We start from the raw sequence: 57,671 nt of genomic DNA, 5'->3' as shown, positions 1-57,671 counted from the left end.
ACAAAAAGCAACTATGGACAGTTGCTTTTACGTTTTAATTCGTTAACTGAGGCAATTTTAACACCTAGAGTGGGCTTCGGCACTAAATATCTATTTTCGGCACTAAATATCAATTGTGGTGTTCGATGTGCTTAGATGAATGTTCGAAGACGACGGCCTTTTTTTCACTAAGCTTCTGATGATTTAGCGAGTCCGTTTTTGGTGACGCTCTCTATTCTCTAGTTTTTTGTCATTACTCTTTCTGAGCATGACGTAAACGGCTCCAGTACCACCATGAAATTGCAGCGCTGAGTGAACGCATTGAACATCATTAATTTGCGATAGCCAATTGGCTACATAGCTTTTCATCATAGCAGGTGGATTTGAGCGCTCACCTTTACCGTGAACAATAATAACGGTGCGCACATCCATTCTTAAACATTGGCGTAAAAACGAAAGCACTTCGTTACGAGCATCTTTCAATGTTTTCCTGTGGAGATCGAGCTTAGCTTGAATTGGATATTTACCTAAGCGCAGTTTTTTGTACACGCCTTCTTGAACGCCATCTTTTTTATACGCAATAACGTCATCAGGTTTCAGCATTGGAGAGTAGTCGAGAGAGAGGTAATCTTTTTCGTCCTCAGACAGCCACATAGCCGCCTCACGCTTTGCAAGTTGAGACTCGGTAACTCGATGCACTTTTTGGTGCTCAGCGGTGTCATGGTCGATACGTTTCACATCGCCCATCATTTCTTGGAATAGATCTAAGTCGTCATCATGAGACATGGTGTTCATCTCAAGTTGTAGAAGGATAGGGTAAGTATACCTAAGTTGTGGCTGGGTTTAAAAATGAAAAAACCGGAGGAGACAAAAGAAGTCAACTCCGGTGCAAAGCGTTTTAACATTTATTTATCAAGGAAATGATACTTAAAAGTAAATGATTTAGGCTGAGCGATACTAGTGAGGAGATTTTTCAGTCATAACTTTGTATATGAAGAAGCCTCCATAAAACATCATGAGACCCAGAGCCCCGAATATTACTATCATTGAAGATAGCCCCACTGCATTACCAAATAGGAGTTCTAGCCAAAAGTCCATGTGTATACCTCAAAGTTATATGACATGGCTTAGTGTATTAAGTAGCGTTATCAATTCACTGATCTGGATCAATCCTGTTTCATAAGTTAAATACTTGTTGGTGAGTGTGTGTTTTTCGTCACATTAGCCGTTAGGTTGTACGTCTTTTGTTCGAACGATTCGATATTGTAAAAAAGAGTGAAAAAAGCCCTTGCGGATAAATTCAGAACCCGTATTATACGCTCCATCGACAGGCAATCAGCCAGTTAGATATCTCGGTGAATAGCGCAGCTTGGTAGCGCATCTGGTTTGGGACCAGAGGGTCGGGGGTTCGAATCCCTCTTCACCGACCACATTAAAGAAAGCCTGCTCACTGAGCAGGCTTTCGTCGTTCTAGAATGTAAGAAATAGGATTAGAACCCAAGTGGGGTTCGTCTGACATTTAAAATAAGCTCTTCACCGATTACATTAAAGAAAGCCGTAGCAGAAATGCTACGGCTTTTTTGCATTCTGAAATAGTAAAAATATCCACATGGTAAAGGGTGGGGGCTGGAATACCTGTCCCTTGGAAGCCAGCCGCGTCGAATTCCTCTTCACTGACCACATTAAAGAAAGCCTGCTCATTGAGCAGGCTTTCGTCGTTTAAGGGCATGGGAAAATGGAGTTTGAACCTAAGTGGGGTTCGCTTGATGTTCAAAATAAGCTCTTCACTGATTACATTAAAGAAAGCCGTAGCAGAAATGCTACGGCTTTTTTGCATTTCAGGATAAAGATAACCACTTGGTCAACGGGTTCGCCTGATGTTCAAAATATGCTCTTCACTGGCTACATCAAAGAGAGCCATAGCACTTTTTTAATAGACAGGGCTGCGGCTGTTTTGTATCTCAAATCATGAACATCGGCAGAAAGAGAGCTTATACCTGAGTTTGATGCTGCTAGTTAAGCAGTCTTGGTGAGTAGCCAGCCTAAAGGTGTTGTTGAAAGTATGGGCTACTGAACGAACTCACTAATAGCAATATTGTTTTTTACCCAGATAAGGGCTTGTAAGCGATTCTTGACCTTAATCTTTTTAAAGGTGTTATGTAAATGCGCCTTTACCGTATTCTCACTGACGTAAAGTGTGTCCGCAATCTGGGTGTTTGATGCACCATCACCAAGCAATTTAATGATCTGTTGTTCGCGCTTTGTGAGTTTTAAGTAATGTGGACTCGTTTTCGCACATTGTCTTTCTCTATAAAAGCGAATGTATTGGTAGATTAACTTCCGACTCATCCACATCTCGCCCTGTAAAATGAAGTTGAAACCAGATACGAGTTTTTCAAGCGTATCTGAAGCATAAAAAATACCTACGAGATACTGCCATTTTAGCATTTCAGAATGAGGGAAGTTGCTTGGGGTGTTTAGTAATACTTCATGAACGTCGTTATCTATGTCATCTCTAAGTTCTTGATATTTTTCAGTGTACTGTTTTGTCATTGTTAGGTAGTCAATAATGACCAAGTTCAAATTTGGGTTCTGTAATGATTTTGCGCTAAGCCTTTCTGGTGAAATGAGCTTGATGTCCAAATTAACCTTTTGTTCTATAGATTCTTTTAGCAGTGTTGATTGTAAATTATTTTCTGCTATTAAAATGGCTTTACGAGCCTCCTGCTTAGCCATGTGGAACTCCTTTTCTAAACTCATTACTTGAACTTTTAGGGTTATAGTTTATAGCACATATTGATTTTTCGCGAATTACGAAGGTGAATTATTCATGAAATTTATAGATATATTTAATAGTATCGCTGAAGGTAAAATATTGTCTGACTGAAGAGGTTGTTATTACTCTATTTTCTTTTTTTTAATGGGTTTATCGCACAGCTTGGGGTAATTTCCCAAACCTTGTCTTCGGGAGTTATATTTATCACTGCAGGGAGTTGATTCCTATTGAGAATTAGTCTGGTTGTCCCGCTGTTAGTATTCTGATTTAATTGGGAGTTAGTTCTTGTTCTTACTTGAAATGATGACATCATAGTATTATCAAAAGTTATTATTACATTTTCATTTTTTATCAAGCACTGTACTGAATTTAAATCAGAAGCCAATCCATTTAAATGGTAAGAAATAAATAAAACGGCGACTAGCGCCGTTTTAATGTATGCACTGGTATTCATATTAATTTTGGTAAATAATACCGACATTACCGTAAGCACCATTACCTAATACAACGGCACTATCATGTGATGTTTGCTCAACGGTAAATTGGTTCATATTGCTGTTTTGTAATTGAACAACTGCATCAGAATGGGAACCTGTTTGCAGAACGAATACTCTATTTCGATCACTGTTTACTAAATCAATATCGACATCGTTCAAGTCACCACCGCCGACGCTATTGTTAACAATCGTTTGGACATAGTTATCATCACCACTGATGTCAATTTCAACGTTATTATAGTCAACATCAGAATTACTGAACTCTGTATATGTCTCGTTTGAATCGCCATATATAGTCGTTTCAGCTCGGTTGTGGTCAGCTCCTCCAAGAGCAACTGATACTGAAATATTGTCATCACCCATTTGTGTAACTCGAAGGTCGTTACCAATAGCTAGACCACCTCCCGCAACTTGAACTCGAGCTTGGTTTGACTCGCCATTTTGATGGATAAGGGCGTCGTTATACCAACCTCTAAGTTGAACATGGGCCTCATTAAGATTACCACTTTGTTCAACAACCACATCGGATCTGTAACTTCGGTGCGTGTCAACTAATGCGGTATGGCCGTTTATAGTGCCCGCTGTATTTTGATTAATAGTTACATTAGCTCTGTCACCATTACCCATTTGCCAAAGTGCTGTGTTATCACTCGCTGTTGGTATCGTTACCCCACCAGCTGCTGCTGTAAGAGCAGCGTCAATTCCAAGATCTGTTGTACCTTCAATCACTCCAGCCCCTGGAGCTGAGGCTGGGTATGGAGCTGGCAAATCATCTGCGTGAGCTACATTTAACCCAATGATGGCACCGACTATAATTCCAATTTTTGTTAGTTTCATAAGTTGTATCCTTATACATTTCCATGTCGACGTTGTTGTTGCTTCACAGAGAAGCAACTTGAATCAAGCTTCCATACTGCGCGCTAATTTGCTTGATTGATGTGAATTCTCATCGAGCTAGATGCTTTTACTAAAGCAAAGTCATTGCCGTCTTGAGAAATTCCTAAATTACTTCCTCTGGATCCAGCCATAAATGCAGTATTATTGTTACCTTGTTGATCGATACTTAATTTACTGCCGTGCCTAGAGAAATTAGCTTGTCCAATAACTGCCAAATTATTACTTCCATCTTGGGAAATAAGCGCTTCAGAATTTATTCCGAGCTGACCAATGGCAGCATAGTTATTTGAACCATCTTGATCGATCAAGGCCGTATTATTTCGCCCAGATTGATCTATAAATGCGGAATTCGAGCCTCCGCGTTGTGTTATCTTCGCTCTGTTGTTCGCGGTAATACCAGGACTGCGTTGTTTTATTATTGCTGTTGAATCAGAAGCATTAGATATATTTATTTCTGAATAATTATCTAAATCTCCAGAAGAAAAACTTTCCAAATCGTTATAATCATTAATGATATCCTGACTAACATTATGTAAAAAATTCCCTTCTCTATCTGATGCGATAGCACTATTAAAACCTCCTGATAAAAAATATAAACAAGTTAAGCTGATAAGTGATGCTTTCCCAATTACCATCATCTTTACCTTAAAGTGTTCGTGATTATGATCCCTACGAAAATAAATTGCGTAAGGGAGTGAGTGAACCTCTGTCTTATCGAAATCCTAGGCTTTCAAATTACGAACAGCTATAAACTTAAAGTTGAAAATATTTAGTTGTTCATATGAAATTTAATTAGTATTTGATCGATTCCTGCCAACCTTAGTTAATCAATTCCCTTCAGTAATTAATTCGAAAGTTTATATATGCCACTGTAAGCATGAATTACGCTTTATTCAGTTTCAACGAATCACATTCTCATTTTGTAAACGGACTTTGAATGGGAGCACATATGAAAATCAAGCTGCTTACAGTAACTCTGCTTTCCTTTGCTCTTAACGCAGGAGAAAAGAGTCATGGTCTTGAAAGTGCTGCTCCTTTAGAAAATGGACAAAAACTTGAGGATTCGACAAATAATCTTAAGGAAAAATTCAATGACTTCAGCGAAGTCGATGGAATCATTGTGGACAGAACCATTACGCGGTTGGGAGAGGATTTCTATTTTTTCTTCTCACAATCGCTCAATGATAGTTATCCCGACCTTAAGGAAAATTTGACGGTAAAAGAAAGGCCAACGGCGTTATCAGGAAGCATCATAGAGGTTCAACACTCTAGAAAGCCGATCTTCCGTACGGCGTTGTCCCCTGGTCGTAGACAAGCGAAAGAACGCGCTGCCGATGCAACACGAGTGGTTGGGAATTACATTATCCGATGGCAAGCGGAACGGATCTTTCAGGACACTTACGATCTAGACCATGATGAATTTTAAGGAGCCAAGGATGTCGATATTTTTCAGAAAGGCTGCGCTTATTGCATTGCTCGCTTCGCCTTCGGTTTACTCGAGCGAGTTAGTTTATACGCCCGTAAACCCAAGTTTTGGCGGTAATGCTTTAAACAGCTCTCACCTTTTTAATCACGCTAATGCCATCAATGATTTTGAAGACCCTAGCGCTAGGGATATTTTTGATGAACAAGAGTCTGCATTAGATCGACTAGCTTCAAGTTTAGAGTCTCGACTGATTAGCCAATTACTTGCCGATGTAGGTAATGGAAACACAGGGCAGTTAGAAACTGATGATTTTTTCCTCAATATTGTGGATGACTCAGGGACTTTGTTGGTTCAAATCGTCGATAAAGAGACAGGGGAATCAACAGAAATCAGTGTCTCTGGATTAAACCCCGACCTCTAATCACAAGGATTGTGTTATGAAATCGATCATTATCGTCTTCTTGACCTTTGTGTTGGGAGGGTGCACTTACTCTATGCAAATTCCAGAGACTTCTGAAACGCCAAAGTTGATGCCGAGAGGATCAACTTATACGGACTTGATCTCATTACCTCAGCCTCGCGGTAAAATACTTGTTTCGGTTTATGATTTTAGAGATCAAACGGGACAGTATAAACCTCAGCCAAACAGTAACTTTTCTACAGCGGTACCACAGGGTGGAACGTCTTTACTGACTACGGCATTGATAGATTCCCAGTGGTTTGTTCCTCTAGAGCGTGAAGGGCTCCAGAACTTGTTGACGGAACGTAAGATCATTCGTGCTGCTCAGAAAAAAGATAAGGTAGTGAACAATCATGGAGCCGACTTAACATCGTTGAGCTCTGCGAATATAGTTATTGAAGGCGGTATTGTTGCTTATGACTCTAATATTGTTACAGGTGGGGCTGGTGCGAAGTATCTTGGCATTGGTGGCTCAGGGCAGTATAGAACCGATCAAGTGACGGTTAACTTAAGAGCCGTTGATGTAAGAACAGGGCAAGTTTTGCTGAGCGTTACGACATCCAAAACCATTTCCTCACATGAAATTGGCTTCGGTGCTTTTCGATTTGTTGATTACAAAGAGTTACTCGAAGTTGAAATGGGTTATAGCCACAATGAACCAGTTAACATAGCAGTCATGTCGGCTATAGATGCGGCTGTGATCCACTTGATCGTTAAAGGGATGAAGCGTGGAATGTGGTCGCCAGGTGACCCCAATGCAATCAGACATCCAATTATCGCCCGCTATTTAGCGGCAGATACCGACATCCTTTAGTCAAACGAGTAAGCAGCAAAATAGGGCTATGCGGAAAACGGACTTTTCCCTTAGCCCTGTTTTTTTAACCACTCAAATGTTCTATTTCACATCACAAGTGATGCTCTTGATTGGCGTCTCTGAGGTAACAAAGCAAACATACGCCTCAACAGGGTTATTTGGACCAATTCGAATGTAACCTGCTTGTACTTCATCTTCGTTAAAAGTCACCGAGTGAGAGTTACCCGTCTTGCCATCGTAAAAGCTTGCTTCAAAATTACTATTCATTTGGCTTGCGATACGGTTGCGTGTTGTAGACGTCGTGAACGTAATACTTGCACATCGCATGGGTGGCTTCTCAGTAATCAGAAACTGTCCGCTTTCTTTATCTAGCACGCCGCCTTTTGTATCAGGCTGAATGTCTATTGGTTGGAATTGTTCGATCGTACAAGTTTCTTTGGCAGACGCTGCCGTGGGCATCAGGGTCGCGAGGGCTAAAGGTAAAGCGAAGAGCACTGGTTTCATGAGAACAACACCGTATATAAAAAGAGCGAAAGATAATAGCACCGTTATGGGGCGATTAAATGTAATGATTCGGTTATTAGGTAATGGTTATATTATGAGAAAGTCATGGCATCGAATTGAGCTAGCTGTCTTCGTTAACCTCGAATTGACACTGGGCTTGTTGGCTTTGTGATTGTTGAGTGACATTGAAACCTTTCTCTTCTAATAACTGCAAAAGGTTACCTTCGCCAATCAGGTGTAAAGTACCGACGACCAGCAAGTAGTTCCCTTTCGAGTCAAGTTTCCAATCATTGGCGGAGAGTTTGTTTGCCCAATCGACGTTGCGATCCGTCAAGAATGCTTTCTCAAGCTCTGTTGGCATTTCAGACAGTTTCGCAAACTCTTCAAGCTTCGCTACATCACCCGCTTTCCAGCTCTCAATGAGGCAATGAACCACACGATCAGTTTGGTCAAATTCTTCAAGGCTACTGACTAGCCACTCTTTACCGGCATCTTTTTGTCCTGCGATGAGGTCTATTTGAAATTGTAGAGCCTCTAAACTGATGACGGGAACATCCGCAATTGTTGCTTTATAAGCGAGTGTGGCATCAACACCGCCAGCCGAACCGTAGCCAAGTTTCTTCAACTGCTGCATCTGTATCGATAGAGAGGTTGCCCAAGGCGGTGAGCTAAGTAGTTGCTGAGTTGGCATATCTAGAGACTTTGAGATGCTCGTTAATAATTGTTTTTGTTGTTTGTTTAATACATCACCCGTGGTCACTGTGGTCGTGGGATACACCACGCCTTCTGTCTTTCTTATATCCGTCTCGACAATTAATCCGTCGCTCTGTTTTAACGTGTCAGTGATCTGTGCGGGAAGCGGGTACATACTCTCATCCCCAACGTGCACAGAACCTAAGATAGTGAGGGTCAAATCCTCTTTCTTTGCTTGCCAATAAAGGGGTTCGGCGACCGCTTGCTTTGCTGAAAAGGCGAGAGTGAGTAACGTAAGGTACAAGAAAGTGCGCAAAGAGAGCTCCTTTAGAAAGAAATAAACTCGTTAAAAAGGGTTTTGACGGCGTTTTTTAACGGTTTTTTTTGAGAACGATGTCACGTTGTTTATACGAAAAGTATAACAACACGAGCAAACTCTAAAACTTTTCTCTCTGCGAACGACACGATTTTATGAAATCCGTTAAAAAGATTGTGATTCATTTCTCAATTTTTACGTCAAAATAAAACTGACGGAAGTGCCGTCGATCCTAACTTAATGATTTTTATGTAATTAATTTTATCGCAAATTTTGAGATTTGAAGCTGATCACTTTATTAACTTGATTTAATTCACGGTAAAAAATAAGCCCATATAGTTTATCTAACTTTCGAAGCGCTCCACTTAGCTTCTGACTCAATTTTTAAATTTATGGGTGAATACGATGTTGAAGAGAAACTTACTATCTGTAGCGGTACTGGCTGGTTTGACGGGTTGTGCTGTAACGCAAGCACCTGAGCAACAGGTTGTTAATGCACTGGCTGATAACCTTGATGTGCAATATGAAATTCTAACCAATCACGGTGCGAATGAAGGCATGGCTTGTCAGGATCTAGGTGCTGAGTGGGCATCATGTAATAAAGTGAACATGACCCTAACCAATGACGGTGAAGCGATTGATTCGAAAGATTGGACTATCTACTTCCACAGTATTCGCCTTATTTTAGATGTTGATAACGAGCAATTTAAAATCACTCGTGTAACGGGTGACCTACACAAACTAGAACCTACAGATAAGTTCGATGGTTTTGCCGCTGGTGAAGAAGTGATTCTTCCGTTAACGAGTGAGTACTGGCAACTGTTTGAAACTGACTTTATGCCGGGTGCATTCGTAACTGCGCCAAACGCAGAACCTAAGATGATTGCTTCATTGAATACTGAAGATGTCGCGTCGTTCGTAACAGGTTTGGAAGGAAACAACCTTAAGCGTACACCTGATGACAACAATGTCATGGCAACCGCGGTTACTCGCTTTGAAAAGAATGCTGATCTAGCAACGCAAGACGTTTCAACAACGCTTTTACCAACCCCAATGTTGGTAGAAGCGGGCGAAGGTTCAGTGAGCATTGCTGGTGGTATTGCATTACCGAAAGAGGCATTTGATGCTGAGCAGTTCGCTGCAATTGAAGAACGTGCAGATGTGGTAAACGTAGATGTGAGTGGCGACCTACCTGTTAGTGTTGCCGTTGTTCCTACTCAGTTTACGGGTGATTTAGCAAAATCTGGCGCTTATGAACTAAGCATCTCGGAAGAGGGGATTGCGATTAAAGCGTTTGATAAAACAGGTGCTTTCTACGCCGTTCAGTCTATTTTTGGCCTAATAGACAGTCAGAACGCTGAATCACTACCACAACTGTCGATCAAAGATGCACCACGCTTTGATTACCGTGGTGTGATGGTGGATGTTGCTCGAAACTTCCACTCAAAAGATGCCATCCTAGCAACGCTAGACCAAATGGCTGCATACAAGATGAATAAACTGCACCTTCACTTAACGGATGATGAAGGTTGGCGTTTAGAAATCCCAGGTTTACCAGAGCTAACGGATGTAGGGTCTAATCGTTGTTTTGATTTGGAAGAGCAAAGCTGTTTACTGCCTCAGCTAGGTTCAGGTCCAACAACAGACAACTTTGGCTCTGGTTTCTTTAGTAAAGCGGATTACGTCGAGATCTTAAGCTACGCAAAAGCGCGCAGCATCGAAGTAATTCCAGAAATTGATATGCCAGCACATGCTCGTTCTGCTGTGGTATCAATGGAAGCGCGTTACACTCGCCTAATGGCGGAAGGCAAAGAAGCTGAAGCAAGTGAATATCGCTTGATGGATCCACAAGATACTTCAAACGTGACGACTATTCAGTTCTACGATAAGCACAGCTTCATCAACCCATGTATGGAATCATCGACTCGCTTTGTTGATAAAGTGATTACTGAAATTGCAGCAATGCACAATGAAGCGGGTATGCCGCTAACGACTTGGCACTTTGGTGGTGATGAAGCGAAAAACATCAAGCTAGGCGCAGGCTTTCAAGATGTTGATGCTCAAGACAAAGTGGCATGGAAAGGTAACATTGAGCTAGACAAGCAAGACAAACCATTCCAACAGTCTCCACAATGTCAGTCTTTGATTGCTGATGGTTCGGTGAGTGATTTTGGTCACCTGCCTGGCTACTTTGCAAAAGAAGTATCAAAAATTGTTGCAGACAAAGGCATTCCTCACTTCCAAGCTTGGCAAGATGGCTTGAAGTATGTGGAAGAGGGTGAATCTGGCTTCGCTACTGAAACGACTCGCGTTAACTTCTGGGACGTTCTTTACTGGGGCGGCACTTCATCAGTGTACGATTGGTCAGCGAAAGGTTATGACGTGATTGTCTCTAACCCAGATTACGTATACATGGATATGCCATACGAAGTAGACGCAGCAGAGCGCGGTTACTACTGGGCAACGCGCGCAACGGATACTCGTAAGATGTTTGGCTTCGCACCAGAAAACATGCCACAAAACGCGGAAACATCATTAGACCGTGACGGCAATGGCTTCACTGGTAAAGGCGAGATTGAAGCAAAACCTTTCTACGGCTTGTCTGCACAGCTTTGGTCTGAAACAGTACGTACCGACGAGCAGTATGAATACATGGTGTTCCCTCGCGTACTTGCAGCAGCAGAGCGCGCATGGCACAGAGCGGATTGGGAAAACGACTACAAAGTGGGCGTTGAATACTCTCAAGATACCGACCTAGTAAATAAGCAGTCTTTAAACAGCGACTTTAATCGCTTCGCGAATATTGTTGGTCAACGTGAACTGGCTAAGCTTGAGAAAGCTGGCATTGATTATCGCCTACCAGTACCGGGCGCTCAGGTTGTTGATGGCAAGCTAGCGATGAACGTACAATTCCCAGGCGTAGAGCTGCAATACTCTGCTGATGGTGAAAACTGGTTAACGTACGATGAGCAACAACGTCCTTCGGTTTCAGGCGAAACTTACATCCGCTCTATCTCTGAAAGTGGCGAGAAAGTAAGTCGAGTAACGTCAATTAAATAATTGATAAGCAACATTAATAGAAGAGCTCCCTCGTTATTATCTTACTCAAGGTAAAAAGTGGGAGCTCTTTTTGTTTAAGGCGAGTTAAGTCTTTCTCTTAAACAGAAACATATAGAAACCGTCTTTGTTTATATCGTCAACAATGCACATAAGGTGAGTTTCGTCGCAAAAGTGACGGGCTTCTCATTATTCTCTTCAAAAAATAAGTCTCCTATAAAAAACTCTAAATCAAATGTGATTGAACTAACTGAATCTAATTTTGCGTCGTAAAATAATGTGATCTTGATCTGTATGTTTTTGCGTCTTGAGTTTTTTATCAATTTTTATGTTTTTAAGTATCTGATTTTAATGTGTTAAATAACTTGTTCTTTTTTGATAGTGAGAGAGATCACTCTGCTTGTTCTTTTATTTTGAAACGCAAATTAATTCGAGCAACATAGATTTCATGCCAGGGAGGCTACCAACTACTCAAGCGGTGAAGGTGAATGATATACCGAAGATATGCCGCTGAAAAAATCAAACTAAGGCAGTTTACTATGAAAAAAATTATCGCTCTAAGTGCTCTTTCTCTTGCTTTCGCTTCTAGTGCTTTCGCTGGTTCTTCTTACGTAACAGGTAACATCCAAATTCACGATGACGGCCGTATCCACGGTTCTGATATGACTTCTACGTTAGAAGCTGGTCACACGTTTGACAACTCTCTAGGCGGCTTCACGGTTTACTCTGAGTTTGATGGCATCCAACTGGGTGAGCTTGAAGGCCTGACTTCCGCTGAAACTGGTGGTGCACCAACAACAGGTAACAATACTCCGGGCATCACTGTCGGTGGTGAGCAATCTTTCAACATTACTGACAAATTATGGGTTGCAGCTGGTTACCAACACCTATTCTCTGCGGGTGAGAGCATTCAGTTCCGTCCACTAGTTAAGATTGGTTACAACTTCGATAACGGTATCTCTATCAGCAACCGTACTCGTGCACACATCGATGATACTTCGGCTAATGCTGACACAGACTACCGCATGGATAACCGCATTGCTTACACAGTGAATGCTGACCTAGCACTTAGCTACAACAACGTATACATGATTGATGCAGAAGCGATGGACCACGAGCTACGTGCAACATGGACTCGTCAAGGTGTTCAACCTTACTTTGAGTTCCGTAGCCAAGCTAACGGTGTAGATTTCGCAAACGGTGCTTCTAAGCAGAACAACGCATTCGTATTCGGTGCTTCTTACGGCTTCTAAGCTGATTCACTTGGCTGTTTAGTTAGCCGAGTGAGCTTCTTTGTTAAATAGCTTTTTTGTTGAATAACTTCTTAGCTAATTAGCGAGGGGAACATAGCGGCACTAACAGCCCGGTTGGTGCCGCGACAAGATTTGCTTTACTGTCCAAAAGCAAAGAGCCTAGCAAGTAAACCACAGTCTTGGGTTTGCTTAATGCTAGGCTCTATTTTTATTGCTGTTCGCAGGTCTATTTACGCCCTATTTCCCGTTGTAATGACGGTATTCAAACACCTGACCTTTCTCGTTAAACGCATAAACAGAATACTCGTCTTTCTTATCGCCATACTCCATGCCTGGCGAGCCCATTGGCATGCCTGGAACCGCCAAGCCAATCGCATTGCGTGGTGGGTTTTCTAAAAAGGCTTTCACGTCCTCCGCTGGAATGTGCCCTTCAAATACGTAACCGTCGATCTCTGCCGTATGGCAAGAAGCCAGCTCTGGCGTTACTCCTAACTTCTGCTTGATAGGATTCATGTCATCGTGGAGCTTCTCTGTGACATCGAAACCTGCGTCTTGCATGTGTTCTGTCCATTCTGTGCAGCAGCCACAGTATGGAGACTTATGGTTGAGAACATCAGTAGCGAGAGCTTGTCCTGAAATTGCAGCGAGTGCAGTAAGAGTCATAACTTTACGAATCATGGTTAACCTCATGAATATGGTTTTTGTTGATATTAGAATGAGTGGGTTTGAACAGTCTTAATCTGTTGGCATTGCTGACTACGGTGATTGATGACATCGCCATCGCAGCGCCTGCAACGACAGGGCTAAGCAGAAACCCGAAAAATGGATAGAGCACACCAGCCGCAATTGGAATACCAAGTGAATTATAGATAAAGGCACCAAAGAGGTTTTGTTTCATGTTTCTCACAGTCGCTTGGGAAAGCTCAATCGCGTTACTGACCGATAATGGCGACGAGTTGAGTAGTGTCATTTGCGCACTTTCAATCGCCACATCGCTGCCGCTACCCATTGCTATGCCTATATCTGCTTGAGCAAGTGCAGGCGCGTCGTTAATACCGTCTCCGACCATGGCAACACTCTTATATTGCTGTTGCAGTTGAACAATGTGTTGAGCTTTCTGCTCTGGTAGTACTTCCGAGATAACCTCATCGATACCGACGCTTTTACCTATTGCTTGAGCAACAGAATCGTTGTCGCCCGTTAATAGCACGGTGTGAATTCCGGCGGATTTTAGTTGAGCAATGGCTTGTTTGCTATCTATTTTTAATGCGTCTGAAATGCCAAATATGCCTTCCAGTTTTTGATCGATTACAACGAAGATGGGTGTCCATGCTTGTGTACGACAAAGCTCGATAAAGTCGGCGCCAATGTCTGTATTGATGCCGAGTTGGGTGAGGTACTTAAGAGAGCCTACTTGAACGTTCTTGCCGTTAATTATTGCTTGTACTCCAAGCCCACGTTGGTTTTCGAACTCGCTATGAGGTAGCGCTGAAACTTGTAAGTTCTCTGCATATTGGCAAACGGCTTTCGCTAGCGGGTGTTCTGACCCTACCTCTACCGAATAGGCGTAAGCCAGCAGTTCTTGCTCTGATAAATCGTCATAAAAGGCTTGCTGAACGGTTGGCTTACCTTGAGTTAGGGTGCCTGTTTTATCAAACACGACAGCATCGATTTTGCTTGCAGATTGCAGTACATCGGCATCTTTGATCAGAACCCCAAACTCTGCTGCTTTGCCAACGCCGACAGTAATTGAGAGTGGTGTCGCTAAGCCTAATGCGCATGGGCAGGCGATGATCAGCACTGTGGTTGATACCACGAGCATATAACTGGCACTCGGTTGTGGGCCAACAAAAAACCAAACTAAGGCAGCAGTTGCTGCGATCGCGACCACAACAGGGACGAAAACGGCAGAGATCGAATCAGCGAGCTTAGCAATCGCAGGCTTGCTGCTTTGTGCTTGGCGAACCATCTGAATGATTCGAGCCAACATGGTGCTTGAGCCTATGCCGGTCGCTTCAATGATCAGGCTGCCATCACCATTAATGGTGCCTGCTGAAACGCCATCATTAATCGATTTAACGTTAGGAAGCGGTTCGCCAGTCAGCATTGACTCATCGATATAAGATTCGCCAGATACCACGACACCATCGACAGGGACTTTTTCTCCCGGTTTCACTCGAACTTGCATACCGACTTGAATGGCTTCTACAGCGATGGTTTGCTCTTTGCCATCGACGATAACCACCGCTTTTTGAGGCTGTAAGTTTATCAGCGCCTGCAAAGACTTAGTGGTGCGTGCTTTGGCTTTGGCTTCAATGTAGTGACCCAAAGAGATAAGGCCAACAATCATGGCGCTCGCTTCAAAATAGACATGGCGCGATGGTTCTGGGAACCATGATGGAATTAGCACAACCAGCATTGAGTAGAACCACGCGGCGCCAGTGCCTAAAGCTACTAGCGTATCCATCGTTGCGCGTTTGTGCATCAGTGATTGCCAAGCGTTAGTGAAGAAGCTGCGTCCTGAAGTCGCTAGCAGTACCAAACAGACAACACCGATTAAACCCCAAGCCAATTGGTCGTTAAATGTAGCAATGGTCATGCTGCCACCAAACAGACCCCACGCCATCAGTGGAGCACCGATAAGCAGCGCGCTTACTGAATTCTTTAGGAAAGCTTTTTGGGTACGAAGTTGTTGCTCTTGCTGTTTTTGTTGTTGAGTCGCCGCGTCATCAACGAACTCTGCACCATACCCTGCGGTTTTTACGGATTCTATTAGCGCGCTTTCGATGACGTCTCGTGTTTTAGAGGTGAAGACTAAGGCTGTCTGTTCAGCGAGGTTGATCTGAGCTTGGTCGACGAACTCATTCTTTTTCAACGCTTTCTCTACCGAAGAAACACAACTCGCACACGTCATTCCCTCAAGAACAAGGTGATAGGTATATTGGCTAGCAGCAGGTTTATTTGGTGTCGGCTCCACTGGCGCTGTTTTTTTATCGTCTTCTGAATCTGAATTAGATAAAGGCTCATTAACCTCAGAGTAGGAAGCCGCGTGATAACCTACGCTTTCGATCAACTCAATAAGCTCGGATTCTGAAAGCAGAGTAACCAATGACAATTCATGTTTGCTGATTTCTAGCTCTGAGATTTGCTCGGTTTGTTCAAGTGCTTGAGTCAGCTTGCTCACGCACTTACCGCAGCTAAGACCGGATAACGAAAGGTGCAGCTTATTGCCCATGCTATAACCAAGCGTCGCCAACTGTTCACTGAGTAGAACGTAATTAATTGGAGTCGAAATATCGATGTATGTCGGCGATATATCATTGATCGTCGTATTGTCGAGTTCGCCAAACAGTGTGCGAACTTTCTTCGCACAACCCATGCAATTTAGGCCGTTGAGCGCGGTTGTGTAATGGTTCATATCGATACTCCAATTCTCATCTACGCCTAACATAAACCTTCCCGTAAGGGTAAGGTCAAACATAAATTCAAGAATTTGATCTTAGTGGCATATGAATGGGTGGGGTACGTTGATGAAATAAGCGGGAGTTAAAGAAAAGCGTGGCTATAATTTATTGGCTCAGGCTATAGATTTGCTACATCGAAGCTGAATTTGGCCTTTCTACAGTGGCTTTCGCACAAGATCCGCGCATTAATCATTCACTACTGATTGTAGATTTAAGCGGTGGTGATAAAATAGCGCCCAAAATTTAGTGATATTTGGCTATTACAGACTTTGTATTAGACCCCACTAAAAGAATCACCTACATAATCAAGGTATTTAAATGACGGTTAAAACTCGTTTTGCTCCTAGCCCAACTGGCTATCTTCACGTTGGTGGTGCACGTACTGCACTTTACTCTTGGCTATTCGCTAAGAACCAAGGTGGTGAATTCGTTCTACGTATCGAAGACACGGACCTTGAGCGTAACTCTCAAGAAGCGGTTGATGCAATTCTAGAAGGCATGCAATGGATGGGTATGGAATGGGATGAAGGTCCTTACTACCAATCTAAGCGTTTTGACCGTTACAACGAAATGGTTGATAAGCTACTTGCTGAAGACAAAGCATTCAAATGCTACGCGTCTAAAGAGCTGCTTGACGAAATTCGTACAGAGCAAGAAGAAAACAAAGAAATGGCTCGTTACGATGCGAACCACCCTAAAATTGTTGCAGCAAACGAAGCAGCGAAAGAAGGTGATGCGTGCGTTATCCGTTTCCGTAACCCTAAAGAAGGCAGCGTAGTATTTGATGACCAAATTCGTGGTCGCATTGAAATTTCTAACAGCCAACTTGATGACCTAATCATTCGTCGTACAGACGGTGCTCCAACTTACAACTTCGTAGTGGTAGTGGATGACTGGGATATGGGTATTACACACGTTGTTCGTGGTGAAGACCACATCAACAACACACCTCGTCAAATCAACATCTACGAAGCACTAGGCGCGCCAGTTCCAACTTTCGCTCACTGTGCAATGATTCTTGGTGATGACGGTGCGAAACTTTCTAAGCGTCACGGTGCTGTTTCTGTAATGCAATACCGCGACGAAGGTTACCTACCAAATGCACTGAACAACTACCTAGTTCGTTTAGGTTGGTCTCACGGTGACCAAGAGATCTTCTCTCAAGAAGAGATGATTGAGTTCTTCAGCCTTAAAGCCATCAGCAAGTCTGCATCTGCATTCAACACTGAAAAGCTACTTTGGTTGAACAACCACTACATCAAGACTTCTGAGCCTGAGTACGTTGCAAAATACCTGCAATGGCACCTAGACGCACAGAAGATCGATACAACAAACGGCCCAGCGATCACTGAAGTGATCAAGCTAGTTGGCGAGCGTTGTAACACACTTATCGAACTTGCTGAGCAGTCTCGTTACTTCTACGAAGACTTCTCTGAGTTTGAAGCTGGCGCAGCTAAGAAGCACCTACGTGGTGTTGCTAAAGGCCCACTAGAACTTGCTCTTGCTAAGGTTGAAGCGCTTGAAGATTTCACTACTGCAAACATCAAAGATGGTGTGATTGCAGCGGTATGTGAAGAGCTAGAGATCGGTATGGGTAAAATCGGTATGCCACTTCGCGTAGCAGTAACTGGCGGTGGTCAGTCTCCTTCTGTTGATGCTGTGATGGAGCTTGTTGGTAAAGAGCGCGTAATCGCTCGCATCAAGATGGCTCTTGAGTTCATCGCAGAGCGTGAAGCTAACGCTTAATTGAGTATTAGTTAGATTGAAAAAAGGGTCAGTAACTTGGTTACTGACCCTTTTTATTTGTTTTGAGCTTGGTTGATTAAAGCTTGTTCTATTAAAGCTATGTCGATTCGAATTTGGCTTCGCGTTATAGCTTGTCGTCGGAAATCATTTGAGTCGCTTGCGCGGCTGTTTTCTTATCGAACAAGATATCCATCATCGCTTTGATGCGTTCCATATCGTCGCCAAACTTAGAAAAGTTTCCGCTGTTTGGCGCTTTAAATTCGACATTGCCTACGCGTTGTTGATCTTGATAAGCCGAGATCTTAGCGTCTGCCACAAAGGTTCTGAAATCCCAGCTCCAACGAGAGACATAATCGAGCGTAATATCTTCTGGGTTATGTTCTGAACCGTCCGCAACGACTTTACATTTAACTTGATTATTCAGACACCAATCGAGCATTGAATCAAGGAAGATGCTGCGAGTTTTCACGTCTTCCACGATAGTAATATTTTCAACGTTGTTTGCATCTGGAAGTGCATTGCCCGAGTATTTTGGAGCACTACAACCTGCCAGTAACACGACAACAGCAACAGCTAGCCAGTTTTTCATTCTCTATCCTAGATTTTTTTGAAGATGATGGAGGTGTTGATTCCGCCAAAGGCAAAGTTGTTGCTCATCAGATATTCAACATCCAATTCACGACCTGAGCCTGTGATGTAATCGAGCTTGCCGCACTGTTCGTCGATATTCTCAAGATTCAATGTTGGGCTGAACCAACCTGAATGCATCATCTCTAGGCTTAACCAAGCTTCAATCGCACCACACGCGCCAAGCGTATGACCAAAGTAGCTTTTCAATGAACTGATTGGCACTTCGCCAAAGATATTCGCGGTCGCGTTACTTTCCGCAATATCGCCTTTTTCAGTCGCGGTACCGTGCGCAGAAACATAGCCAATCTTTTCAGCCGGAAGTTGAGCATCCTTTAGCGCTTTTTCCATACAAATTTGCATGGTTTCCATCTGAGGTTGGGTCACATGGGCTGCATCGCAGTTGCTGGCAAAACCGATGATCTCAGCGTAGATCTTTGCGCCACGAGCCACAGCATGTTCATACTCTTCAAGAACAAGTGTACCTGCGCCTTCACCGATAACGAGGCCATCGCGCTCGCTGTCGTAAGGGCTAGGAGACTTTTCTGGTGTGTCGTTTTTTAAACTGGTAGCAAAAAGGGTATCGAAAACGGCAGACTCAGTTGGGCATAGCTCTTCACCGCCACCGGCAACCATCACGGTTTGGTAGCCGTGTTTGATCGCTTCATAGGCGTAACCAATGGCTTGGCTTCCTGAAGTACAGGCACTGCTGGTGGGAATCACGCGGCCGCGTAGGCCAAAGAACAGTCCTACGTTTACCGCAGCGGTGTGTGGCATCATTTGCACGTAAGTTGTTGCGGTGATCGCACGTGTCGACTTCTCGTTAAGCATCACACCAAATGCACCAACAGCATCAGTACTGCCGGTTGAAGAGCCGTAAGCAATGCCTGTTTCGCCGTTAGTCAAAACGTCGTGGCCAATCAGTCCTGCTTGCTCCAATGCATTTTCGGTCGCAACAGTGGCTAGGCGAGACACACGTCCCATGCCACGTACTTGCTTACGCTTGTAGTGTTTTGGTAGTTGGAAATCATCAATAGGCGCAGCAAGCTTTGTGTTGAGGCCATCATATTGCTCAAAGCTTGGCATATATTGAGTGGCATTTTCACAGGCTTTTAGTTTTGGTTCGATGTGCTGCCAATCATTACCAAAGGCAGTAACACCAGACATGCCAGTTACAACAACGCGGCGGGTCATACTAAGCCTCCATTGACTGAAATCACTTGGCGAGTAACGTAGCCTGCAATATCAGACATTAGGTAACTCACTAGTCCTGCTACTTCTTCTGGCTCACCCATACGTCGCAGTGGCACTTGAGGGAGAGCATGCTCTTTCACGTGCTCATCAACCATGCCTGTATCGATTAAACCCGGAGCGACACAGTTTACTGTGATCTTGCGTTTTGCGAGTTCTAGAGCAAGTGACTTAGTCGCGCCAATCACGCCCGCTTTTGCTGCGGCATAGTTGGTTTGACCGCGGTTACCCATGATGCCGGATACCGACGCCAGAGTAACGATTCGACCGCCTTTGCGTTTTTGAACCATTGGCATCACGCACGGGTGAAGTACGTTGTAGAAGCTGTCGAGGTTGGTATGGATAACACCATCCCACTCTTCTTCAGTCATGGCTGGGAATGCCGTGTCACGAGTAATACCGGCATTATTTACAACACCATAATAAGCGCCGTGTTCGGCTATATCTGACTCAAGCGTTTCGCGACATTCGCTGCGATTGCTGATATCAAATCGGATCAGACGTCCTGCGCCACCGAACTCAGTGATCGACTTTAATGTGTTTTCAGCACCTTGCTTGTCACCCATGTAGTGAACGGCGATTTCAAAACCGTCTTTCGCGAGTTGAATTGCGATCGCTTTACCAATGCCTTTGCTGGCACCTGTGACTAAAACCTGACGGGTCATGATGGGCTCCTAGTTTTCATTTCTTGTAATTTTTGTTCGGTCGGCACGTAGACGTTGAGTTGGCATTGAGCTACTAACTCACCTTGGTCTTCGACTCGGGCGGTAAACACGGCCATGCCACTGTCTTCCATCAGTTGCTCGGCGTAGATATCAAGGGTCTGACCTTGAATGAACTCATCACACAGTGACTTGTAGCGACGAGAACCGAGTAAGAAGCCGATTGGAGGAGTCGTGCCGTTTTTCAGCGCATGGTATCCAGACCATGCCGCCACAGACTGCGCCATAAACTCGATACCCACATAAGCGGGTACTGTTTGAGATTCGGCATTAAAGAACAGGTTATGATCACCAATATCGACCTGACAGTGAATCGACAACGCCTCTACGTTGATAGCACGATCGATTAATATCATCGGATCATCGTGTGGGAGAAGTTGGTCTACAGAAGGGATATCAGTCATTTACTACACCAAAAATCAGGCTAATGTTGTTGCCACCAAAAGCGAAAGAGTTGCTTAAGATGTTCTTTACTTTAAGTTTCTGGGAACAGTTTACCAAATCAATCTCAATATCTTCAGCTTTATCCTGACATTTTTGTAAGGGAAGCGGTAAGTCATATTTTAAAATATGCCATGCTATTGCAGCCTCTATCGCACTTGCGGCTCCAAGAGTATGCCCGGTGAGAGGCTTGGTGGAACTGACGGGAACCTTGTTTGCAAAAATACGATGAATGGCTTTGCTTTCCATTGAATCATTGAGTGGCGTTGCGGTGCCATGAGCATTGATATAACCGATGTCTTCAGCTTGCAACTGAGCAGAATCTAACGCTTTTATCATCGCTTGCTCCGCACCATTCCCCTCAGGGTGAGGCGCTGAAATATGGTGCGCATCAGAGCTATCGCCACAGCCTAACAAGGCAATGTTCGACGTGTCTTGCGTTGTATTAACACCGACCAGCTTTGCCTTGCTAAGCAACATAAATGCTGCTGCTTCTCCGATGTTGATACCATCTCGTGTTGCACTAAACGGCTTACAATGTGTGGTTGAAAGTGCTTCAAGACCATGGAAACCATTGAGCGTCAGCTTACATAAGGTGTCGACACCTCCAATCAACACAGCATCAGCCATTCCAGAATCTAACAAACGTTTTGCGGTCAGAAATACACGGCCACTGGACGAGCAAGCGGTCGATATCGCATAGCTTGGTCCTGTTAATGCACAATGTTGGCTAACAAATTCAGAGGTATTGCCTAATTCTTGCTTCGAGTAGTGGTAATGCTCAGGAAACTCACCATGTGCCAGTTTATGTTTGAATGCTGCTTCGCCGTCTGAGATACCTGAGGTACTGGTGCCAATAACCACAGCAATTCTGTCTGCGCCAAATTGAGATTTTGCTTGTTCGATAGAGTCTTCAATTTGATTAAGAGCCGACAGTGCCAGCTGATTGTTGCGAGTGGCGTATTGCGCTTGAGCTGGTGGTATGTCTGGTAGCTCACTTGCTATTTTGCCAACGACAGTGTGCTTGCCGTCGTTCAGCATATCGCTCACTTCAACCATGTTTGATTCACGTTCGTCTTTGAGACATCCATGAATGTCAGCAATACTTGAGCCTAACGCTGATTGGAAACCACAGTCTTGGATATAAATAGGCATAATGTTCAGCTCTTAATTGGGTTATCGACAATCGTTGAGTTCAACGTTTGTATGGTGATGGTGTAGCCTTGGATCAGATGCTTGAAAACAATCTCTCCAGATGTCTTTGGTTCGCCGACTTTTGCTTGGTATTCAATACGAATGATGGCTTGTTGGTTATCGTCAAAAACGGTTCTTGTTTTGTCGGTATCGACTAGGTGCCAACCTATGCTTTGTAAAGGTTGCGCCCATGCTTCTGCTGGCCATAAGGTGAGCATTAAGTTAAACAGAACCTGTTCGGGCTGCGGCAGGGTCGCGCCAAGGCCAGACAGAACTTGAGTCTCAATGGCTTGATTCTGGTATTGCAGCGATAGAATGCGAGTACCCCATGAGGAGAACCCAGCTAAAACCACTTTATCTGGTGTGACTTCGACTTGAACAGGCAGTTGCTGCGTATCGTCTTGCCATGTTGCGCTGATCAGCTGGCTCGCCGTAAATGAGTACTCCAGTTCAGCAGGCAGCGGCAAGGCTAGTTCGGTGTCTTTGTCGATTGCGACACTTGCGCCTGTAGGCTGTTGAGACACCATCGAACAAGCGTTGAGTAGTAAGCCCAATCCAACGGCGAGCGCTATCTTGATTGTTTTGTTCATCTAAAAGCCTCTCGAGAGTTTGATTTTTCCGCTGCTTGTTCGTTGTTGATTGCAAGTGGCGAAAGCAACCATGCGACGAAAATACCAGACAGGACGGTAATACCGAAGCTATGAATGGCATGAGTCTGACTCAGTGACAATAAGCCAAATGAGAGTAGCGTCGTGAGGCCTGACAAAGTAATCGCTAATAAGGTGCTTAGTGATTTCTTCTGTTCAGCAAAGAACAGGGTATAGTCGATACCAATCCCTAGAATCAGAATCAGTCCAAGCAGGTTAAACAGATTCAGTGTCGAGCCTAAAATACCCGTGACCGCTAAACCAGCGACTCCGGAAATTAATGAAGGCAACAGCATTAATAGGCTTTGCTTCACACCATAACGCCAACCCAACACCATGCCAATAGCCGCTAATGCTATCAATAACAACTCGGTGATCTTGACTCTATATTCCGCAAAGAGAGCAGAGATTTCATCGGCTTTATTAAGGTATTTAACACCTTGTTGCTGAGCAAAGCTTGAATCGAGCCATTGAGAGAACAGTTCTGAATTTGTGACGTCTTTGATCAAAATGACCGACGCGGCTTGTCCGTCGATCGGTTTTAACCAAAGTGGTCGAACAGGTTCTGACACTGGTGATTCTAAAAATCCAGATACTGTGATTGCCTCGAACTTAGGTAGCTCTGGAAAGCTAGGCCAACCAAGAGTGTTCTGTAAGATATGGCTTTGCTGGCTATAAAGTTGTTCAACCAATTGATAGTTATCATGCTGTTGTTGTTTGCTTAACAATTGTTGATTGATGCTGCGATATCCGGAGATACCTTGGCTATCGACCAAAGAATCTAAGCTTGTGGTGATATCTACCAGTTTTTTTAGCAGTTTTTGGTCGCTGTTGGCGGTCACCAGCAGCATATTTTGACCACTGCCTAATCCTGATATCTCAGTAATGGCTTGTTCTTGCTGTTTGAGTTGTTCTGGCATCGCTTGAAGTTGACGAATATCGTCGTCGTAGCGAATTTGGCTGAGTGATATCAAACTAATGACAGTCACTATTAATGGTAAGCCAATTCTAAACTTTTGGTTGCTCCAGAGGCTTAACCAAGTATGCCAAAGCTTCGACAAAGGAAGAGGGCGTTCTTGGCTTGGTTTCGCTGCGAGAACTGGATACCAACACACCACGCTGGCGTAAGCTGCGATCAGTCCAATTGACGAGAACAGGGCTAGTTGCTGTAAGCCAGGGAAAGGTGCAACCAGTAGACCTAGGTAGCCAATCAAGCTGGTGATCAGACCCAAAGTGATCGCAACGATAATATGTTTCAACCCTTTGTCGCTTTGCCATTTACTTCCTGCAGCCAAGCGATCGGTTAGGTAATGGAAAGAGTAGTCGATGGATACGCCAATTAAGCTGGCACCGAACACCAAACTAAACAGGTGAACCTTGCCGAAGATAGCGACGGTGCTTGCCAGCGCAACCAATAATCCAGTACTGATGGAAAGTAAGGATAAGGCAAGTGGGAGGGCGCTACGAAATGTTAGCCACACCAATAAAATCACACCGGCCAATGAGCCCAAACCAATGGTACTGATTTCTGATTTCGCGCTTTCGGTACCGTAATTGGCGTAGAACACCACACCGGTATGCTGCACTTTGACACCAAACTGCTTTTCGATCTGGCGCTCAATTGAATCAAGATCTGGAAGCTGCTCTTGAATCGCTAAACTATAAGGCGAACCTGCCAGAGTAGCTGTCACCAAAATATGAGTTTGCTCATTAGACTGGGCTGTGAGGTAGCCTTCTTTCAGAACAAAGTTACTTGATTGAACGCCAACTGCGCTGATGTAGTCGCGAAATAACAGAAATGGGTCGAGAGATAACTCTGCTGCAGTGACGCCTGAGAACGGGTTGTACAGAGATTGAATGACATATTGAGCTCGCGAGTCCGGCGAGTGTGTCAGCGTCTCTTTTTGTTGTTGGGTGAGAAGTTGAGCTCGGTGACGAAAATAGAAATCGCTCCACTGACTTTGCGTGCTTGCGTTGATTTTTCCTTGAACTTGCTTAAACAGAGTTTGCTGGTTTGAGAAAGCTCTTTGGTTAAGTTTTTTTTCAAAAGCGTCAGTCGCTGTCATGGCTTGTTCGACGTCGGAGGCACTTATGATAAACACCACTTGCTCGCTCATCGAGCTGGATATCTGCTGAAAGGCTTGCTCTACCATGGGGTCTTGCTGGTTTTCTGGCAGCAATTTCATGATGTTGCTTTCAATGGGTACTGACGAAGAAAAAGCGAATTGTTTGATCAACAATCCGCTAAATAGCATTACGACAACAAGCCAAGCAAGGGCTAGGCTAGAATTGGAATTGTTGCGCTTCAGCATCTGATAATACTTCCGGTAGATGGCTTAATTGGCTAAATTCGATCACAGTGCTGTCCCCACGAACTTCTCTAAGTTCGATGCGTTCAATGTCACCTTGTCCTTGCAGTGTAATGGCTTCGAACACCGCGTTCATTGGTGCATTCTTTGGCTTTAGAGTGAGTGTCCATCGTGTGTCTTCTGAACTTGAGTTTGCACTTTCATCAGAATTTTTCGCAGTCGCTGGTTCAAATGACAGTGAGAATTGCTCTTGAAGTTTTTGCGTGTCGCCGTGAAACACTGACAAGAAGATATGGCTGAAATAAAACGCCATTGGGTTTTCTTTATCGGTGATGATTTTAGCGGGTTGATCAGCAAACCTTTGGCTCAGTTTGTTATCCGTGAGCACCAAGCTCACAGGAAAGGGTGTCGCTTGTGTCCAAAGCAAACCATTCGACTTATCTAACAGGAAAGTACCTTGTGATGTTAGAGGCTGGGCGAACATTTCCATGTTGCGCGTTTGAGTGAACTCACCACGAACGATACTATTTTCGCTTAACACGGTTTGTAGCTCTGAAATAGAACCGACAGCAATCGTGTTCTCGCTAGCGCCAGCAAAGCTACTCGCCATTATTGAGGCAAGCCCTAGTAGTGCGATGCTGATGTGCTTACGCCCGCGCTTAAACAGACTCATGTTTCACCTGCTGCTGTGTGTTAGATACTTGAGGTTGCTCTGATTGGTGGTCGCTTGGTTGCTGCTCAGTTGATTGGGGTAAGCAGCCAAATTGATGCCAGTGTTCGACTTTATCAGTAAACACCTTCGGCGAAGCAAAACACATCTCTTGCTCTTCAATGGTGACCGCAACTTGCATGGTGTGAGCGCGTGTCATACGAGCACCTGTGTTGGCATCGTGAATTTCGTAGTCAACACGCAAGCGGTTTTCCCATTCAGTTAACTTAGCGGATACCTTGATCTGATGATTAAACGGTATCGCTTTGATGTACTTTACGCGCGTGTCGATGATCGGCCACATGTAGCCGGAATCCTTCATCTCATGGTAGTTGTACTCAATCTTATCCATCATGATGCGTCTTACTTCTTCAAAAAATCGGAAGTAGTTGCCGTGATAGATCACGCCCATTGGATCGGCATCTTGGAATGAGGTGATAAGTGTCACCTCAGATTGTAATGGATGAAGGATTTCAGACATAAATCGCTCTCAACAATATTGCGTAAAGGGTTAGCTACTTTATGAGTAAAGTGACCAGTGCTGACTTTGAATACGAGCAATGAAGTGGCGTAGATCGCCTTCAAGTGGTCGATCTTCTACGATAAATTCAAACTCTTTAAGTACTTCATCGCGAATGTGCTTTAGGTTTTCACTCATGTGGTGCTCATCAAGCTCATTGTGGCGTTTACGAAGCTCAAGCGCTTGTGTACCCGCCAGAAGTGACGCTGCTGCTACTTGTTCAGTCAGTTCAAGAACGCGTAAGCAGTCACGAGCCGCAATGGTGCCCATGCTGACTTTGTCTTGGTTGTGACACTCGGTTGAACGAGAGAACACGCTTGCTGGCATGGTGTGTTTCAATGCTTCTGCTGTCCAAGCTGACACGCCGATTTGTACCGCTTTGAAGCCGTGGTTGATTGGCTTACGCTCGCCTTCTGCACCCGTTAGGTTAAATGGTAAGCCGTTGTTGAACTTGTAATCCATCAACTGCGCCATTTGGCGATCAAGTAGATCTGCAAGGTTGGCTACCGCTGTTTTTAGTGTATCCATTGCCATTGCGATATGGCCACCATAGAAGTGTCCACCGTGCAGTACGCGCTCATTGTCGCCATCGATAATTGGGTTATCGTTAGCGCTGTTTAGTTCGTTCTCAATCATTTGGCGTAGCCAAGGCAGAGAGTCTTGAACCACACCAATCACATGCGGTGCACAACGCAGTGAGTAACGATCTTGTAGGCGATCACTATTACGTGGCGGACGATCCGCTTGTAAGTCATCACGTAGCCATGCAGCAACTTGCTGTTGACCCGGATGTGGCTTCACTGTAAACAGTGCTTCATCGAAATGGAAATCGTTGCCTTGCATACCGACAGACACCATTGCGGTGATCTTAGTCGACAGCTGAGCTAGGTATTCTGCACGTTTGTAGGCGATACAAGCCAAAGCCGTCATTACTGACGTGCCATTCATCAATGCTAAGCCTTCTTTTGGCTTAAGCTTGATAGGGTTAATCCCTAGCTCTTTGTAGACGTCACTAGTAGGGCGAACTTCGCCTTTGTAGATAACATCGCGCTCACCAATCAGTGCAGCCGCCAGATAAGACAGCGGCGTTAAATCGCCACTAGCACCAACTGATCCTTCTTGAGGAATACGCGGTGAGATATCTTGGTTGATCAGAGTAACGATCTGGTTGAGCAAATCGTGAGTCACACCAGATACACCTTGTGACAATGAACACAGGCGCGTTGCTAATACTGCACGAGATTGTTCGTGAGACAGTATTTCGCCTAAACCACAGCCGTGAAAGCGCGTTAGATGCAGTGGTAATTCATCAACAAGGTTTGGCGGAATCGCAACGGTACATGAGTCACCGTAGCCCGTTGTCACACCATAGATCACGCCTTCTTCTTTCAATAGGCGTTCTAAAAAAGCGACACCACGGTCGATTTTTGATGTGAATGCTTCACTTGAGTTCATCGAGGCTTTTGCGCCTTGTGAGATAGCGACAACATCCTCAATCGTGAGGCGTTCGGCACCAAAGGTGATGCTATTTGGATTCTTTTTCGTCATGGTGCTTGCTCAATGTCCAAAAATTAAAAAAGTTGTACCACTGAAGCGGTGCTTTCAGTGTGTAGTGCTCAAGTCGGTTCGCATATTTTTGCACGACTTGCTGTAAAGATTGTTCGCGTGTCTTTCTTGGTAGCTCGATCTTGTCGCTAAAATGCTCGAAATAGACATTAAAGTGCGGTTTAGATTTTGAGTCGTCACGTAGCCCAAATAATAGGAATACTGGCGCTTTGAGAACCGAGGCTAACATAAATGGCCCTTGAGGGAAGGGTGCTTCCTTACCCAAGAACTCAGCCCATACTGAACGGCTCTCTTTACTGGTGGAAGTTCTATCACCTACAATCACAATCCACTCGCCTTGCTCCAACTTCTGTTGCAATAAGATGGCGGTGTCTGGCCCCATTGAAGTTACCTGAATCAGGTTTAAATCAGATTGTGGGTTGACCGCTTTCATGACAGAGTTAAAACGTTCAGCGTGCTCTGTGAACACCAGCGCATTAATTTTGATGTTCGAGTGTCTGCGCCCTAAAGCGCGGCATAATTCTATATTGCCAAGGTGAGATCCTAGAATCAGCACACCTTGTTGGTTTTCCACCATGCTTTCGAATTGGTCTTGGCCATGAATCGTCAGGTTATCTACCGAGAAATCGCCTTTCCATGCCGCTAACTTGTCTAGCATGGTATGGCCAAACGAGAGCAGGTGGTTATAGCTGGTTAACTCAGCGGGTAACTCAATATTCTGTTGTTCAGCGTATGCCTTAAGTTGAAATAGGTACTGTTCTGAGGCGTTTCGTGCACGCTTACCCGTTAGATGGTAGTAACGCATCACACCGCGCAAAATAAGATTAAATACGCCTCGGCCTAACAATGTATAGACAGCCAATAACAGTTTGATGCCCAGTACAGTGCCGCGTTCTTGAGTGCGAGACCAATGGGGTTGTTCTGACTCGTTCTTGTTGGATTCAGCCAAGGAATCTTGGTTTTGCCCACTTTTAGCAGAATCGGATTTGAAATGGCGAGCAATCAATTTTGGTGCTCTCGGCAGCATGCCGAAAAACAGTCTCGTGTGCATCCAGCTGATTTTTACGTTATCCCACAGCGCATCGAAATGAGATATGCCGTTTTCTGGGTATATAACGCGTGTTTCAACGAAATCAATATCGCAGCCTTCCCAATACAAGCGAACCAGAATCTCGATATCGAAGTCCATTCTCGAACCGACATCGTATTTATTCAGTACGGTTTGCGTCTTATCGATTGGATACGCTCTGAAGCCACACATGCTGTCTTTAATCGACAGAGACAGTGTTTCTATCCATACCCAAATATGTGTCGCGTAGCGCCCGTAAAGCCTTGCTTTGGGTACGCTGTCGTCGTAGATAGGCTGACCTGATATCAGGCGTTGTGGCTTAGCTTGTGACGCTTGGATTAACGCGGGTAGGGCGTCTAAGTCATGCTGTCCGTCAGCATCAATCTGAATAGCGTGGCTAAAACCGAGCTCTTGCGCTCGCTTGATGCCTGCTTTTACAGCGCCGCCTTTGCCTTGATTCTGTTCAAGCGTCACCAAAGTTACGCTTGCGCTATCTGCAAGTGGAGTCAGAAACTGCTTAGTCGCGAGTTCACTGCCATCGTCAACAATAATAATCGGAAGTTCGAAATTAAGAAGTGATGAGACCACCGAGGGCATGGTTGCACCGTGGTTAAAGCACGGGATTAGGAAGCAAGCTTTATAGCTGCTCTCTTTTGTTTGGTCTTGAGAAGTAGCCTCGATGGGAGCGCTATTCACTTTTCTCTCCCAGCTTCATTTTGCCTGAAGAGTGGGTCTGTTCACCGTTGTTTGAGGTGTAACTAAAGCTCAGTTTGTCTTTGTCAGCGTCCCACTTTAATGACAACTGAATAGTCGAGTCTGGCAGGATCGGTTCTTGGAATTTGATGACTTCCATGCCTTTAAAGAAACCAGGGACACTCAGTTCTTGGACTGCGTAGTGAAGTGCCCAATCAATCTGTGTAACACCCGGAAGAATAGGGAAGCTCTTGAAATGCCCCTTAAAATCGGTGATGTCTCCAGTAATATGGAGTGTCAGGGTCGATTCTTTCTCTGCAGTGTCAACAGCAATGACGTTTGGTTTTCTCTTATCCATAGCGTGTGCTTAGAATCCTTGGGCTGAAAATGGGTGTTCTGACAAAAATATAAAAAGATAATCTCAGTGTAAAATACGATCAGCGGTTTCTATGATTTTATTAGCTGTTCGATATGAGAGGTTAGTCGCTTACCTTGGCTGTTGAGTGGAATCTCATCAACAATGCGATATTTTCTTGGGATAGCGATCGGTTCTAACCATTTTCTAAGTTCTGAACGCAGCATCAACCAGAATTTACCTTTACTCATGGTGGCGAGTTTCGCTTGGCCTTCCTCTGATAATACCAAAACCGACGCCAAGATTAAGCGCTCCGGTTCTTCAAATGGAATGACGACACATTCACTTATCCAAGGCAGTTGCTCAAGTCGCTTTTCGACTTCAACCAGTGATACTCGTTTTTCTTCTATCTTGATCACTCGGTCGGTTCGGCCTTTCAATATAAACTGATTATCCGAGACCATTTCGCACTCATCGGCGGTTTGATACCAGTTATTGTTATCGATGTAGGGCGACAATAACTTAATGCAATTCTCACTGTTGAGACTTGCCTCAATACAGTCAAAAAGTTGCCAAGGTGTTTGAGCGCTCTCTTGCTGGCGAAATGCGATGCCACCAGTTTCTGTGCTGCCAAAAACCTCGATAGGTAAATGACCAAGCAGATTCTGTGATTGATGAGCCGATTCAGTGGGTAACGGGCCACCTGAAGAGAACACACCAGCAAGCTGTGCGGTATTGGTCTCATGCTTTAATCGTTTGAGTAGAGCTGGGCTGCTGATCAGCACGCAGTTTTTATTGGCGTGAGAAAGGATCTGCTCAGGGTACTCAAGGTTGCTTCGAGCAAATGGAACACCAGAGCATAGTGGCCATAAAATTCTAAACAGCAAACCATAGATATGTTGATGCGAAACCGTGCTGTGAATTCGATTACCTTTGATCAACTCTCCCCAGTTCTTATCTAGCTGAGCAGTTTCAATATCTAGGTGTTCTAGTGTTTTATTGATTGCCTTCGGCGTACCGCTTGAACCTGAAGTAAATAGGGTCAATTGGATTGCTGCTAATTCAATGGCGGGAAGATTATCGGTTAGAGGCTCGCGTGTTTCGGTGTCCAATAAGGTTTGGATATTGCGAACTTCACTTACTTCCACTGCACCAATCGCTTCATCAACCAACAGACAGTCAAAATGTTTATTCAGCTCGGCAAGCGCACAAGGTTGATAGTTACCTGGCAAAATGATGTGTTTGCGGCTGACTGCGCACGCTAAAAAGGCCACCGAAAATAGGTAGCTGTCTTGGGTGCAAATCGCGACTCGCTGAAAAGGGGATGAAGATAAAAGGTGTGCGAGCCGAGATAAGTCGTCGTTAAATGTTTGCCACGTAATCTCGCTATTGTCGTCAAAGCAGACAATAGAATCAGGCGATCTGTTCTGACTGAGAAGTTCAGACAAGGAAGTGTAAGAGACGGTTTGGGTCATAACAATTTAACTCTGACGAATGCGCTGTCTTACTACCCACTCTCCTGCAAAAAGTAACCCGGCGAACAAATAGCTGAGTAAGCCATTGTATAGGGTCCATATTTCAAGCGGTTGGAAGCAGGTGTAAAGAGCGATAGAGCCATTGATAACAAAGAACAGGCACCAAACTTTGGTGACTTTTCGTGTGTAATCAATGCCACTTTGCGGAAGTTCAGGCTCTTGGAGACGAGCAAGGCGCTCGATAATCGTTTGAGGTTGCCATAGGCTTGAAGCGAATACAGCCAACATACAAACATTAACGATGACGGGATAATAGGTTAACCACCCATGCTGCTTGAAGGTTAATCCTAGTGCCAGCAGAACAATCCCGGCACTACCACTGATCCAAGCTAAGTGTTTTAGCTCTTTGATTTTAGCCTGACCGCCAGTGAAAATGCGGACAGCAAAGATAGCGGCTAAGACGATACCAACGGTTTGTAGGCCAAACTTGTTGAGTCCAAAGTAAACCGCTATTGGATAAGTGAAAAGTATGATTGCCGACAGTAAAGTCAGCAGAGGACGCATTATGCGTCCTTCAATAGTTCAACCACAGACTCCACAACGTCATTAACGGTGCGTACTGCTTTGAACTCTTCAGGTTTGATCTTCTTACCTGTGACGTTCTGTAAGTGAACGACCAAATCAACGGCATCAATGCTGTCTAGGTCTAGATCGAGATAAAGGTGTGCTTCAGGAGTGATATCTTCAGCATCAAGCTCAAACAGCTCAATAAGCGCATCTTTAACCTGGTTGTATACTTCTTGTTGGTTAGCTTGTGTCATAAAGATCTGTCTAGTTGTTCGTTTGAGAAGAGATGTAATTCGCTAGATTTTCAACCGACGAGAAGTGCTGTCGAGTGTTTGAATCATCGGCATCGATAACAATGTTGTACTTTTTCTTGATAGCAAGGCCAAGCTCAAGTGCATCAATAGAATCTAGTCCAAGTCCATCACCAAATAGTGGAGCTTCCGTTTCAATTTCATCAATGCTCATGTCTTCAAGGTTCAATGCGTCGATGATCAGTTGTTTCAGTTCGTTGTGTAATGTTTCCACTTTGGCCTACTTAATGCTTTATCTAAATGCTGCTTTAAGGGGGCGATTCTACATTATGCGGTGTATTTTCGAAATGCTGATATCGCCTGTTTCTTATTGATTTGCTAAATGTTTTCTTCGGAAGGGAAAATAGTATGTGCAAGATGATGATTAAGGCGTCTTGCTGCCGAAGTTAAGTTATTTGCATTCTCAATAAATGGTGCGACTTCTATTTTACCTTTCACCGCGATATGAAAAAAGGGTTTCGTAGCAGGAACTTGATACCATTTTTTCTCTTTCGTTAAGAATGTCGGAGAAACCGTAATATGAATCACGCGTAAATCGGTTTGTGTTCGAGTGGCAATTTGTGCCGCACCACGTTGTAAGGATGGTTCAATTCCCGGCGTTGTGCGAGTACCTTCTGGAAAAACCAGTAGGACATTGCCACGTGAAAAGCGTTCTTCACAACGTTCTAAAAGATCGTCAGGTGCTTGATTGGGTATGTAACCCGCCGCTTTAACAATCCTCTTCATAAACGGGTTTTCCCATATTGCCGCTTTGACGAGGCAATCACATTGAGGAAGTTGAGAGGCGATCAGTACATAGTCGATTAAGCTCGGATGGTTGGCAACGATGATGCAATTACGATCTTCACGTAGCAGTTCGCCACCATCAATTCGGTAGTCAATCGCGCCAGTGAACTTCATGATCTGGCAGAACGCATTGAATGAGAAGCGAATCAGTCGTTGAGCCTTAAGCTCTCTTTGAATGGGGTTTGATGTGGTGAGCGCGATCGACGGCAAGATCAAAAAGCTGAGAACTAAGCCACCTAAACCGAATATGGTGAAGCAAAGCCCTGTCGCGAATACTCGCCAATATTGGTCGACCTTACTCACTCTTGAGTTCCAGGTTTCGCGTTGTTTACCCACGACCAAGCTTGGTATTTGCCTGTAATCGCCCATCGCTGCGTACCCAGTAGAATATGTTGTAGTGTTTGTAGACCTTGTGGCAAATCAGTCGTTGACCTGTCGTTAGCTATGGGGCTACTAGCGATTGAGCTGCTGGTGGTTGTTCTCGAAATTGAGTATTCATTACCTGCTGTGATCACTAAACCCAGAGCATAATCGGCATAGTGCTGAGTTTCGTATTCTTGATAAAGATCAGGCAGCGGTTGGTCAAAGTCGATGACTAACACACGATGCGATGGGTATTGGTGAAGGTAAAGATAAGCTTCAATCAGCGCGTTATGGAAAGTATCTTGCCCTGCGGCGATTGAGGTCAGTGGAATCGGTGCTTTCGCAGCAATGGTGGTTAGGCCCGCTGCGGTATTATGTACCGACTGCGAGAACGCCATTGGAGAGGCATCGTCACCTTCGAGTATCGACTGAATCAATGTGGCGGTTCGGTGTAGCTCACCATGTCGGCTGGCAAAAACCAGATAATCAATCGAGGTGTCTTTTAATAGCGTTAATGCGGTTTGGACGGCAAGCTTACTTTGCAGGCTCATTCGGCGGCGCATCATCGGCGGGATAGCTTTAAATTCAGTTGAGCCATCTTGTGGCCAATCTAAATTCTTGCTCCATGTTTGCCATTCGGCATCAGAATTGAGCCTCGCAGAATTTGCAGCCCATTTCTCAATATTAAACGACATTAATTGGGATTGATTTGACATAGAGTATTGATTTGCTTTGGGTCTAACTAAATACTACGCGTGCTTATAAATAAACACAGATAAGGAATTTAAATGAAATTACTAAAAATAGCGGTTTCAATGTTATTCATATTCGTTCTTGCAGGGTGTGGACGTGTCCAACCTGTAATGAATGTTGAGGATACTCCAGTTGCACTTAATCTTCAAAGCAAACAGGTGAAATCAGCTATTTATGAGTCGGCTGAGAATCGAGGCTGGTTGGTTTCAGAAATAAAGCCTGGCTTGATCCGTGCGGAACTGTATGTTCGTTCACACCATGCGGTGGTTGAAATTCCTTATAGTGACAAGTTTTACTCTATTCTTTACGTTGAATCAGAGAATTTGAAGTATGACGATGGTGAAATACACCGTAATTACAACCGTTGGGTTAATAACTTAAACGTTGATATTAAACGTAAGCTTTCACAAATGGCTGCTGAGTAACCCTCTATTATTTTAAAGTTAGGTTTTTCGTGTCGGAATATAAATTAGATCCATTCAATGCATTAGAAGCAAAAACAGAAGCGCAAAAGTTGTCTTTTGCTCCAATTGTTTTTCACACTGCTCGTACACTTCGTGATTTAGGTATTTTAAAGGCCTTAGATGGTGCGGGTAACGATGGTTTACCAGCTGAGTCTATCTCTGAAATAACTGGCGTATCTGAGTACGGCGTGAAAGTGTTACTCGATATGGCGTTGAGTGCTCATATTGTTACGTGGGAAAAGCCTAACTACAAAATGGCTAACCTTGGCTTCTATCTTTTGCATGATGGCATGACTAACGCAAACATGGATTTTACTGCCGATGTTTGTTACGCCGCGATGATGCATCTAACTGAAGCGATTGAAGAAGGTACACCTGCGGGTTTGAAAGAGCTGGGTGACTGGGAAACTATTTACCAAGGCTTGTCTCAATTGCCAGAAAAAGCAAAAGAGAGCTGGTTCAAATTTGATCACTTCTATTCAGATCGTTCGTTCCCTGTTTTGCTTGAGAAAGTCTTCAGTAAGAAACCTAAATCGCTGGTGGATATTGGCGGTAACACGGGTAAGTGGGCGATGCAGTGCTGCAATCACGACTCAGATGTTGAGATAACGATTGTCGACTTGCCACAACAACTCGAAATGGCAATGGCAAATGCAACGCAACATGGCCATCAAGGCCGAGTGACGCCATTTCCAGCCAACATGCTCGATAAACAACAAGCGTTGCCGACAGGCGCGGATGTGTGGTGGATGAGCCAGTTCCTTGATTGCTTCTCGCCAATGGAAATTCTGAGCATATTAAAGCGTGTTCGCTCTCATATGTCAGAAGAGGCGACGGTCTATATCCTTGAACTGTTTTGGGATGCACAGAAATACGATGCGGCTTCTTATAGCTTAAACGCGACGTCGCTTTACTTCACTTGCTTGGCCAACGGCAACAGCCGTTTTTACCGCAGTGAAGATTTCCTAGAGATCGTTGAAGAAGCTGGCTTTGAAGTGGTGACCCGTACCGACGATATCGGTCTTGGTCATACGCTTCTTGAATTGAAAGCTGGCGCGCAATAAAAATAACAAACATGGCTTAAATTAATGAAAAAACTGTCAACTCAAGTAGTGATCATCGGAGCTGGGCCATCAGGGTCTATTGCCGCGTCTTTGCTTCATAAAAAAGGCATCGATGTTCGAGTGATTGAAAAGAGCCTTTTCCCGCGCTTTTCCATTGGTGAAAGTCTATTACCTGCTTGCATGGAAGTGATTGAACAAGCAGGGATGAGCGAAGCGGTGGCTGACGCTAATTTCCAATTTAAAGATGGTGCTGCTTTTCGTAAGAATGGAGTGTACGCCGCGTTCAATTTTGAAGATAAGTTCTCTGCTGGGCCGGGAACCACGTTTCAGGTTCAACGAGGCGCCTTTGATAAGGTGTTAGCAGATACTGCCGAGGCGCAAGGTGTTGCCATTGATTATCAACATGAGTTGATGGGTATTAACTTTACTGAAGACAGCACCATTTTAGACGTACAAGTGCTTGATGGAGAACGCTATCAGATCGAAGCGCAATACGTGCTGGATGGCAGTGGCTTTGGTCGTGTGTTACCGAAGATGCTTGATTTAGAAGAGCCATCATCGCTTCCTCCACGCAAAGCTATTTTTACGCACATAAACGATCATATTTCAGCAGCAGATACTGACCTTGAATATGACCGTAATAAGATTCTGATCTCAGTGCACCCAACCAACCCTGATGTTTGGTATTGGTTGATCCCGTTTAGTGACGGTGTGTCTTCGTTTGGTATTGTCGGAGAGCCTAAGTTCTTTGAATCATACCCAGAAGACAAGATTGCCGCGATTAAGCAACTGGCAACAGAAGAGCCGGGTTTGGCTGAGATACTGGCGAATGCTGAGTATCCGAACCCTGCGGGCGAGATCGGTGGTTATTCTGCCAACGTAAAACACCTTGCAACAGACAAGTATGCGCTATTGGGCAATGCCGGTGAGTTCCTTGATCCTGTGTTTTCATCAGGCGTGACAATTGCGATGAAGTCGGCTCAGTTTGCGGTTGAGTGCGTGGAAAAGCAGCTCAATGGTGAGAAGGTTGATTGGGACCGTGATTATGCGGCTCCGCTGATGGTTGGCGTAAACACCTTTAGAACGTATGTTGAAGGGTGGTACTCAGGTACCTTACAGGATGTGATTTTCTATCAAGATCCCAACCCTAAGATTAAGCAGATGGTGTGCTCAATTTTGGCTGGCTACGCATGGGATCAAACCAATCCTTATGTGAAAGAGTCAAAGCGTCGGTTGACGACACTGGCAGAGATATGCCGAAGCTAGGTGGTCGATTTAGGGTGTAGCAACATGCTAAAGCACCATGATGACTAGTCTATAAATCACAACAGCCGCAATGCGGCTGTTTTTGTTTCTGGTAAATATGGAAAGCTGATTTTCAGCTCACTCGCTTTACTGAGGTCGATACTACTTAAGGTCGATGCTGTTCAGTCGTCCCATAAAGATAAGCAGCTCAATCACGTCTTTGTGGGCCTCAAGGAGCGCTCGTTTGGTTTGGCTGTAGGCGGCGAGTCGCCCGTGCTTCCTTATAGAACATACTTTGGTTTTGTATTTGTATTCACCACTTTCAGAGAATACGCGCCACTTAGCGATGTAGCATTCATCTCTATGTTCAGGATCTGTCTGAGTAGGGTTTGGTTTGAATACTATTTTAGGTTCTAAACTGTGCGGCAAACGTGTCATCAGGTAGGGCTCTCTAAGGACTTTTGGCCAAAATTTTCCCCAGAGCTTTCTGCCAAGCTCATCTCTCAACTTGATGGTTTTCTTTAGTGCTTTGTCTTCACCCATACGAACAAAACCGACAGAACGATGTAACACCGTATCTTCAGGAGTATGGATGTGGATTTTAAAAGCGGTTTGGCCTTTCGATATAAATCGATAACCGGTCGCACCAATTAGATTATTCTGGCTCATAGTTTGCTAAATGATGATTATGTTATTAATAAGGTTACGACAAATACGTTAAAACCGAAACTAATCATCATGAAAAAAATAAAGCCTTAACAAAAGTGCTAAGGCTTTATTAGAAACTATGAAGCGAGAGTGACGCTAACTACATGATTTTCTGCATCACATCACCAATTTGAATGCTTCCAGCCAGGCTAGGTTGATCAATCGTGAGTTCGGCTTCATTTTCATAAACACGAGAAACCGTCAGCGTGATATCACTTTGAGATACCTTGTTACGCGGTAAACCTCGTTGGTCGATAAACGAACCTGTGTGCCACAGTTGCAGTTTGTCACCTTTCTGCACGCCATGCATTCGCCCTAAGTCAATGGTCACCGTATTGCCAAATACCGCGGCAACCTCAGGAAGGGTGATCTTACAAGATACCTCTGACTCTAAATCCAGCATTATGTTACGACTGACGCGTAGCATCATACTGCCGTAGGTCGATGCCCAGAAGCGAGCGCTGCGGGTGTCCACTTCACTGGTCTTAGCAAAGGGCCACTTAGCTACTTCACGATAGCTGCGGTTGTAAACCTGATGACCCGTCTTACCGTCAAAGACTTGCATCTCTAACGCAAATTGTCGGTTGATAACATCGTCTTTCAACAGCTTAGATTCAATCGTTGCGGTTAAGTCGGTAATGTCGCCACCAATGATGTATTGCGCCCCCGTATCTTGAGCAATCATTTTGATCACTTCTGGTTGGCGCTTATCAATGTCGAAGTCGGTCGTGCCCACTGAAACAAAGCTGCGAGACTCTTGCGCTAATTGTCGGTCTACAACATGGCTGAAGTCATCACCAATGTTATAGATTCGCCCCATAACGGCTTGCTGCGGGGAGGTGACATCAATATTACCGACGAGAAATGTCTTTTTGTATTGGCTCTCATGGCAAGCATTTGCCGAAGGATAGATGTCGATCCTTGCGGTGATCATTAAATTGCCACCGCGAGTTTTCTCTTTCTGAACCAAGATGTAGCGAACTTCATGGTTAGTAAATTGAAATTCTTTTTTATTCGAATCTAGATAGGGCGTGAGGTTGGAGATACTACCAATATCAGCACCTGAGAACTGCACCGCTTTATATACAGCGTCTTCCAGCGCGTGGATTCGTGCACTTTCTTCCGACGATACGATGGCTGCTGTACCGGTAACTTCATACCAAGAGGCATGAGCACTGAAGCTTATGGTTATCAGTGAACTTATTGAAAATAAGTAAGATATTATTTTTTTCATCTATTCGTTACCAGTTGGGTATAAATATTGCTTAACAAATAACTATAAGCTTGAAGCTGACTTAAGTGCGTTTTTCTTAATCTGAACCATTAATGAAAAGCAAAGACTGTTCCAACATTGTAATCCATTGAAAAGAATAATGGTGAGAACATATTGGAACAGGTAGCACTAAATATATCTGGAGATAAGAGAATGAAAAACTGGCTCGTAGTAATGAGTGTCATGTTGATGACATCATGTGCTTATTCGCCCATCTATAACGGCAAGTCTGAGTATTCAGGTAGTCAGTTTATGTTGATGGACAGCCCTCGTCATACCATGGATTTTTTCGTGGAAAGTATGACTGAAGATCTGATCATTTCGAATACGAGTATTTCAGCGAGAACGCCAATTGCTATCACTTCGTTCGTTGATCTGCAGCATATGGACACAACAAACTGGCTAGGTAATTCAGTTTCAGAAGGCTTCATTCACCAATTTCAGCGTCGTGGCTTTAAGGTCGTCGATTTCAAAACAACGGGCTCTATTCAAGTAACTCACCAAGGTGACTTTGCGTTAAGCCGTGATTGGAAAGACCTCGCGCAGGAACAAGACGTCCAATACGTGCTAACAGGTACGATGCTACGCCAAGAGGGCGGTGTGCTCGTGAATGCTCGCGTGGTGGGCATGCAAACCCGCATTGTGGTTGCTTCTGCGCAAGGCTTCTTGCCAGCAGACCGTATTGGTCGCGACTTAGATACTCTGAACAGTATTCGAACTCAAGATGGCGTTATCATTCGTTCTGACCCAACGATCAGTCAGCCTTATACTGTTATTCTTCGCCCTTAGGAGTTCGAGATGAAGAAGTTAATATTTGTTGTTGCCGCTTTACTGCTTGTTGGCTGTCAGCCACTGCAAAACATGAGGCCAGACGACTATTTGGTTGCTGTTGGTTACGCAAGTATCAGTGAGCAATCAGGCCGTAACGACGAAGAAAAACGCATCCGTGCTATGCGAGCATCCAAAATTGATGCTTACCGTGAACTTGCTGAGCAAGTGTATGGCATGCGAGTGAGTGGCCGAGCTGAATTGTCAGATCAGCGCTTGGGTACCGAGCGAACGACAGGCGCTGTCGATGGTGTTATTCGTGGTGCAGAAGTGGTGCGCAGTTACCCTGTGGGCGATAGTTACGTGACGGAGCTTCAGTTAGACATCCGTAAGATGGAACAACTGCGTAATTACGGTGAAGTTCAGGCTGTACCTGAGAAGAGACAACAAACGCTGTTCTAGTCTTTATGACCATTTAAGTTATATGACCGACGAGTTGTATAAGTGGCCCTCGCTTTCCAGATGGCAGGGCGGCAATAAATAACGACAGTGAATGTAAAAGCGGCAAGTATGAAAATACTTGCCGCTTTTTTGTATTTACAGGTTGGGTGTGGGATCCTGGCTTGGTATGAAAGATAAGTCGAGTAGTAAGTTAAGGATTGGTGTTGCGAAAGACGCAAGGTGAATTACGGTACTGGCTAGAGAATAGAGAATAGAGAATAGAGAATAGAGAATAGAGAATAGAGAATAGAGAAGTAGCTGGTGGCTTGATTAGGCTTTAACGTTGGTGCCAAGTGTAGAAATCGTATGCGTTTGACCACCGGCATTGTAGGTCATGCCGATCTTTCCGTGGCTTTGCTGCATCATATTACTGAGTTTTTTAAAGCTGAGGTGTGCTCGATTCAAGGCTTCACCATTAACCAGGTTCGCTTGATGGCAATCGTACACAACAGATTTGATGGTTTTAACTAACTGAGCTAGATCTGGATTCTCGGTCAGTTCGGAGATATTGCTATGTGCTTCGATTCGTTGATCGGTTGTTCTTAATTGTTCAACTAGGACAACTTTCTCTTTAGCGATGCGTTCAATGTCGGTCGATTTTCGGCTAGTAATAGCGGTTTTCTCTGAATCTAATAGATCAGATAGGGCTTTGGCATTTTGAAGTTGGAAATTAACTAAATCTGCTAGTGCCGCCATAACGTTATCCTACTAAAACCTTAGTGCTCTTTAAGTGGAGATAGCTTGAACTAAGAATCTATCGCTTAAAGACCTTTTAATTCATTCTCGAACTTGATCATGTTGTCAGCCAGTTTTTCTGGGTCGACAGTGTATGAACCGTTCGCAATCGCTTCTTTGATCGCTGCAACTTTTACCGTGTCAAAGCTTGGTTGTGCTGCCATATCTTGTTGGAGCTGGCCAATTGCTTTGCTTTGTTGACTCAGTGAAACCGCGTCTTTGCTTGTCGGTGATTTAGCTGCAACATCAGAACGTGATGCCTGAGAGCTAGAATCAGAGCGCGCTGCTGATCGGTTTGTGGTCGTTAGGGTCTGCCCTGAACGAATATTATCGATGCCTGCCATAGTTAAGCCTTTTTCTTCAAAAATGGGAACCTGTACAGTCAATATCGACCAAGGGTTCGATTACTTTAGCAATTTTTAGCCCAATAGTCGAAAAGGGGCAAAACACCGCAGCCGTCATATTCAGCGTTAGAATTGAGAGTAAAATCACTAACGATTACCACCCATTTAGAAGTAAAGCGTTAAAAGTAAACCGTGACTTCAGACATGTTGGTAACAATACCTTCGATTATACGCTGAGATTTGTCATTTTTCACTCTTACTTGGTCGCCCATCGAGCCATCAGTTAACGCAGTACCTTTGGTGGTAATGGTCATGCCACCTTTTACTGCCTGTATGATAACCTTCTCGTTTCGGCACACGACACAGATATCACCTCGTTCAACAACATCACCGGGTCGCATGTTCTTTTTCACTTTTGCACCAATCACTTGTTGTGGAGCGGTGAAACCTTGACGACGAAACTTGTTAAGCGAAATCATGGCGGTGGTGACATCGTATTGACCGACGATCTCGCCTCTGGCTAAAGAACGGGTGGTGGTAACGAGTGGTACCGACATTGAAAGTCGAACAGGCACGTAAATCCGCCACTCATCCGGTATACATTGCACTAAAACCGTAATGCTACTGCGGGTATTAGTGGTGGTTGAAGCACTGGTTTCAAGAGGGATTGGGCAATCTGTTGCTTTTACTCTTGAGTCGATATTTGCTGCATTAACAAGGAGTTCGCCACCTTGAGGCTGCTCAATGGTCTCAAAGATGTGTTGTTCGGCCGCAGACTGAATCATTTCAATTTGTTCTGGAGTCGCAGCTTGTATAAAAAAACTAAACAATATTGACAAAATGCCGATAAACTTAGCGACAGTTTTAAAAGTAGCTCTACACATTGCTATAGAAAAAGGAGGCAGATTTGTTTTACGATGCGTCATTCTGTTTCTCTGGTAGTTCGTAGCCTGCAGTAGACTAACACTTTTTATCCAAAAAAGTTTGATATGGAGATGAGCTCATGACGGGTATTCTTGATTCAGTGAATCAGCGTACGCAACTCGTCGGTCAAAACCGATTAGAATTACTAACCTTTCGCCTAATGGGGCGTCAGCGTTACGGCATAAATGTCTTTAAAGTTAAAGAAGTGCTTCAATGCCCTAAGCTGACAAAGATGCCAAACTTGAACCCACTAGTTAAAGGTGTAGCACACATTCGTGGCCAAACGATCTCAGTGATCGATTTGAGCTTAGCGATTGGTGGCCGTCCTACAACGGATGTTGAAAAGTGTTTTGTGGTTATCTCTGAGTTTAACCGAACCATTCAAGGTTTCTTGGTCAGTTCAGTAGAGCGCATTATTAACATGCACTGGGAATCGATCCTTCCGCCGCCAGATGGCGCAGGTAGAGCTAACTACCTGACAGCGGTAACCAACATTGACAATGAATTGGTAGAGATTCTTGATGTTGAAAAGATCCTTGCTGAAATATCGCCTGTTGATGAAACAATGGACAGCAAGATTGCTGAAGACATTGCGAAAGTTGAACAAGAGAAACCATTAGTTCGCCGTATCTTGATTGCTGATGACTCTACGGTTGCTCGTAAGCAGGTTCAGCGTGCTATCGAGTCGATCGGTTTTGAAGTTATTTCAGTGAAAGATGGTAAAGAAGCCTATGAGAAGCTGGTGCAGATGTCATCAGAAGGCAGTATTTACGATCAAATTTCATTAGTGATCTCGGATATCGAAATGCCTGAAATGGACGGTTATACGCTGACTGCTGAGATTCGCCGTCATGCAGAGCTAAAAGATTTATACGTAATTTTACACTCATCATTGAGTGGTGTATTTAACCAAGCCATGGTTGAGCGTGTAGGAGCTAACTCCTTCATCGCGAAATTCAACCCTGATGAGCTTGGTGCAGCGGTTAAAGCTGCGTTAACTAACTAAAAGAGACATTAATGACTGCTATAACAATAAGTGATCAAGAGTATCGCGATTTCAGCCGTTTCTTAGAATCTCAATGTGGCATTGTATTAGGTGATAGCAAGCAGTACTTAGTGCGCAGCCGCCTAAGCCCATTAGTAACGAAGTTTAATTTAGCGTCGTTATCTGATTTGTTGAGAGATGTAGTAACAGGTCGAAACCGTGAGTTGAGAGTGGCAGCAGTGGATGCTATGACGACGAACGAGACACTTTGGTTCCGAGATACTTACCCGTTTGCTGTACTTGCGGATAAGCTTCTACCGGAAATAGCGGCAAATAAGCGTCCTATTAAGATTTGGTCTGCGGCAAGCTCTTCAGGCCAAGAAGCATACTCAATGGCAATGACGATTCTTGAAACTCAAGCACGCAAGCCAGGTATGTTGCCAAACGTGTCGATCACGGGAACGGATATCTCAGCGAGTATGTTGGATATGTGTCGTAAAGGCGCTTATGACAATCTAGCGCTGGGTCGAGGCCTTTCTCCTGAACGTCGCCGTACCTTCTTTGAAGATGCGGGTGATGGCCGCATGAAAGTTAAAGATAATGTGAAGCGTATGGTCAATTTCCGTCCGCAGAACTTGATGGACAGCTATGCCTTACTCGGTAAGTTCGACATCATTTTTTGTCGTAACGTATTGATTTACTTCTCGCCTGACATGAAGGCGAAGGTACTCAACCAAATGGCAAATAGCCTAAACCCTGGTGGCTATCTACTATTGGGTGCTTCAGAATCGTTAACAGGTTTAACTGACCGTTTTGAAATGGTTCGTTGTAACCCTGGCATTATCTACAAATTAAAGTAATTACTGGCACCGCATAAGGTGTAACGTTACTGTCTAATTTCAAAACCCAGCCTAGTGCTGGGTTTTCTTTTTCCGCTAAAGCTATATCTTTAAGTCAGAGTGACATTCCAATTTACTCTATTTTTTGGCTTGTATATTGCAATTTTACCCACGAGTAACCTGTAAAAGTATTGATAGCCCGCTTTGTTTTAAAAGTTGGTATATATATTGCTTTGGTTATCTCATAACAGTCAGTTCTTGAGTTGAGGTTTACATGGCTATTTCTTTTGACAATGCTTTGGGCATTCACCAACACACGGTTGGTGTACGTGAGCGTAACGCTGAGGTGCTTTCCACCAATATCGCGCAAGCCAACACGCCTGGGTATAAAGCAAAAGGATTAGACTTTAAGAAATCACTGCAAGCGGCAAGTTCTGGGGCAAGCATTGGTCTTAGTCGTACAGATGGTCGGCACATTTCTGCCTCAACAACGGTGAACGGGGAAACGAAGTATCGAATTCCTACCCAACCTGATACAGGAGATGGCAACACGGTTGATTTGGATTTGGAAAGAAACCTTTTCATGCAAAACCAAATTAGGCATCAAGCCTCTCTCGACTTCTTAGGAAGTAAGTTCAAGAATTTAACTAAAGCGATTAAAGGGGAATAATTAGATGAGTTTATTCAATGTATTCAATGTGACTGGTTCTGCGATGAGTGCTGAATCTGTTCGTCTAAATACGACCTCGAGCAACCTTGCGAACGCGGACAGTGTAAGTAGTTCTGCTGAAGAAACTTACAAGGCTCGTCACGCAGTGTTCGGCGCTGAGTTAAATAAAGCACGCAACAGTGGTCACACTGTGCCTGTGAAAGTATTAGGTATTGTGGAAAGCGATAAGCCGCTGAGCGCGGAGTACAACCCGGATCACCCATTAGCGAATAACGAAGGCTATATCTACAAGCCTAACGTGAACGTTATGGAAGAAATGGCAAACATGATTTCGGCATCACGTGCGTACCAAACAAACGTGCAGGTTGCTGACTCGAGTAAACAAATGCTGCTGCGTACGCTGCAGATGGGTCAATAAGGATAAGGAGGTAGCACATGGCTGGAATCAACAACAATGTTGGTCAAAGCGGCTTGTCCTATGTTGACCAGCTGAAGAGTCTTCAAGATGGCGCTAAAAAGCCCGATGAAACAACAGGTAAGCAGGATCTTAAACAAGAAGACTTCTTATCTTTGTTGACTAAGCAATTAGCACAACAAGACCCTTTTAAGCCGGTTAGCAATGACCAGATGATTGCGCAAATGGCTTCATTTGCGACCGTAGATGGCATTGGCAAAATGAATACACAGTTTGAAAGCTTGAATTCATCAATGACTTCTAACCAAGCATTACAGGCTTCCTCTTTGGTTGGCCGCGATGTATTGGTTCCTGGTGCGGCAGGTGTGAAACCCGGTGATGGCGGTATGGCGTCCATGGTTAAGCTTCCTCAAGCAATGGACAATGTAATTGTTCGTGTTGAGAACGAAGTTGGCCAATTGGTTCGCACTTTTGATATCGGCTCTAAACCATCAGGCGACACACGTGTTGAATGGGACGGAAAAGACGAAGACGGTAACCCATTGCCGGCTGGTAAATACAACGTGAAAGCGTCGGGTTTACTGGATGGCGAGAACACAGAGTTCCAAGTATCGAGTTATGCGAACGTGAACAGTGTGCTTCTTGGTAAGGGTGATGGCAACGTACTACTCAATCTGGCTGGTTTCACATCGCCAGTACGACTTGCTGAAGTACTAGAAGTTGGTAAAGCGTAACGCTTTAAATGAGTGATTATGCTAGCTAGAGAGATTAGGAGAATATTGGAATGTCATATGTAGCTTTAAGCGGTCTATCCGCTGCACAACTAGACCTGAATACAACCAGTAACAACATTGCGAACGCAAACACATTCGGTTTTAAAGAGTCGCGTGCGGAGTTTGGCGATGTTTACTCAAGTTCGTTATTCACTAACGCAAAAACGACGGCAGGTGGCGGTGCGCAAGCTAGCCAAGTGGCGCAACAGTTCCATGAAGGTTCAAGTATTTATACTAACAACCCAATGGACTTACGTGTAAGTGGTACAGGTTTCTTTGCAGTATCGAAAGACCGTATGGTACCGGAGATCAATGAACTCACGCGTAATGGTGCATTTCACCTAAACAAAGACAACTACATGGTTACTGCTAACGATGAGTTTCTTTTAGGTTACGATGTTGATCCAAACTCGGGTGAAGTTCTTTCTTACGCGCCAAAGCCACTCGACATTCCTGCTGAATTTGGTAAGCCAAAACAGACAGAAAACATTGAAGTAGGGGTTAACCTTCCTGCAAACGGTGATCTTAAAGACCCGGCTGCATTTAACTTCAAAGATGCTGATACCTATAACCGTGCAACGTCTTCGACGGTATACGATTCTATGGGTCAGTCTTACAAGTTAACGACTTACTACCTCAAAGATCAGACTCAACCAAACACTTGGCAGACGTACTACACCATGTCAGATGAGAACGGTGAAAAGCCGGTCAACATTACTGGTGGTGATGCGACAAATGCACAAGGTCATGTTGGTCACACCATGAAGTTCAACAATGACGGTACGTTGGCGAGCCTTAACAATGGCCAGCCAATTAACTCTGAAGCACTAGGTGCTGGAGCGAACCCAATTGATCTGAACGGTGCTGATCCAACGCAAGTGCTTAAGTTTGGTCTAGATTCGTCAACTCAGTTTGCTGCTCCATTTGAACTGACTAAGTTCGATGAAGATGGCGCGACAACAGGTTTCTTAACCAAAATCGATTTCGATGAGTACGGCAGTGTTTTAGGTACTTACTCAAATGGTGAAAACGTGATGCTTGGCCGTGTAGGCTTGGTTCGTGTACCAAATGAGCAAGGCCTAGATAAGAAAGGCGGCACTCAGTGGGATTCTACTAATGACTCAGGTTCTAAAATCTGGGGTGAATCGAACAAAGGTTCATTTGGTAGCATCAACAACGGCTCACTAGAGCAGTCGAACATCGATATGACTCAAGAACTGGTTGATTTGATTTCTGCTCAACGTAACTTCCAAGCGAACTCGCGTTCTCTAGAAGTACATAACCAACTGCAACAGAATATTCTTCAGATTCGTTAATCGTTTCGAGCGTTTGAATCATCTGCGAATACCCAATTCAATGTTATTGAATTGGGTATTGTTGCTGAATTTGATATGGCTGTTTGTTTTTCTATTTGCCGCCCCTATTGCCGCACGGTAATGCCACTGGCAAAAATTCTTCCTCAATGATCCTTTTGTGATCCCTCTTCTTAGTTGTTTTCTATTTAAATTATTGATAAATAACAGTTAAAAATATTGGCACAGTGTTTGCTTTATTAGCCCCAGAAGATGATTTTTGGAGCAAAATTATGGATCGCGCACTGTTTCTTGCCATGAGTGGCGCTAAGCAAAATATGCAAGCTTTGCAGCTACGTGCAAACAACCTTGCCAACGTAAGTACAACGGGTTTCCGTGCTGATTTAGCACAAGCACGTTCAATGCAAGCGTACGGTGAAGGCATGCCTACTCGTGTTTTCAGCATGACAGAACGTCCGGGTCATAATTTCGCACAAGGTAGTGTGGTCACCACTGGCCGCGATCTTGATGTCACGATACAAGGTGATGGCTGGATTTCGGTAATGGACAACACTGGCCGTGAAGGTTTAACACGTAACGGTAACCTAAAGGTTGATCAAAACGGTTTGCTAACCAACGCAAGCGGTCATTTGGTGTTAGGTGAGAACGACGCACCCATCACTCTACCTATTCCTATCAGTAAAGTAGAAATCGGCACAGACGGTACCATTTCGGTGATTCCTCAAGGCGCTCCAGCTGAAGAATTAGCGATTGTCGACCGTATCAAACTTGTGCGTCCAGACAACCAAAGCTTATTTAAAGACACGAATGGTCTATTCCGTTCGAAAAACCCAGATCAGGCATACGAAGCAGATGCAGCGGTAACGTTGCTAAAAGGTGCCATCGAAGGCAGTAACGTAAATGCTGTCGGTGAAATGACCAGCCTAATTGACTTACAACGTCAATTCGAAATGCAGGTCAAGATGATGAGCACAGCAGAGGAAATGGACAAGTCGTCTGATTCACTGCTTCGTATGAGCTAATAGAATTTAAAGGAATTTGCTATGCATCCAGCATTATGGGTAAGTAAAACAGGTTTAGACGCCCAACAAACCAATATCTCAACAATTTCAAACAACCTTGCCAACGCCTCAACCATTGGCTTTAAAAAGAGCCGTGCGGTATTTGAAGATCTGTTCTATCAGAACATCAATCAGCCGGGTGGCCAATCTTCTCAGAATACTGAGCTGCCAAGTGGTTTGATGTTGGGTGCTGGTTCTAAAGTTGTGGCAACTCAAAAAGTTCACACTCACGGTAACGCACAAACGACATCGAACAGCTTAGATATGATGATCGAAGGTGATGGCTTCTTCCAAGTGGAAATGCCAGACGGTGAAACAGGCTACAGCCGAAATGGTCAGTTCACACTGAACGGTGATGGCGCGATCGTAACTTCGGGCCAAGGTTATGCTCTGCAACCAGAAATCGTTATTCCTGAAGATGCGATTTCGGTGACGGTTGGTAACGATGGTGAAGTGTCGGTTCGTCTACGTGGTGAGCAAAACAACGTCGTGGTTGGCCAAATCACCATTACTGACTTCGTAAACCCAGGTGGTTTAGAGCCAGTAGGTCAAAACCTTTACTTACCAACGGGCGCAAGTGGCGATCCGCAAGAGGGTGTTCCGGGCTTTGATGGCTTGGGTAACATCCGTCAGTCGATGCTAGAAACATCGAACGTAAACGTAACCGAAGAGCTGGTTAACATGATTGAAGCTCAACGTGTTTACGAAATGAACTCAAAAGTTATCTCGTCAGTAGACAAGATGATGAGCTTTGTTAACCAACAGCTGTAATTGGTTTATTTGCCGTTTACTGACTTATTTACAATTAATAGATCTGTTTTTAATGAATAGACGAGTTTCTACTCATTGATCTATTTACCATCGCCTGCTGAGAGTATATCGCCATGAAACGTATTTTTTGTTTAGCTCTGTTTCTGTCTATGACAGGCTGTTCTGTACTGGATCCCATCGAAACTCCAGCACAAGAAAACGCGACTACAGTGGTTGATGCAGTAGAAGGTGATAAGTCGGCTGAAGAGAGCTCTGGTATTATTGACACACTTCGTGGCAGAACCGATCCAATCGCGGGCGACCCTGCATGGGCACCAATCAACCCAAAGAAGAAACCTGAACACTATGCTGCAGCGACAGGTTCGCTGTTCAATGTGAGCCATATTGGCAGCATGTATGACGACTCAAAACCTCGCGGTATTGGTGACATCATTACAGTTGCACTCGATGAAAATACTCGAGCAACAAAAAAAGCCAACGCAGACATGTCTAAGTCGAACGACGCATCAATGGAACCATTGGCTGTTGGCGGCCAAGAGCTAACCATAGACAAGTACAATTTCTCTTACGACCTGAGCAACACCAACACCTTTGCTGGTGATACCTCAGCCAACCAAAGTAACAGCATCAGCGGCTACATCACCGTAGAAGTGATCGAAGTGTTAGCCAATGGCAACCTCGTGGTTCGTGGTGAAAAGTGGATGACACTGAACACAGGCGATGAGTATATCCGCCTAAGTGGCACCATCCGCCCTGACGATATTGATTTCGAGAATACCATTGCTTCGAACCGAGTTTCTAACGCGCGAATTCAGTACTCAGGTACTGGCGTTCAGAAAGATATGCAAGAGCCTGGATTCTTGGCACGATTCTTTAATGTATCTTTGTAGAGCTTGAGATAGTGTCGACATACTGGCACTCCCATAATTATTTGATTTCAAGCTAACTCATTATAAATTTAAAGCAATACAGACAGGTTACTCAATGAAAAAACTGACACTCGTACTATTCGGCATGCTATTTCTTGCCACCAGTGCCCATGCTGCGCGTATTAAAGACGTGGCAAAAGTGGCGGGTGTTCGTAGTAACCAACTTGTCGGCTATGGTTTGGTCACAGGTTTGCCGGGTACCGGTGAGACAACTCCCTTTACCGATCAAACGTTTAACGCCATGCTGCAAAATTTTGGCATTCAATTGCCGCCTGGCACCAAGCCAAAAACCAAAAACGTAGCGGCCGTTATTGTTACCGCTGAACTGCCGGCATTCTCTAAGCAAGGTCAGGAAGTTGACGTAACAGTATCTTCTATCGGTTCAGCAAAAAGCCTTCGTGGTGGTACCTTGCTACAGACCTTCCTAAAAGGTTTAGATGGTCAAGTGTACGCGGTAGCACAAGGTAACTTGGTGGTAAGTGGCTTTAGTGCTCAAGGTAATGACGGCTCTAAAATCGTCGGTAACAATCCTAATGTCGGCATCATCTCTAGCGGTGCGACGGTTGAACAAGAGATCCCAACACCATTCGGTCGTGGTGACTACATCACTTTCAACTTAATCCAATCAGATTTCACAACAGCTCAACGTTTGGCTGATGCGGTGAATAATTTCCTAGGCCCACAAATGGCTTCAGCGGTCGACGCGACTTCAGTAAAAGTTCGCGCACCACGTGAAATCAGTCAACGTGTGGCTTTTCTCTCTGCCATCGAAAATATCGAATTCGATCCTGCAGAGGGCTCTGCAAAAATCATTGTTAACTCACGTACCGGTACGATTGTGGTTGGTAAGCATGTTCGTCTAAAAGCCGCTGCGGTAACGCACGGTGGCATGACGGTCGCAATCAAAGAAAACCTAAACGTGAGCCAACCCAATGCATTCTCTGGCGGACAAACAGTTGTAGTTCCTGATTCTGATATCGAAGTAACGGAAGCTGATGGCAAGATGTTCAAGTTTGAGCCGGGCTTAACGCTGGATGATTTGGTTCGCGCAGTCAACGAAGTGGGCGCAGCGCCTTCTGATTTAATGGCAATCCTTCAAGCACTAAAACAAGCGGGTGCAATTGAAGGCCAATTGATCATTATCTAAGGGATAAAGCATGATTAAAAATAACAATGACATCGGCTTTATTCACGATATCGGCAGCCTAGATCGTCTTCGTCAACAAGCAGTAAACGGTGAAGAAGGCAGCGAGAAAGAAGCATTAACCGCTGCGGCAAAACAGTTTGAATCCATTTTTACGTCGATGTTGTTTAAGTCGATGCGTGATGCGAACTCTAGCTTTAAGTCAGATATGCTGAACAGCCAGAACGAACAGTTTTATCGTCAGATGCAAGATGACCAAATGGCGAGTGAACTCAGTGCTTCAGGTTCATTAGGTCTTGCGGATATGATCGTAGCTCAATTAAGCGCGGGTCAAGCAAGTGATGCGACAGAAGACAAGGTTCGTAGTGAAGGTTTTGATACCTCACTGGAAAGACCTAAGTATTCAGGTCGTTCAGAAGGGAAAGTCTCTGAAGTTCAATCAGCTAAGTCAGCAACAGCCATGTCAGCAGCAAAACAACCCGCATCTTTCGACTCTCCAGAATCGTTTGTGACCTCAATGAAGCCTTACGCTGAAAAAGCGGCGAGCGCACTCGGTGTTGATTCGTCATTGCTATTAGCACAAGCGGCACTTGAAACAGGCTGGGGTTCTAAGATGATTAAGAACTCTTTGGGCAACAGCAACAACCTATTCAACATCAAAGCAGATAGAAGCTGGAAGGGTGATAAGGTCGCGACTCAAACGCTTGAGTTTCATGGTAAAACAGCCGTTAAAGAGTCAGCTTCTTTCCGTTCTTACTCTAATTTCGAAGAGAGCTTTAATGATTACGTGAAGTTCTTGAACGAAAACCCAAGATACGAAACAGCGCTACAGCATCAAGGCAATTCAGAGAATTTCATCAAAGGCATTCATCAGGCAGGTTACGCAACCGACCCTAACTATGCAGACAAGGTTTTACGAGTTAAAGCCAAGATCGATGAGATGAACTAGTGTCATCAATCAACATAGAGAGCTTGCTACTGGCAGGCTCTTTTCTTATCCGCCCCTTCCGAACTTGCCACTCCTTTCATCGTTATCTCCTTACACTTCAATAAATTATTGTCTTTTAACTCTCCGTTATTTCTATTGGCACATATATTGCTAAATATCTTAATAATAAGCTGTAGTAGTTAATCAGTTCATGCTGATTTTGTTAAGTTTTTTGGGGGCATTATGGCGTCGGATCTTCTGAATGTAGGGGCACAAAGTGTTCTTACGGCTCAGAGACAGCTAAACACCACAGGTCATAACATTTCTAACGCCAACACAGAGGGCTATAGCCGCCAGTCTGTGATTCAAGGTGTGAATGACCCGCGCCAGTACGGTGGGCAAACCTACGGTATGGGTGTGCATGTGGAAAATGTTCGCCGCTCTTGGGATCAGTTTGCCGTTAAAGAACTTAACTTATCGACAACCAATGCCGCCAACAAAGGCGATACCGAAGCCAACCTCGATATGCTGTCGAGCATGTTGTCGTCGGTCGCTTCAAAGAAGATTCCAGAAAACCTCAACGAATGGTTTGATTCCGTTAAGACTCTCGCCGATACCCCAAATGATGTGGGTGCGCGTAAGGTCGTGTTAGAGAAAGCAGGGCTTGTAACTAAAACCTTGAATGAATTTCATGAAACGGTACGTCAACAGTCTGATTCTACGAACAAAAAATTAGAAGTCGGCATAGAACGTGTAAACCAAATAGCGGTTGAGATTCGTGATGTTCAGCGTCTGATGATGCGAACACCAGGACCTCACAATGATTTACGAGACCAGCACGAAAAGCTGATCAATGAGCTATCTGGTTACACCAAAGTGACGGTAACGCCGCGATCTAATGCGGAAGGATTTAACGTCCATATTGGTAATGGTCATACCTTGGTTTCTGGTAGTGAAGCAAGTCAACTGAAGTTAGTTGACGGTTTACCTGATACGCATCAGCGTCGATTAGCGATAGTTGAAGGCAAGTCTTTGAAGCCGATTACCAGTAATGATATCGATGGGAAAATCGGTGCCATGCTCGATATGCGCGACGAACACATCCCTGGCATCATGGACGAACTTGGACGTTTGGCGACGGCTTTCTCTGAGAAAGTAAACTCACTTCAATCACAAGGTCTGGATCTCAATGGCAACGTTGGCCAAAACATTTTCACCGATGTGAACTCTGAGCGCGTTGCGAAATCACGCGTGACGGCTGGCAGCCAATCAAAGGCTGATGTTGCCGTTTATATTGATGACACTTCTGCCTTAAAAGGCGGCGAGTATGGCCTTAAGTATGACGGCAGTGACTATGTCGTGACCAAGCCTGACGGTGAAACGGTAAAAGTCAGCACTAATTCAGCGGGCAATGCTTTTTATCTCGATGGTATGCGAGTCGAAGTTCGAAACCCACCTGAATTGGGTGAGAAGCTGTTACTGCGTCCAACTCGTAATTTTGCTGCTCAGATTCAGATGGAAACCAAAGACCCTAGAGATATTGCCGCACAAAGTTATGAGGCATCGACCACGTTCGCAAAAGGCTCGGCGGGGTTCAAAATCCTAGCGGCCGGTCAATTACGTGAGTTTGAAGTGATTGTTTCACCAAAAGGTGAGCAGTTTGCCGTGACTGACCCGAAAGGCAATATTTTAATGCAGCCGCAGCCGTACCCACCTGAAGGTCCGGTTACGATTAATGGCACGACTTTTGAGTTGACCGCTGGGGCTGTGGCAAACGATAAATTTACGGCAAACCTTGTCCCATCAGAGGGTGACAACGGTAACTTGCGTAAGCTGCAAGATCTCCAAACAGGAAAGATCTTGAATGATGGTGAGTCTACGATTTTAGACCTTTACCACAACTTGAATACCAATACGGGCCTGAAAGCGTCGACGGCAAATCGCTTAAGCGACATTGCCACCTTAGAAAAGGAATCCGCTCAGGAACGTATTGCTTCAGTGTCGGGGGTTAACCTCGATGAAGAAGCGGCAAATATGATGAAATTTCAGCAAGCGTATATGGCTTCTTCACGCATCATGCAAGCAGCCAATGATACGTTCAATACTATTTTGGCTCTGAGGTAGGAAGTATAAATGTTGAATCGTATTTCTAGCTTCCACAACTACCAATCTGTTCAGAACGACTTGCGCCGTCAAGAGAACAAGATACATCACAACCAAGCACAACTTGCTTCCGGTAAGAAGTTGCAGTCGCCAAGTGATGATCCTCTTGCGACCCACTATTTACAAAATATTGGTCAGCAATCAGAGCAGCTTAAGCAATATAGTGACGCAATCGTCTTAGTTCGTAATCGACTGGAACATCATGAGGTGTTGGTCTCCAACACCGAAGGCTTTGCTGATGAAGCAAAACGAACCGTGATGGAAATGATTAACGGTGCGCTCTCTCCTGAGGACCGTTTAGCTAAGAAGCGCGAGATCCAAGAACTATCGAATAACTTTCTGCATCTAGCTAACTCTCAAGATGAGTCGGGTAACTACACGTTTGCGGGTACGAAGCCGAAGAATCAACCCTTCTTTAGAGATAACCAAGGCAACGTCAGTTATCAGGGCGACGACTATCAGCGAAAGATGCGTGTAGCGAGTAGCTTCGAGATGGCGATGAATGATCCGGGCAGCAAGTTATTTATGGAAATAGATAACCCGTTTGGTGATTACGAACCGCAGTACGAGCTTGAACCCGCTTCTGAATTACTTTTGGAACGTGCGACGAACTCAGCTGAAGATGGGTCAACGTATAAAGTGACGTTCGTTGATATGCAGACCGGGAATTATGCTTATCAACTTGAAAAAGATGGCGCAGTGGTGGCCGCAGAAGACTTTGATCCTTCGACTGGCATTGTCTATGAAGGGCTGAATATCCAAATCAAAGGCCAAATTACTAAAGGCGATTCGATCACCTTAGAGCCGAGAGAGACCTTCTCTATCTTTGATACGTTCAAAGAAGCGGCTGAGCAGGCTGAAAACCCGGTATCGGATGCATCAGCAACAGCGAAATTGCACCAAGTGACTGAAGAATTTCATGCTGCGTTTATTCATCTAACGAAGGCTAGAACCGATGTCGGTGCACGCTTGAGCACATTGGATATTCAAGAGCAGCAACATGAAGATTTTAAGTTGTCTTTAGCCAAAGCAAAAAGCAACTTTGAAGACTTGGATTACTCGAAGGCCATCATTGAGTTCAATGAAAACTCTCGAGCATTGCAAGCTTCTCAACAAGCGTTTGGTAAAACCAAAGACCTGACCTTGTTTAATTATATTTGATAATTAATCGGTATTTAGTGGTGAACTAACACTCACCATTGAAGTTAGATTCTTTGCCATATGTGCTATGCCGTATGCGCGAATCACTTCAACCTTTGCCGGTTTTTCATACAGGATATCATCTGTTTGAGAATAGCGGCAAAAAGCGGCAATGGGCGAATGAAGATACTTTTTGTTCCCCAAGCTAGTTAAACCAAATCGAGTTAAGTTTTAATTTAAGTGATTGATTTTATGTATATTAAAAATTAATCAAAACAGTATTAAACTTGGCATATAACTTGTATCTGTGTTGGTCATAAAATGATTTATACAGATCTTAAACCCTGCATAGGGTTTAGCGAGTAATACACGGTCAGTGCTTATCCATATGAGAGTAAAGCTGGCCGCTTCGCAGAAAGTTTGCGAACTCATAAGGAGAGCAAAATGGCTATTAATGTAAGCACTAACGTTTCTGCTATGACAGCACAGCGTTACCTAAATAAAGCGTCTAATGACTTAGCGACCTCTATGGAGCGTTTGTCATCAGGGCATAAAATCAACAGCGCGAAAGACGATGCAGCCGGTCTGCAAATCTCGAACCGTTTAACGGCGCAATCACGTGGTTTAGACGTGGCAATGCGTAATGCCAACGATGGTATTTCAATTGCACAAACCGCTGAAGGCGCGATGAACGAATCAACCAACGTACTACAACGTATGCGTGATCTGGCGATTCAATCATCAAACGGTACGAACTCGGCAGCGGAACGTACAGCGCTTAATGAAGAGTCATCGGCACTTCAAGATGAGCTAAACCGTATCGCGGAAACGACCTCATTTGGTGGCCGTCGTCTGTTGAATGGTTCATTTGGTGAAGCATCTTTCCAGATAGGTTCTAGTTCTGGTGAAGCAATGATTATGGGACTCACTAGTGTTCGTGCTGATGATTTCCGTATGGGCGGTACTACGTTCGATTCTGAAAATGGTAAAGATAAAAGCTGGGAAGTGCCGCCAACGGCGAGCGACCTTAAGTTTGAATTCAGAACCAAAGCAGGTGAAGACATCGTTTTAGATATCAATACCAAAGCGGGTGATGATATCGAAGAGCTTGCTACTTACATTAATGGTCAATCTGATCTTGTGAACGCATCGGTGACCGATGATGGTCGCGTACAACTATTTGTTGCTGAACCTGACCTTGACGGTGCAATGTCGATTTCTGGTGGCCTAGCATCTGAGCTAGGTATTAAGAGTGAAGGCCGTGCAACATCGGTTCAAGATATCAGCCTGACTAGCGTTGCAGGTTCACAAAACGCAATCAGCGTGATTGATTCTGCAATGAAATATGTAGATTCACAGCGTGCTGATTTGGGTGCTAAACAGAACCGTCTAAGCCACAGTATTAATAACTTGGCAAACGTTCAAGAGAACGTAGACGCGTCTAACAGCCGAATCAAAGATACGGACTTTGCGAAAGAGACGACGCAAATGACCAAATCACAAATTCTGCAACAAGCAGGTACTTCGATACTTGCTCAAGCAAAACAGTTGCCTAACTCTGCAATGACACTATTGCAATAGTTATTGGTTGAACTTGCTGTTCGTGTTCAGACGTGAGCCATACAGCAAGGGATACTGGCAAGCATACTTACTATGAGTGTTTAGCTCTCTCATCTCTCACCTGCTATTCATTTTTACGGTAAGAATGCAACGGCGAGTCAGAAATGTGTTCATTTCTCGATGATCTCCACACAGGCTCTGACCTGCCAACTAGCCCCGGTTCTCTCAAAGGAAAAGGGGCTTTTTCCTTTCTGTTTTTTATTTCTCTGTTTCCTATCTTTCTTATTGCTATCTTTTTGCTTTCCTGTCTTTTGCGTTTCCCGCTGGCTTCTAACTTTAGGTTTCTGATCTTTAACGTTTCAATTCAACCCATTTTCTTGGTTACAAACGCTCTCCTTGGCTAGATAAATTGCACAATCTTTATGCCCATCTGCGATCTTTGGTGATTGATCATTTCTGAGCTTTGACTAATTTGAACGACAGTTAGCGTGTTTTTTGAACAAGTTAGGATCTTTAGCCCGTTAAATCCAATAGCTGTTTTAGAAAAGCGATAAATTTAACTTGCTGATAAGTAACAAAATAATATTTTATTTGTGGTTTTTTAAAAGTTTTTCTAAAGCTTCGGGATTTTGAGCCGTTATTAAAAGTAACTTTGAGAGAACTACTTGGTTTTCCGAGACGTCGGAAACCGCTATACCGGAAAATCAATTGGAG

At 44.3% G+C, this 57,671-nt stretch carries 58 protein-coding genes, 1 tRNA gene and 1 pseudogene; 26 read left to right on the top strand and 34 right to left on the bottom strand.

Annotation, left to right across the window (positions count from 1 at the left end):
* Positions 1–183 precede the first annotated feature (183 nt).
* Both smrA and OW495_RS16175 read right to left on the bottom strand, forming a co-directional pair.
* Entirely contained in the window at positions 184–765 is a 582-nt protein-coding gene (gene smrA, locus OW495_RS16180) for a DNA endonuclease SmrA (RefSeq protein WP_102514086.1), read from the bottom strand.
* A gap of 171 nt (positions 766–936) precedes the next feature.
* On the bottom strand, positions 937–1,077 hold the full coding sequence (locus OW495_RS16175; protein ID WP_004736246.1) for a DUF3149 domain-containing protein: 141 nt from the start codon (positions 1,075–1,077) through the stop codon (positions 937–939).
* Positions 1,078–1,332: 255 nt separating this feature from the next.
* On the opposite strand from OW495_RS16175, the gene OW495_RS16170 reads away from it, so the two are divergent.
* Positions 1,333–1,409 (top strand) — tRNA-Pro (locus tag OW495_RS16170).
* 110 nt (positions 1,410–1,519) lie between these two features.
* Here the strand turns inward: OW495_RS16170 and OW495_RS16165 are convergent.
* From OW495_RS16165 to OW495_RS16150, 4 genes are all read right to left on the bottom strand, one after another.
* A complete protein-coding gene (locus OW495_RS16165; protein WP_133153982.1) occupies positions 1,520–1,816 on the bottom strand; it encodes a hypothetical protein in 297 nt (98 codons plus the stop codon).
* Between the two features lie 230 nt (positions 1,817–2,046).
* On the bottom strand, positions 2,047–2,715 hold the full coding sequence (locus tag OW495_RS16160) for a LuxR C-terminal-related transcriptional regulator (protein WP_065104939.1): 669 nt from the start codon (positions 2,713–2,715) through the stop codon (positions 2,047–2,049).
* A gap of 495 nt (positions 2,716–3,210) precedes the next feature.
* Complete coding sequence (locus OW495_RS16155; protein ID WP_102514082.1) at positions 3,211–4,089, bottom strand: curlin; 879 nt, start codon at positions 4,087–4,089, stop codon at positions 3,211–3,213.
* 83 nt (positions 4,090–4,172) lie between these two features.
* Positions 4,173–4,787, bottom strand: a complete 615-nt coding sequence (locus tag OW495_RS16150) for a curlin subunit CsgB (RefSeq protein WP_226974776.1) — start codon at positions 4,785–4,787, stop codon at positions 4,173–4,175.
* 311 nt (positions 4,788–5,098) lie between these two features.
* On the opposite strand from OW495_RS16150, the gene OW495_RS16145 reads away from it, so the two are divergent.
* The 3 genes from OW495_RS16145 to OW495_RS16135 are packed head-to-tail and all read left to right on the top strand — an operon-like array spanning position 5,099 to position 6,849.
* Positions 5,099–5,575: a curli production assembly/transport protein CsgE gene (locus OW495_RS16145; RefSeq protein WP_065104935.1), complete on the top strand. Its 477-nt coding sequence runs from the start codon at positions 5,099–5,101 to the stop codon at positions 5,573–5,575.
* A 10-nt stretch (positions 5,576–5,585) separates the two neighbouring features.
* Positions 5,586–5,996 carry a curli assembly protein CsgF gene (locus tag OW495_RS16140; protein ID WP_017110171.1) on the top strand — a complete coding sequence of 137 codons (411 nt, stop codon included), beginning with the start codon at positions 5,586–5,588 and terminating at the stop codon, positions 5,994–5,996.
* A gap of 16 nt (positions 5,997–6,012) precedes the next feature.
* Positions 6,013–6,849 carry a CsgG/HfaB family protein gene (locus OW495_RS16135; RefSeq protein ID WP_017110170.1) on the top strand — a complete coding sequence of 279 codons (837 nt, stop codon included), beginning with the start codon at positions 6,013–6,015 and terminating at the stop codon, positions 6,847–6,849.
* Positions 6,850–6,930: 81 nt separating this feature from the next.
* Here OW495_RS16135 and OW495_RS16130 read toward each other — a convergent pair whose 3' ends face one another.
* Both OW495_RS16130 and OW495_RS16125 read right to left on the bottom strand, forming a co-directional pair.
* Entirely contained in the window at positions 6,931–7,353 is a 423-nt protein-coding gene (locus OW495_RS16130) for a hypothetical protein (protein WP_102514081.1), read from the bottom strand.
* A 121-nt stretch (positions 7,354–7,474) separates the two neighbouring features.
* Positions 7,475–8,362 (bottom strand): TraB/GumN family protein, encoded by an 888-nt coding sequence (locus tag OW495_RS16125; protein ID WP_289887421.1) that lies wholly within the window; start codon positions 8,360–8,362, stop codon positions 7,475–7,477.
* 405 nt (positions 8,363–8,767) lie between these two features.
* Between OW495_RS16125 and OW495_RS16120 the strand changes: the two genes are divergently transcribed.
* Both OW495_RS16120 and OW495_RS16115 read left to right on the top strand, forming a co-directional pair.
* The gene (locus tag OW495_RS16120) at positions 8,768–11,422 is read left to right on the top strand and encodes a beta-N-acetylhexosaminidase (protein WP_102514079.1); all 2,655 of its coding nucleotides are present in this window, start codon (positions 8,768–8,770) and stop codon (positions 11,420–11,422) included.
* Positions 11,423–11,958: 536 nt separating this feature from the next.
* Entirely contained in the window at positions 11,959–12,672 is a 714-nt protein-coding gene (locus tag OW495_RS16115) for an oligogalacturonate-specific porin KdgM family protein (RefSeq protein WP_048615708.1), read from the top strand.
* Positions 12,673–12,909: 237 nt separating this feature from the next.
* Here OW495_RS16115 and OW495_RS16110 read toward each other — a convergent pair whose 3' ends face one another.
* Both OW495_RS16110 and OW495_RS16105 read right to left on the bottom strand, forming a co-directional pair.
* Complete coding sequence (locus OW495_RS16110) at positions 12,910–13,350, bottom strand: DUF411 domain-containing protein (RefSeq protein WP_041472752.1); 441 nt, start codon at positions 13,348–13,350, stop codon at positions 12,910–12,912.
* Positions 13,340–16,123, bottom strand: a complete 2,784-nt coding sequence (locus OW495_RS16105) for a copper-translocating P-type ATPase (RefSeq protein WP_289887419.1) — start codon at positions 16,121–16,123, stop codon at positions 13,340–13,342. The genes OW495_RS16110 and OW495_RS16105 overlap by 11 nt, the downstream gene beginning before the upstream one ends.
* Before the next feature lie 331 nt (positions 16,124–16,454).
* Between OW495_RS16105 and gltX the strand changes: the two genes are divergently transcribed.
* Positions 16,455–17,882 carry a glutamate--tRNA ligase gene (gene gltX / locus OW495_RS16100; RefSeq protein WP_099166231.1) on the top strand — a complete coding sequence of 476 codons (1,428 nt, stop codon included), beginning with the start codon at positions 16,455–16,457 and terminating at the stop codon, positions 17,880–17,882.
* Between the two features lie 124 nt (positions 17,883–18,006).
* Here gltX and OW495_RS16095 read toward each other — a convergent pair whose 3' ends face one another.
* The 18 genes from OW495_RS16095 to OW495_RS16010 form a co-directional block, all read right to left on the bottom strand.
* On the bottom strand, positions 18,007–18,471 hold the full coding sequence (locus OW495_RS16095) for an Sbal_3080 family lipoprotein (RefSeq protein ID WP_102361609.1): 465 nt from the start codon (positions 18,469–18,471) through the stop codon (positions 18,007–18,009).
* 8 nt (positions 18,472–18,479) lie between these two features.
* A complete protein-coding gene (locus OW495_RS16090) occupies positions 18,480–19,703 on the bottom strand; it encodes a beta-ketoacyl-ACP synthase (RefSeq protein ID WP_102276398.1) in 1,224 nt (407 codons plus the stop codon).
* Positions 19,700–20,425 (bottom strand): 3-ketoacyl-ACP reductase FabG2, encoded by a 726-nt coding sequence (locus OW495_RS16085; protein ID WP_289887417.1) that lies wholly within the window; start codon positions 20,423–20,425, stop codon positions 19,700–19,702. Before OW495_RS16085 ends, OW495_RS16090 begins: the two co-directional genes overlap by 4 nt.
* Entirely contained in the window at positions 20,422–20,886 is a 465-nt protein-coding gene (locus tag OW495_RS16080) for a hotdog family protein (RefSeq protein ID WP_289887416.1), read from the bottom strand. Before OW495_RS16080 ends, OW495_RS16085 begins: the two co-directional genes overlap by 4 nt.
* A complete protein-coding gene (locus tag OW495_RS16075; protein WP_289887414.1) occupies positions 20,879–22,078 on the bottom strand; it encodes a beta-ketoacyl-[acyl-carrier-protein] synthase family protein in 1,200 nt (399 codons plus the stop codon). The genes OW495_RS16080 and OW495_RS16075 overlap by 8 nt, the downstream gene beginning before the upstream one ends.
* A gap of 5 nt (positions 22,079–22,083) precedes the next feature.
* Positions 22,084–22,707 carry a DUF3261 domain-containing protein gene (locus OW495_RS16070; protein ID WP_102514075.1) on the bottom strand — a complete coding sequence of 208 codons (624 nt, stop codon included), beginning with the start codon at positions 22,705–22,707 and terminating at the stop codon, positions 22,084–22,086.
* Positions 22,704–25,076 carry an MMPL family transporter gene (locus OW495_RS16065; protein WP_102514074.1) on the bottom strand — a complete coding sequence of 791 codons (2,373 nt, stop codon included), beginning with the start codon at positions 25,074–25,076 and terminating at the stop codon, positions 22,704–22,706. The genes OW495_RS16070 and OW495_RS16065 overlap by 4 nt, the downstream gene beginning before the upstream one ends.
* The gene (locus tag OW495_RS16060; RefSeq protein WP_289887412.1) at positions 25,048–25,746 is read right to left on the bottom strand and encodes an outer membrane lipoprotein carrier protein LolA; all 699 of its coding nucleotides are present in this window, start codon (positions 25,744–25,746) and stop codon (positions 25,048–25,050) included. The genes OW495_RS16065 and OW495_RS16060 overlap by 29 nt, the downstream gene beginning before the upstream one ends.
* On the bottom strand, positions 25,733–26,263 hold the full coding sequence (locus tag OW495_RS16055) for an acyl-CoA thioesterase (RefSeq protein ID WP_102514072.1): 531 nt from the start codon (positions 26,261–26,263) through the stop codon (positions 25,733–25,735). The genes OW495_RS16060 and OW495_RS16055 overlap by 14 nt, the downstream gene beginning before the upstream one ends.
* 39 nt (positions 26,264–26,302) lie before the next feature.
* The gene (locus OW495_RS16050) at positions 26,303–27,850 is read right to left on the bottom strand and encodes an aromatic amino acid ammonia-lyase (protein WP_102514071.1); all 1,548 of its coding nucleotides are present in this window, start codon (positions 27,848–27,850) and stop codon (positions 26,303–26,305) included.
* The gene (locus OW495_RS16045; protein WP_102514070.1) at positions 27,828–29,633 is read right to left on the bottom strand and encodes a glycosyltransferase family 2 protein; all 1,806 of its coding nucleotides are present in this window, start codon (positions 29,631–29,633) and stop codon (positions 27,828–27,830) included. The genes OW495_RS16050 and OW495_RS16045 overlap by 23 nt, the downstream gene beginning before the upstream one ends.
* The gene (locus tag OW495_RS16040) at positions 29,626–29,988 is read right to left on the bottom strand and encodes a 3-hydroxyacyl-ACP dehydratase (RefSeq protein ID WP_102514069.1); all 363 of its coding nucleotides are present in this window, start codon (positions 29,986–29,988) and stop codon (positions 29,626–29,628) included. The genes OW495_RS16045 and OW495_RS16040 overlap by 8 nt, the downstream gene beginning before the upstream one ends.
* 89 nt (positions 29,989–30,077) lie before the next feature.
* Positions 30,078–31,460, bottom strand: coding sequence for an AMP-binding protein (locus OW495_RS16035; RefSeq protein ID WP_102514068.1), 1,383 nt, complete (start codon positions 31,458–31,460; stop codon positions 30,078–30,080).
* A 6-nt stretch (positions 31,461–31,466) separates the two neighbouring features.
* Positions 31,467–32,024, bottom strand: a complete 558-nt coding sequence (locus OW495_RS16030; protein WP_065104915.1) for a septation protein IspZ — start codon at positions 32,022–32,024, stop codon at positions 31,467–31,469.
* The gene (locus OW495_RS16025; RefSeq protein ID WP_004739745.1) at positions 32,024–32,281 is read right to left on the bottom strand and encodes an acyl carrier protein; all 258 of its coding nucleotides are present in this window, start codon (positions 32,279–32,281) and stop codon (positions 32,024–32,026) included. The genes OW495_RS16030 and OW495_RS16025 overlap by 1 nt, the downstream gene beginning before the upstream one ends.
* Positions 32,282–32,291: 10 nt before the next feature.
* Positions 32,292–32,552: a phosphopantetheine-binding protein gene (locus OW495_RS16020; protein WP_017106334.1), complete on the bottom strand. Its 261-nt coding sequence runs from the start codon at positions 32,550–32,552 to the stop codon at positions 32,292–32,294.
* A 104-nt stretch (positions 32,553–32,656) separates the two neighbouring features.
* Positions 32,657–33,427 carry a lysophospholipid acyltransferase family protein gene (locus OW495_RS16015; protein ID WP_102514067.1) on the bottom strand — a complete coding sequence of 257 codons (771 nt, stop codon included), beginning with the start codon at positions 33,425–33,427 and terminating at the stop codon, positions 32,657–32,659.
* Positions 33,424–34,203 carry a beta-ketoacyl synthase chain length factor gene (locus OW495_RS16010; protein ID WP_289887406.1) on the bottom strand — a complete coding sequence of 260 codons (780 nt, stop codon included), beginning with the start codon at positions 34,201–34,203 and terminating at the stop codon, positions 33,424–33,426. The genes OW495_RS16015 and OW495_RS16010 overlap by 4 nt, the downstream gene beginning before the upstream one ends.
* A gap of 72 nt (positions 34,204–34,275) precedes the next feature.
* On the opposite strand from OW495_RS16010, the gene OW495_RS16005 reads away from it, so the two are divergent.
* From OW495_RS16005 to OW495_RS15995, 3 genes are read left to right on the top strand one after another with little or no spacing between them, the layout of a single operon-like run.
* On the top strand, positions 34,276–34,665 hold the full coding sequence (locus tag OW495_RS16005) for a hypothetical protein (protein ID WP_102514065.1): 390 nt from the start codon (positions 34,276–34,278) through the stop codon (positions 34,663–34,665).
* Positions 34,666–34,694: 29 nt separating this feature from the next.
* On the top strand, positions 34,695–35,768 hold the full coding sequence (locus tag OW495_RS16000) for a methyltransferase (protein WP_076668708.1): 1,074 nt from the start codon (positions 34,695–34,697) through the stop codon (positions 35,766–35,768).
* Positions 35,769–35,792: 24 nt separating this feature from the next.
* Positions 35,793–37,034: an NAD(P)/FAD-dependent oxidoreductase gene (locus tag OW495_RS15995; protein WP_102311801.1), complete on the top strand. Its 1,242-nt coding sequence runs from the start codon at positions 35,793–35,795 to the stop codon at positions 37,032–37,034.
* 141 nt (positions 37,035–37,175) lie between these two features.
* On the opposite strand, the gene OW495_RS15990 is transcribed toward OW495_RS15995, so the two are convergent.
* Together OW495_RS15990 and OW495_RS15985 are read right to left on the bottom strand one after the other, a co-directional pair.
* On the bottom strand, positions 37,176–37,682 hold the full coding sequence (locus OW495_RS15990) for a hypothetical protein (RefSeq protein WP_004736164.1): 507 nt from the start codon (positions 37,680–37,682) through the stop codon (positions 37,176–37,178).
* Between the two features lie 139 nt (positions 37,683–37,821).
* A complete protein-coding gene (locus OW495_RS15985) occupies positions 37,822–38,955 on the bottom strand; it encodes a flagellar assembly protein FlgT (protein ID WP_017106340.1) in 1,134 nt (377 codons plus the stop codon).
* Between the two features lie 192 nt (positions 38,956–39,147).
* On the opposite strand from OW495_RS15985, the gene OW495_RS15980 reads away from it, so the two are divergent.
* Both OW495_RS15980 and flgP read left to right on the top strand, forming a co-directional pair.
* Positions 39,148–39,783 (top strand): FlgO family outer membrane protein, encoded by a 636-nt coding sequence (locus tag OW495_RS15980; protein ID WP_102314926.1) that lies wholly within the window; start codon positions 39,148–39,150, stop codon positions 39,781–39,783.
* Positions 39,784–39,792: 9 nt separating this feature from the next.
* Complete coding sequence (gene flgP, locus OW495_RS15975; protein ID WP_102514064.1) at positions 39,793–40,224, top strand: flagellar assembly lipoprotein FlgP; 432 nt, start codon at positions 39,793–39,795, stop codon at positions 40,222–40,224.
* A gap of 309 nt (positions 40,225–40,533) precedes the next feature.
* Here flgP and flgN read toward each other — a convergent pair whose 3' ends face one another.
* The 3 genes from flgN to flgA form a co-directional block, all read right to left on the bottom strand.
* On the bottom strand, positions 40,534–40,959 hold the full coding sequence (gene flgN / locus OW495_RS15970) for a flagellar export chaperone FlgN (protein WP_017106343.1): 426 nt from the start codon (positions 40,957–40,959) through the stop codon (positions 40,534–40,536).
* Positions 40,960–41,024: 65 nt separating this feature from the next.
* Entirely contained in the window at positions 41,025–41,342 is a 318-nt protein-coding gene (flgM, locus tag OW495_RS15965; protein ID WP_029223448.1) for a flagellar biosynthesis anti-sigma factor FlgM, read from the bottom strand.
* A gap of 179 nt (positions 41,343–41,521) precedes the next feature.
* Positions 41,522–42,268 (bottom strand): flagellar basal body P-ring formation chaperone FlgA, encoded by a 747-nt coding sequence (gene flgA, locus OW495_RS15960; RefSeq protein ID WP_065104909.1) that lies wholly within the window; start codon positions 42,266–42,268, stop codon positions 41,522–41,524.
* 77 nt (positions 42,269–42,345) lie between these two features.
* Here flgA and OW495_RS15955 point away from each other — a divergent pair, with 77 nt between their 5' ends.
* From OW495_RS15955 to OW495_RS15890, 14 genes are all read left to right on the top strand, one after another.
* Entirely contained in the window at positions 42,346–43,272 is a 927-nt protein-coding gene (locus OW495_RS15955; RefSeq protein ID WP_017106345.1) for a chemotaxis protein CheV, read from the top strand.
* A gap of 11 nt (positions 43,273–43,283) precedes the next feature.
* Positions 43,284–44,111: a protein-glutamate O-methyltransferase gene (locus OW495_RS15950; RefSeq protein ID WP_017110142.1), complete on the top strand. Its 828-nt coding sequence runs from the start codon at positions 43,284–43,286 to the stop codon at positions 44,109–44,111.
* A gap of 253 nt (positions 44,112–44,364) precedes the next feature.
* Positions 44,365–44,760 carry a flagellar basal body rod protein FlgB gene (flgB, locus tag OW495_RS15945; protein WP_004736175.1) on the top strand — a complete coding sequence of 132 codons (396 nt, stop codon included), beginning with the start codon at positions 44,365–44,367 and terminating at the stop codon, positions 44,758–44,760.
* A gap of 4 nt (positions 44,761–44,764) precedes the next feature.
* Positions 44,765–45,178, top strand: a complete 414-nt coding sequence (gene flgC, locus OW495_RS15940; protein ID WP_004736176.1) for a flagellar basal body rod protein FlgC — start codon at positions 44,765–44,767, stop codon at positions 45,176–45,178.
* Between the two features lie 17 nt (positions 45,179–45,195).
* Entirely contained in the window at positions 45,196–45,909 is a 714-nt protein-coding gene (gene flgD, locus OW495_RS15935; RefSeq protein WP_004736177.1) for a flagellar hook assembly protein FlgD, read from the top strand.
* A gap of 50 nt (positions 45,910–45,959) precedes the next feature.
* On the top strand, positions 45,960–47,264 hold the full coding sequence (gene flgE, locus OW495_RS15930) for a flagellar hook protein FlgE (RefSeq protein ID WP_017076830.1): 1,305 nt from the start codon (positions 45,960–45,962) through the stop codon (positions 47,262–47,264).
* A gap of 269 nt (positions 47,265–47,533) precedes the next feature.
* Entirely contained in the window at positions 47,534–48,283 is a 750-nt protein-coding gene (locus OW495_RS15925) for a flagellar basal body rod protein FlgF (protein WP_004736179.1), read from the top strand.
* A 21-nt stretch (positions 48,284–48,304) separates the two neighbouring features.
* Positions 48,305–49,093: a flagellar basal-body rod protein FlgG gene (gene flgG / locus OW495_RS15920; protein ID WP_004736180.1), complete on the top strand. Its 789-nt coding sequence runs from the start codon at positions 48,305–48,307 to the stop codon at positions 49,091–49,093.
* 113 nt (positions 49,094–49,206) lie between these two features.
* Positions 49,207–49,983, top strand: a complete 777-nt coding sequence (gene flgH / locus OW495_RS15915) for a flagellar basal body L-ring protein FlgH (RefSeq protein ID WP_017106349.1) — start codon at positions 49,207–49,209, stop codon at positions 49,981–49,983.
* 94 nt (positions 49,984–50,077) lie between these two features.
* Positions 50,078–51,169: a flagellar basal body P-ring protein FlgI gene (locus OW495_RS15910; protein ID WP_017106350.1), complete on the top strand. Its 1,092-nt coding sequence runs from the start codon at positions 50,078–50,080 to the stop codon at positions 51,167–51,169.
* Between the two features lie 10 nt (positions 51,170–51,179).
* Positions 51,180–52,115: a flagellar assembly peptidoglycan hydrolase FlgJ gene (gene flgJ, locus OW495_RS15905; RefSeq protein WP_065104908.1), complete on the top strand. Its 936-nt coding sequence runs from the start codon at positions 51,180–51,182 to the stop codon at positions 52,113–52,115.
* Positions 52,116–52,337: 222 nt separating this feature from the next.
* The gene (gene flgK / locus OW495_RS15900; RefSeq protein WP_076668713.1) at positions 52,338–54,218 is read left to right on the top strand and encodes a flagellar hook-associated protein FlgK; all 1,881 of its coding nucleotides are present in this window, start codon (positions 52,338–52,340) and stop codon (positions 54,216–54,218) included.
* Positions 54,219–54,227: 9 nt separating this feature from the next.
* Positions 54,228–55,418, top strand: coding sequence for a flagellar hook-associated protein FlgL (gene flgL, locus OW495_RS15895; protein WP_004736186.1), 1,191 nt, complete (start codon positions 54,228–54,230; stop codon positions 55,416–55,418).
* A 423-nt stretch (positions 55,419–55,841) separates the two neighbouring features.
* Positions 55,842–56,978: a flagellin gene (locus OW495_RS15890; protein WP_289887390.1), complete on the top strand. Its 1,137-nt coding sequence runs from the start codon at positions 55,842–55,844 to the stop codon at positions 56,976–56,978.
* A gap of 492 nt (positions 56,979–57,470) precedes the next feature.
* Here the strand turns inward: OW495_RS15890 and OW495_RS15885 are convergent.
* A pseudogene (locus tag OW495_RS15885) lies at positions 57,471–57,671 on the bottom strand (hypothetical protein); the annotation flags it as partial.

Origin of the sequence: Vibrio sp. 14N.309.X.WAT.E.F5 (genome assembly GCF_030397615.1) — a bacterium.
Taxonomy (GTDB): Bacteria; Pseudomonadota; Gammaproteobacteria; order Enterobacterales; family Vibrionaceae; genus Vibrio; species Vibrio lentus.
Note: the sequence above shows the minus strand (reverse complement) of the source record. Positions and strands in the feature narration are given on the sequence as shown.

Coding starts and splice junctions, on each gene's coding strand:
- smrA (WP_102514086.1), bottom strand. CDS start 765: ATGTCTCATGATGACGACTTAGATCTATTCCAAGAAATGATGGGCGAT.
- OW495_RS16175 (WP_004736246.1), bottom strand. CDS start 1,077: ATGGACTTTTGGCTAGAACTCCTATTTGGTAATGCAGTGGGGCTATCT.
- OW495_RS16165 (WP_133153982.1), bottom strand. CDS start 1,816: ATGCAAAAAAGCCGTAGCATTTCTGCTACGGCTTTCTTTAATGTAATC.
- OW495_RS16160 (WP_065104939.1), bottom strand. CDS start 2,715: ATGGCTAAGCAGGAGGCTCGTAAAGCCATTTTAATAGCAGAAAATAAT.
- OW495_RS16155 (WP_102514082.1), bottom strand. CDS start 4,089: ATGAAACTAACAAAAATTGGAATTATAGTCGGTGCCATCATTGGGTTA.
- OW495_RS16150 (WP_226974776.1), bottom strand. CDS start 4,787: ATGATGGTAATTGGGAAAGCATCACTTATCAGCTTAACTTGTTTATAT.
- OW495_RS16145 (WP_065104935.1), top strand. CDS start 5,099: ATGAAAATCAAGCTGCTTACAGTAACTCTGCTTTCCTTTGCTCTTAAC.
- OW495_RS16140 (WP_017110171.1), top strand. CDS start 5,586: ATGTCGATATTTTTCAGAAAGGCTGCGCTTATTGCATTGCTCGCTTCG.
- OW495_RS16135 (WP_017110170.1), top strand. CDS start 6,013: ATGAAATCGATCATTATCGTCTTCTTGACCTTTGTGTTGGGAGGGTGC.
- OW495_RS16130 (WP_102514081.1), bottom strand. CDS start 7,353: ATGAAACCAGTGCTCTTCGCTTTACCTTTAGCCCTCGCGACCCTGATG.
- OW495_RS16120 (WP_102514079.1), top strand. CDS start 8,768: ATGTTGAAGAGAAACTTACTATCTGTAGCGGTACTGGCTGGTTTGACG.
- OW495_RS16115 (WP_048615708.1), top strand. CDS start 11,959: ATGAAAAAAATTATCGCTCTAAGTGCTCTTTCTCTTGCTTTCGCTTCT.
- OW495_RS16110 (WP_041472752.1), bottom strand. CDS start 13,350: ATGATTCGTAAAGTTATGACTCTTACTGCACTCGCTGCAATTTCAGGA.
- OW495_RS16105 (WP_289887419.1), bottom strand. CDS start 16,123: ATGTTAGGCGTAGATGAGAATTGGAGTATCGATATGAACCATTACACA.
- gltX (WP_099166231.1), top strand. CDS start 16,455: ATGACGGTTAAAACTCGTTTTGCTCCTAGCCCAACTGGCTATCTTCAC.
- OW495_RS16095 (WP_102361609.1), bottom strand. CDS start 18,471: ATGAAAAACTGGCTAGCTGTTGCTGTTGTCGTGTTACTGGCAGGTTGT.
- OW495_RS16090 (WP_102276398.1), bottom strand. CDS start 19,703: ATGACCCGCCGCGTTGTTGTAACTGGCATGTCTGGTGTTACTGCCTTT.
- OW495_RS16085 (WP_289887417.1), bottom strand. CDS start 20,425: ATGACCCGTCAGGTTTTAGTCACAGGTGCCAGCAAAGGCATTGGTAAA.
- OW495_RS16080 (WP_289887416.1), bottom strand. CDS start 20,886: ATGACTGATATCCCTTCTGTAGACCAACTTCTCCCACACGATGATCCG.
- OW495_RS16075 (WP_289887414.1), bottom strand. CDS start 22,078: ATGCCTATTTATATCCAAGACTGTGGTTTCCAATCAGCGTTAGGCTCA.
- OW495_RS16070 (WP_102514075.1), bottom strand. CDS start 22,707: ATGAACAAAACAATCAAGATAGCGCTCGCCGTTGGATTGGGCTTACTA.
- OW495_RS16065 (WP_102514074.1), bottom strand. CDS start 25,076: ATGCTGAAGCGCAACAATTCCAATTCTAGCCTAGCCCTTGCTTGGCTT.
- OW495_RS16060 (WP_289887412.1), bottom strand. CDS start 25,746: ATGAGTCTGTTTAAGCGCGGGCGTAAGCACATCAGCATCGCACTACTA.
- OW495_RS16055 (WP_102514072.1), bottom strand. CDS start 26,263: ATGTCTGAAATCCTTCATCCATTACAATCTGAGGTGACACTTATCACC.
- OW495_RS16050 (WP_102514071.1), bottom strand. CDS start 27,850: ATGACGAAAAAGAATCCAAATAGCATCACCTTTGGTGCCGAACGCCTC.
- OW495_RS16040 (WP_102514069.1), bottom strand. CDS start 29,988: ATGGATAAGAGAAAACCAAACGTCATTGCTGTTGACACTGCAGAGAAA.
- OW495_RS16035 (WP_102514068.1), bottom strand. CDS start 31,460: ATGACCCAAACCGTCTCTTACACTTCCTTGTCTGAACTTCTCAGTCAG.
- OW495_RS16030 (WP_065104915.1), bottom strand. CDS start 32,024: ATGCGTCCTCTGCTGACTTTACTGTCGGCAATCATACTTTTCACTTAT.
- OW495_RS16025 (WP_004739745.1), bottom strand. CDS start 32,281: ATGACACAAGCTAACCAACAAGAAGTATACAACCAGGTTAAAGATGCG.
- OW495_RS16010 (WP_289887406.1), bottom strand. CDS start 34,203: ATGTCAAATCAATCCCAATTAATGTCGTTTAATATTGAGAAATGGGCT.
- OW495_RS16005 (WP_102514065.1), top strand. CDS start 34,276: ATGAAATTACTAAAAATAGCGGTTTCAATGTTATTCATATTCGTTCTT.
- OW495_RS15995 (WP_102311801.1), top strand. CDS start 35,793: ATGAAAAAACTGTCAACTCAAGTAGTGATCATCGGAGCTGGGCCATCA.
- OW495_RS15990 (WP_004736164.1), bottom strand. CDS start 37,682: ATGAGCCAGAATAATCTAATTGGTGCGACCGGTTATCGATTTATATCG.
- OW495_RS15985 (WP_017106340.1), bottom strand. CDS start 38,955: ATGAAAAAAATAATATCTTACTTATTTTCAATAAGTTCACTGATAACC.
- OW495_RS15980 (WP_102314926.1), top strand. CDS start 39,148: ATGAAAAACTGGCTCGTAGTAATGAGTGTCATGTTGATGACATCATGT.
- flgP (WP_102514064.1), top strand. CDS start 39,793: ATGAAGAAGTTAATATTTGTTGTTGCCGCTTTACTGCTTGTTGGCTGT.
- flgN (WP_017106343.1), bottom strand. CDS start 40,959: ATGGCGGCACTAGCAGATTTAGTTAATTTCCAACTTCAAAATGCCAAA.
- flgM (WP_029223448.1), bottom strand. CDS start 41,342: ATGGCAGGCATCGATAATATTCGTTCAGGGCAGACCCTAACGACCACA.
- flgA (WP_065104909.1), bottom strand. CDS start 42,268: ATGACGCATCGTAAAACAAATCTGCCTCCTTTTTCTATAGCAATGTGT.
- OW495_RS15955 (WP_017106345.1), top strand. CDS start 42,346: ATGACGGGTATTCTTGATTCAGTGAATCAGCGTACGCAACTCGTCGGT.
- OW495_RS15950 (WP_017110142.1), top strand. CDS start 43,284: ATGACTGCTATAACAATAAGTGATCAAGAGTATCGCGATTTCAGCCGT.
- flgB (WP_004736175.1), top strand. CDS start 44,365: ATGGCTATTTCTTTTGACAATGCTTTGGGCATTCACCAACACACGGTT.
- flgC (WP_004736176.1), top strand. CDS start 44,765: ATGAGTTTATTCAATGTATTCAATGTGACTGGTTCTGCGATGAGTGCT.
- flgD (WP_004736177.1), top strand. CDS start 45,196: ATGGCTGGAATCAACAACAATGTTGGTCAAAGCGGCTTGTCCTATGTT.
- flgE (WP_017076830.1), top strand. CDS start 45,960: ATGTCATATGTAGCTTTAAGCGGTCTATCCGCTGCACAACTAGACCTG.
- OW495_RS15925 (WP_004736179.1), top strand. CDS start 47,534: ATGGATCGCGCACTGTTTCTTGCCATGAGTGGCGCTAAGCAAAATATG.
- flgG (WP_004736180.1), top strand. CDS start 48,305: ATGCATCCAGCATTATGGGTAAGTAAAACAGGTTTAGACGCCCAACAA.
- flgH (WP_017106349.1), top strand. CDS start 49,207: ATGAAACGTATTTTTTGTTTAGCTCTGTTTCTGTCTATGACAGGCTGT.
- OW495_RS15910 (WP_017106350.1), top strand. CDS start 50,078: ATGAAAAAACTGACACTCGTACTATTCGGCATGCTATTTCTTGCCACC.
- flgJ (WP_065104908.1), top strand. CDS start 51,180: ATGATTAAAAATAACAATGACATCGGCTTTATTCACGATATCGGCAGC.
- flgK (WP_076668713.1), top strand. CDS start 52,338: ATGGCGTCGGATCTTCTGAATGTAGGGGCACAAAGTGTTCTTACGGCT.
- flgL (WP_004736186.1), top strand. CDS start 54,228: ATGTTGAATCGTATTTCTAGCTTCCACAACTACCAATCTGTTCAGAAC.
- OW495_RS15890 (WP_289887390.1), top strand. CDS start 55,842: ATGGCTATTAATGTAAGCACTAACGTTTCTGCTATGACAGCACAGCGT.